This window comes from Rhodovulum sp. FJ3 (genome assembly GCF_032918305.1).
Classification (GTDB): domain Bacteria; phylum Pseudomonadota; class Alphaproteobacteria; order Rhodobacterales; family Rhodobacteraceae; genus SAT37.
In genome coordinates, this window is record NZ_JAWJUU010000001.1 from 905691 (window position 1) to 959349 (window position 53659).

A 53659-nucleotide genomic window follows, 5' to 3' on the forward strand; every position below is an offset into this window, starting at 1 on the left:
GACCTGTTCATTGCCCAGATCGGTCACTTTGACCTTCATCACGTGACCATCGATCGTGTTCAGCAATGTGCCCGCACGCACAGTGTCATCGTTCCACAGGCTGGCCGGCATAAGACCATTACCCGCCGTCGAAATCTCATGCGGGGTGCCGTCATCATTGGTCGCGGCCTTGAGCGTGCGCAGTTTGCCGCCTTCCCATGTTTCGACGCTGCTGTGCTGAAAACGATAGGCGTTGGCGCGGATGATCGGGATTTTCACCGCCACATCGGTCGACACCCGCACCGAGAACGACCCGCCTGCCCCGTTAAACGCATAGCTATGGTCCCCGATGTCTTTGCCCTTGCGGATCACATCGAAGTTCAACTGCCCCCCTTCGGGCAGGGTCGCCGCATTCGACGTTGCGGCCATCGCCAGTGTCAGACCGGCAGCAAGAATAGAGAGTCGCATCGAAGCCTCCTGTAACATTCACTGAGGCCCAAATGCGGGGCGAACCTTACATCTGCCTTACAGCGGTCGATCAATGAAAAACGCCGGCCCCGCGGATGTCGGGACCGGCGTCGGATCGGGGAGTGCTGCCCTATTTCTGCGGAACAGGACGGCGCCGGATCCCCGATTTGATCCGCCCATAAAACGGCGTTTGCGAGACAAAGATGAACACGATGACCGCGAACAGGGTCAGGGACAGGGGGCTGGAAAAGATCCCACCGAAAAACGCGCCCAGATCCTCGCGTTCGGAAATGATCGCGCGACGCCAATTGTCGTCCAGCAACCGCGACAGGATCACCCCCAAGATCACCGGCCCCAGAGGATAGCCATAATGGCGCATGAAATAGCCAAACACGCCAAAGCCCAGCATCCAGTAGACATCGGTGATCGAGTTGTTGACCGCATAGGCCCCCACAATCGACAGCACCATGATCAGGGGGATCAGATAGGCGCGCGGGATTTCCACGATCTTGGTGAAAATGCGGATGCCCGTTAGACCGAACAGCAACATGAAACAGTTCGCGGTGATCAATGCCCCAACGATGAACCAGAACATGTTGGGCTGATCGATCATCAGCATCGGACCCGGATTGAGGCCATGAATGAACAGCGCACCAATCATGATCGCGGTCACCGCGTCACCGGGAATGCCAAGCGTGATCATCGGGATGAACGCCCCGCCCACGGCGGCGTTGTTCGCGCTTTCCGGTGCGATCAGGCCCTCGACGGCACCTTCGCCAAAGGGACGCTCGGGGTCTTTGGTGATGCGTTTCGCGTGGTCATAGGCCATCAACGCGGCAATATCACCACCCGTCCCCGGCAAGGCCCCGATGAACACCCCGATGGCCGAACTTTGAACGGACAACGGCAGATGTTTCACGACCGTGGACCAGTTCGGCACGATGCGAGAAATCTTTTGTTTGATGACGGGTGCGTTGATGTGATGCAGCTGTAGCAGGGCCTCGGAAATCCCGAACATCCCGATCATGACGGCGATAAAGCTGATCCCCGATTGCAACAACGGCACGCCGAACGTCAGACGGTCGGTAAAGGTCAGCGTGTCCAGCCCCACCGACCCGATGGTCAGACCCAGAGCACCGGCAAACACCCCCTTCAGCAGCGAACCCGACGACAGCGACCCGACCAGCAAAATCCCGAGAACCGCCAGCAGCATGTAGTCGCGCGGCTGAAACGTCAGGGCGAAATCGGACACGAACGGCGCGGCAAGGGCCAGAACCCCGATCCCGACGAACCCGCCCAGAAAAGACATGACGGTCGTCACGCCGATGGCCGTGCCCGCCTCGCCGCGTTTGGCCATCGGATAGCCGTCCAGCGCCGTGGCAATCGCCGATGGGGCGCCGGGAATGTTCAACAGGATCGCCGTGCGCGACCCGCCATAGACCCCGCCCATATAGATCCCGATCATCAGCGATATCGCCGGATAGACATCCCATGAAAAGGTGAACGAGATCAGGATCGACACCGCCATCGTCACCGAAAGTCCCGGAATGGCACCCACATAGACGCCCGCGAAGGTACCCAGACCGACCAGCAGAAACAGTTCCGGCTGGGTGAAAATCGTGAATATCGTCAGAACGTTTTCCATCAGTTCCCCCCCGAGAAAAGATCGCGCAGTGCTTGGACCAGTTCAGCCTCAGGCAAAATGCCCGACGGCAAAAGAACCGTGAACACCAACCGGAACACCAGCCAGATGATGACGAGGCTGCCCAAGGACACGGTCAGGGTCATCGCCCAACTGCGCCGCGCCATCAGCTTGATCGCCGCCGTCAGGAACAGGGCCGCCGTGGGCACAAACCCAAAGGGCACCAACAGGATGCCAAAGGCGATCAACCCCAGAACCAGAACGATGACCAAAGGCGGCAGGATATCGCGCGACAGGGTTTCGGTCGTGACCGGAGCCTTGCGCAGGGTTTGCAGCAGGATCATCACCGCACTGATCAGCATGACCGCCGTCACCGCCATCGGAACCGAACCGGGACCCGACAGGGCCTCAAACCCCGAAATCCCGTAGGCGTCCCACAACAACACCGCCGATCCCACAATCAGGCCAAGCGTAAAGACCACCTCACCCGGACGACGCCCTGCAGAATAGCCACCGGGGGTGGCGTCCGAGGTCCCGTCGTGGTGATCCTGATCTCCGCGAAATTCGCTGTCCATATGCTCCTCCTGCTCTGGGGTCGGCGGGGTTGCGTAGATACGCAATGACGGCGCCTGAACGGACGGGCGCCGCCATCATGGTTAGGGTATCAAATGTCGTTACGGACGCGGAATGCCGAAGTCTTCGGGCGACTTTTTCGAAAAGCCTGCGTCATGCACCAACCAAGACGAGGTCGAGCGGTAGCCTTCGAGGAAGTCCATCGCCTCATCCCCCGACAGGGACATGATGCTGAACCCGCGGTCTGCCATCAGCTGCACAAAGTCGGGGTGTTTCGCACCTTCGGCATAGGCGGCCTGTAGGGCGGCAACCACATCGTCCGGCGTGCCCTTTTTCACGAAGACGCCAAAGAACGGACCCCAAGGCAAATAGGCCGAAAAGCCCGGCAGTTCTTCGGTGATCGGTGCGACACCGGGCAACAGATCGTTGGGCTGGGTATCGACCAGACCGATGACCTTCATCCGGCCTGCTTTGACGCCCTCAATCGCGGCACCCAGAACGGCGGGCATCACGTCGATAGCGCCACCCTGCAGCGCGGTCAGCGCGGGGCCGTCCCCATCATAGGGCACACGGGTGAATTCGACGTCGGCTTGGCTGGTCAGCATGGCCAGAACAATCGAGGTCAGACCACCGGGACCGGTCGAACCAACGCGCACTTCGCCCGGGTTGGCCATGGCGTATTCGACGAATTCGGTCATGGTGTTGTAGGGCGCGTCGTTGTTGGCGACGAACATCGGAACACCACGGGCCAGAACGTTGATCGGCACCATGTCGGTGTAATCGTCGGTGCCAAGGCCCAGCACCTTATACATCTGCGGGTTTTCGGCCCCCATCAACAGGGTATAGCCGTCCGAATCCTGTTGCTGAACGTGGCGCAGGGCAATCGCGCCCACACCGCCGGTCTTGTTTTGCATCACGATGGTGCCGCCCAGTGCCTCTGCGGCATGGGGGGTCACGGCGCGCATCACCGTGTCGGTCGAGCCACCTGCACCCCACTGAATGATGCCCTGAATTTCCTTGGCGGGGAAATCGGCGGCCATCGCGCCCGTCCCCGTCGCCAGCGCAACCGCCAGCCCTGCGATCAGTTTTTTCATGGTATTCCTCCCTAAGTTAAACCTTGCGGCCCTATGCCGCCCTGTCCTTTGCCGGATCTGCGGGCAAACCCCGCCCCAGCAGAAAATCGACCAAACGCTCGGCTTCGGCATTGAACATCCCTGCGCCGGTCATGGTGTGACAGCCAAGGGCGCGTGCGGCCTCGACCATCGGTGAAACCTCGGGACGCGTGATGGCGTCCGCGACGAATGTGTTTGCGGTCATCTTGGCGGGATCGGCGGGGAACGGATCACCCTCGCGCATCCCGCAGGGCGTCACGTTCGCGACCAGATCCATGCCGGTCGGGTCATTATCGCCCGCCGTCACACGACCGGGGAACTGTGCGTCCAACGCGCCGACGATCCGGTTCAGACGCGCATCGTCCAGATCGGCAATCGTCAGATGCGCCGCGCCACGGTCCAGAATTTCATAAGCCACCGCACTGCCCGCGCCACCCGCGCCGATCAGCAGCGCCCGTTTGTCCGCCACGTCAAAGCCCAGCGCCTTGATCCCATCCAGATAGCCGATCCCGTCGACATTATCCCCGATCAGGCGGCCCTCGGCGTCCTTGTGGATCACATTGACCGAACCGACAAAGGCGGCCCGTTCACTGACCACATCGCAGAAATCCAGCGAGGCAATCTTGTGCGGGATGGTCACCACGATGCCGCCGACGTTATGCATGGTGCGAAAGGCGGCAATGGCGTCCGGTACGGCGTCGCGCTGTACATGCACCGGCGGCACAATCGCGTTCACGCCGCGCCCGTGCAGGATCTCGGTCAGAAATTTGGGTGAGCGCACCTGCGCAATCGGGTCCCCGATGATCGGAAACAGAATGGTTTCACCGTCAAGCAGCACGGTCTTGTCCTTTCTCGGCTTTGGCACGGGCCGCCGCGTGGCGCCCCGCGATGGACCCGAACACCACCCCCGGCCCAAGGGTAATCCCCGGTCCCGGATAGGTTCCGCCCATGATGGAATGTTGGTCATTGCCCACGGCATAGAGACCCTCGATCACCGACCCGTCCGCGCGCAGCATCCGCGCCGTCGTGTCCGAGCGAAAGCCCAGCGCGGTGCCGATATAGGCGGGCACCAGACGCACCGCATAGAACGGCGCGGTCCCGATGGGCCCAAGGGTCGGGTTCGGCCCGACCGTCGCATCGCCATTGTTACGGTGATAGGGCGTCACGCCGCGCCCGAATTCATCGTCCTGCCCCGTCGCGGCGGCGGCGGTAATCGTGTCGATGCTGCGGCGCAGGTTGGCAGCTTCGGTCCCCGTTTTGCGGGCCAGTTCATTCAGGTCACCGGCCTTGATCAGGTATCCCTCATCCACAAACGGTGTGGGGTTTGCACCACCGGGATGCACCATGCCCAGACCGTATTTTTTCAGACCCGGTGCATCGGTGATGATCCATGCCGCCGCCGTATCCGCGCCGCCCTCGATCATGGCCTTACCAAAGGCGTGATAGGATATGGATTCATTTACAAACCGCTTGCCCGTCAGGTCGACACAGACCGTCCCGGGTTTGGAGCGATCCAGCACGAAATGCGGGAACACGGCGGTGGTGCCATCGGCGCGTTTGCGCACGGAACAGGGGGCCCAGAACGCGTTTTGATCGTTGCCCTGCCCGTAGCTCGCCCCAAGGTCCTGCGCCAGAACATGCGCCGCGCCGGTGTGACCGCTGGCCGACGGGCTATCGGCGGGAACGACCCCTGGCAGGTAGGTTTCACGCATCGCGTCCGAGCGACCGAAGCCACCGGTGGCCAACACGATGCCACCCTTAACGTTGATGTCGCGCGATTGGCCCCCAACGGAGACGGTCAGGCCACAGTCACCGTCGCGGATCGCCGTCACCTCGGCCCCGCGCAGGATATCCACGCCCAGATCCAGAGCCGACGCCAACATTCGCGCAACCAGAGCATTGCCCATCACCAGACGCGTATGACGGCCATAGACCACGCGGTCCCGCATATAGCGCAGCACGATTTTCACCACATGGGCAAAGGATTTCACGGATTTGTAGCGGTTCAACAGATGCCCGATATCAACCCGATCAATGTTCATGCCGCCCAGAACGGTGAACTCGGGGATCGGTTTCAGGACCAGATCACGGGCCTTGCCCATCGCGCGGGTATCAAACGGCACCGGTTCGATCGCGCGCCCGTTCAGGGTCGCGTTCGGATGGTCCCATTCGTAATCCGGATGGCGGGGATAGGGGCGGAACTGCGCCTGCGTCTTGGCGTGCAGGGTCGCGATGGCCTCGGGTGCGGCGTCCAGAAACGCCTCGCGCTGGGCCTTGTCGCTGTGGTTGCCGACGGCACTATCCAGAAAGGCCGAGACATCCGCGCGGGTGTCATCGGGGTTCACCGTGCGCCCCAGATCGGTGCCAGGCACCCACAGGGTCCCGCCAGACAGGGCCGAGGTGCCGCCGATAAAATCGGTGCGCTCAACCAACAGAACGCGCGCGCCATCAAGCGCGGCGAAAATCGCGGCGCTCAGGCCTGCGGCACCCGCACCCACCACCGCGACGTCATAGTCGGCAGCAACCTTATCAATTCCGATGTCAGCCATCTTCCCCCTCGTCGGCGTGCATGTCCCTCGAATCACGCCTCTCCCTCACAGTGTCATTTTTTGGAATGCCATTCCAGTTTTTAATTTGCTTCACATTTTGAAGGATGTTCAATAAGGTGGTCGCAACGATGTAGAGGAGGTTCCCATGAGCAGCGCGCTGGAAAAGGGATTGTCAGTGATCAGCTTTCTGTCCGAACACCCCAACGGGGCGTCGGTCAGTGAAATCGCCAAGGCGCTGGATTTGCCGCCTTCGGGCGTGCATCGCCTACTGAAAGAGCTTGAAACACTGGGCTATGCACGCCAGACGCGCGATCACGGGGATTACGGCCTGACGCTCAAGCTGGCCACGACGGGTTTGGCGTTTCTGGCGCGCACGGGCATTCCCGACCTGTCGCAACCGATTCTCGACCGGCTGGCGGCATCGACCCGCGAACTGATCCGGATGGCCCTGTTTGATGGCGAGCAACTGATCTGGGTGGGCGTCTCCCAAGGGGCGACCTCGGGTCTGCGCTATGATCCCGATGCGGAACACGGACAGATCGTGCACCTTGCCTCGGCCTCGGGCGGTCAGGCGTGGCTGTCAGGGATGAGCGACGATGAGGCCATCGCCGCCGTCATGAAACAAGGTCTGGAACGTGCCGAAGGTTCTGGCACCTGCGCACCCAAGGGCGTCGCCGATGTGATGCAGATCGTCCAGACCGCACGCAAGCGCGGCTATGCCCTCAACGCCAACAGTTTCATGTTGGGCATGGCGGCGATGGCCGTGCTGATCCGTCACCCCGACACCGGCGCCCCCATCGGAACGGTTTCGATTGCGGGCCCATCCGCACGGGCCACGCCCGAACTGCTCCAGAGCTTTTTGCCCGAGTTACAGCAAGCGTCCAAAGATCTGGCCGAGGCCAGCCTGTCCGGCCGCAGCTTTACCCGTTGGTATGATGAAACGCTGGGCCGCAACCTAGCGTAACGGAGATCCCCGTGACTGAGATTGATCAACGCCCCGTTCGCGGGGCGACCTATGACCTATTGGTTGTCGGCTCTGGTGCTGGCGGACTGTCCTGCGCGGTGACGGCGGCGCATCTGGGGCTGCGTGTGGCGGTTCTGGAAAAGGCATCCGTGCTGGGCGGGACGACCGCGTGGTCGGGCGGCTGGCTGTGGGTGCCACGCAACCCCTTGGCGGTTGAGGCGGGGTTTCATGAACCCGCCGATGAGCCGCTGGCCTATCTGACCGGCATCATGGGGAACCGCGTGGGCGATCCGCGTGTCGCCACCTATCTGGCGACCAGCCCCGAGATGGTGCAGTTTTTCCGCGACAACACGGCCGTCAACTGGATCGACGGCAACAAGGTTCCCGATTTCACCGATACGGTCGGGGCGGCAACCGGCGGGCGATCCGTCTGCGCCGCGCCGTTTGACGGGCGACAGTTGGGACCGTGGATTGCCAAACTGCGCCCGCCGCTAGACGTCATATCGCTTGCCGGTATGGGGATCGCGTCGGGCAAAGACATGGCGCATTTCTTTAACGCCCTGCGCAAACCTGTCTCGACCGCCTATGTGATGGGTAGATTGGCCAAGCACGGCGTTGATTTGGTGACCCGCGGACGGTCGATGCAACTGGTCAACGGGAATGCCTTGGCGGGCAGCTTGCTGCGCTCGGCGCTGGACCTTGGGGTGGATTTGTTCACCGACGCCGGCGCGGCAGGCCTGATCCACACAGGCGATCGCGTCAGCGGCGTGCGCCTGAGCGACGGCACGGAATTAAACACCGTTCAGGGCGTCGTCATGGCAACGGGCGGTTTCCCGCATGATCCCGAAACGCAGGCCCGTTTGTTTGGCCCCGATGCGGGCGCCACCCATTATTCCGCCGCCCCGCGCGACAACACGGGCGATGGTATGCGCATTGGTGCGACGGTCGGCGGGGTGGTGCGCGACGATCTGGCGAATGCGGGGGCGTGGGCGCCCGTGTCTCTGGTCCCCGATGGCAAGGGCGGGTTCACCCATTTCCCGCATCTGATCGACCGCGCCAAGCCTGGCATCATTGCCGTGCGCGGGCGCGGCGAACGTTTCACCAATGAGGCCGACAGCTATCACGCCTTTATGCGGTCCCTGTTTGACGCAACGTCAGATGGCGAGGCGCCCGAATGCTGGTTGATTGCCGATCACAAGGCCCAGCGCCGGTGGGGCCTTGGCTGGGCGCGGCCCGCGCCGTTCCCGCTGGGGAAATTCAAACGGTCGGGGTATTTGAAACACGGTCGCACGATTGCCGATCTGGCCGCGGCCTGTGACCTTGACCCCGCGACCTTGGCCGCGACGATCGACCGGTTCAACGCCAATGCCACGCGCGGCGAGGACCCCGATTTTGCCCGCGGTGCATCGCCCTATAACCGCGTCCAAGGCGACCCCGAGCATCGCCCGAACCCGTCCCTTGCCCCCTTGTCGCGCGGCCCGTTTTACGCCGTGCGCATCGTGCCGGGCAGTCTGGGCACTTTCGCGGGTCTTGATTGCGACGAGAACGCCCGCGTTCTGGACGCCCAGAAATCCCCGATCCCCGGTCTCTTTGCCGTCGGCAATGACCAGAGTTCGATTTTCGCCGGTCATTACCCCAGCGGTGGCATCACCTTGGGGCCCGCAATGACCTTTGGCTATATCGCCGCCCATGTCGCCGCAGGCGCATGGGTCGGCCCATCCGAGACACAGCTTGACGCAGGAGAACCCAATGCCGCTGTTTGATATTCTGACACTGAAAACCAATCTCTTTGCCACGCCAAAGGTCGCGCCCGCGCTGCAGGACTGGTTGGCCGACGGGGATGCCAAGGGCACCTTGCTTGGGGCATGGGCACCGGACATCGGGACGCTGAACGACATTATTCTGCTGCGCCAGTTCGAGACCGCAGATGACCTGATCGCCGAACGTCAGCGCACGCATCTGTCGGACAACCCCTTCGGTTGCATGGAGCACCTGCGCGGTTGGACCTCGGACACGTATCTGCCGCTGGACTTTACCCTGCCGGTCACGCCCGGCGAATACGGCAAGGTCTATGAAATCCGCACGTATAAGCCCAAGCTAAACGGCATGGCCCCGACCATCGAAAAGTGGAAGGCCGCCGTGCCCGACCGCACCAAATATTCCGACCTGTCGATTGCGATGTATTCGCTGGACGGGCCGACGCGGTTCACCCAGATCTGGCCCTATGACAGTGCCAACCACCGCGCCGAGACCCGCGCCACGACCGTCGCCGACGGTGTCTGGCCCCCCAAAGGCGGCCCCGATTGGCTGAGCGCCGATATGACCTCGACCCTTGCGGTACCGCTGCCGTTCTCGCCGCTGAAGTGATCCGAAGATGAGCTATCGATATTCGCTGGCCTTTTTGACCGTTGCCGAACTTGCCCCGCCTCAGGCGGTGCAGGTCGCGGCCGAGGCGGGGTTCGATCTGGTGGGGCTGCGCCTGTTGCCCGCCGGAACCGACGGCCCCTATCCGATCCTGAACGACGCGGCGATGCTGCGCGAAACGCGAGCCGCCATTCAGGACACGGGCGTCAGGGTCGCGGATATCGAGATCATCAAGATCACGCCCGAATTTCGCGCCACAGATACCTTGCCGTTTCTGGAACGCGGCGCAGAGTTGGGCGCGCGCAACATCCTGACGGCGGGGTATGATCCCGATCCCGCGCGCATGACCGACGGCTATGGCGCGTTTTGCGAGTTGGCCCATCAACACGGGATGACCGCCGATCTGGAGTTCATGCCGTGGACCGACATCCCGAACGTCGCCGCCGCCGTGGCGCAGGTGCGCGCGGTCAACCATCCGGCGGCGGGGGTTCTGGTGGACGCCCTGCATGTGCAACGTTCGGACAGCCCGTTCAGCGCGATTGCCGCGCTTGATCCCGCGTGGATCAACTATGCCCAGCTCTGCGATGCGCCGGGCGTATTCGATCCCGCACCCGAGGCGCTGATCGCCACGGCGCGGGGCAAACGGTTGATGCCGGGTGACGGGGATTTCGATTTCCCCGCCCTGATGGCCGCCCTGCCCCCCGACATTGTCCTGTCGGTCGAGGTGGCCCAAGCGGACCGCATGGGCCGTGACACCCCGATTGAGCGCGCCCGCGAGGCATTGGCCAAAGCCAAGGCCGTCGCCGAAGCCCCCCTTGCCGTCACGCCGTCGACCTGATCCCCAACAGGCCGTCCAGCATTCCCGACGACCCGCCACTTGGCGCACGCGATACATTTATCGGCGCGCCTTGTGCGGGACCTTTGGCGATTTCTGCTTTCAGAAAAACATGTCTCATTGCAATGGCATGGCCTGCGGTCGCGCCAATGGGGGACTGCGCCGCGCCGAGACGCAGATCGGACAGATCAGTTAGCAAAGACTGGATATTGCGACACAGCGCGCACAGCGTCATGTGGCCGAAGCCGTCGATATATCAGCTGGATATAAAGGGAAATGGCGCGCTGGGGAGGATTCGAACCCCCGACCCCTTGATTCGTAGTCAAGTACTCTATCCAGCTGAGCTACCAGCGCGTTGTGGCGTGATCTAACGGTGCACACGGGGGGATGCAAGCGGTTTTTGTCAGAAATATTGCACTTTTTAAAAACGCCTGAAAATGCGGGGTTGCGGGACCGTGGCGTTACGCCAAACGGATCCCGCGCGGCAGATTGATACGGAACTGGGTGCCCGTTTCATCCGATGATTCCAGCATCAAGTCCCCGCCATGACCGCGGATCAGTTCCGCAGAAATTGCCAAACCAAGACCTGTGCCGCCCTTGCGTGTGCCGCCCTGAAACGGCTGGAACAGGTATTCCTTGGCCTTGGGCGGCAGGCCCGGCCCCGTGTCGCGCACCGTGATCCACCAGCCATCATCCAGTTCACCACAGGCGACACAGATTTCGCCGGGTTTGCCTGCGGCAATGATCGCCTGACGAGCGTTGCGGATGAGGTTTGACAGCACGCGATAGAGCTGCTCCCCGTCCGCACGGATGGTCAGACCGGTCGGCACGTCTTCGGCAAAGCTGAGATCAAATTCCTCAACCGCCAGACGTTCGCTTTCGATCACGTCGTTCACCAGCATTCCCAGATCAACATGCGACAGCGTGGGCGGGGGTTCTTCGGCCTTACCAAAGGCCAGCGTGGTTTCGCACAGGTTCACCGCGCGACTGATCGCGCCGATGATCTTGGGGGCCGAGCGTTGGACGGCGGGATCGTCGCTTGTCTCCATCCGGTCGGCGAACAGTTGCGCCACCGTCAGGATGTTGCGCAGATCGTGGCTGATTTTGGCGACGGCACCGCCGAGTTGTGCCAGACGTTCCTTTTGGCGCAAGGACGCGGTCAGCTGTTTTTCCATCGTTTGCAGAGCGACCTCGGCCTCATGCAGCTCTTGGATTTCTGAACTGGGTTCAATGATGCGGCGGGCGTCCTCGGGGGATTGTGCATACAGCTGCATCGCGCCGACCACATTGCGGATCGGCATCACCAGCAAGCGGCGCACCGCAAAGAACAGCATACTGGCCGTGATAATCGAAATCACCGCCGACAGGATTAGAATGCGTATACCGTAATCAATCATCGCCGCGCGCAGGGTGCCGGTATCCGTGGTGACCTCGATCAACATCCCCGCCTCGCGCACAGGATCGCCAATCACACGGATCACACGATCCTCGGGGTCCAGAATACGCGCCATCGCGTCGCGGATAAGCTCAAACGGGCGGGTTTCGCGCAGGTCATAGCTGGCTACTACAGGCCCCGGAATGGGCGAGGACAGGATCAGTTGCCGCGCCTGATCGCGGCGCAGCACGACGTTGAACACATCGGCGTTCTGCAACAGCTCGCGCTCAAGTTCATCGTCGATCATGTCTTCGGCCGCCAACAGCGCTAGCGACGCAATCTGCGCCCGCTCAAGCCGCGACAACAGAAAATCCTCACGGAAGCGCGCAACCGAGGGAACAAAGATAAAAACCTCGGCCAGCATGACAAAGGCGATCGTCAAAAGCAGGAAACGACCTGAAAGCGTATTAAACACGACCGACTGACCCCAACTGTCTGCGGCGGCTAAGGAAATGTGGCCTGAACGAACCGGACCACTCTCTTGACCCAAGGATTATCAAAAAGCTTGGGCGAAAAATAGGTACCCGCAGCCCGCTTGTTAAGCTCTGTCATGGTCGGATAGGGCGCTATCATGTTGGTAATGGCGCTCAACTTCATGTGATTGGCAATCGCAACCGCCCATGTTCCGATCAATTCCCCCGCCCCTGCGCCGACGATTGTGGCCCCGACAGGTCGGCCCTTGACCACCATGACCTTAGCAAAGCCCTTGGTCTTGCCGGATGCAATCGCGCGGTCATTGCCGGACAATTCGGCGCGCACCACGGTGACCTTATCCCCATGTTTTTCAATCGCTTCGGCCTCGGTCAGGCCGATTTGCGCCAGTTCGGGCGCGGTATAGGTGACACGCGGGATATGCGACGTCCCCGCCTTGGCCAGCAGGCCCAGCAGGATCGGACGGATCACCACCCCCGCGTGATAACCCGCCACATGGGTGAACTGCAGACCGCCCGCGACATCGCCGATGGCGTAAATCTTTTTGTTGCTGCTGCGCAGGTCGGCCCCGACGGTCACGCCGCGTTTGTCATGCTCAACTCCGGCGGCATTCAGGTTCAGCTTGTCGATATTGGGCACCCGCCCCACGGCGATCAGGATGTGTGAGCCATTGATCACCGTGCCCTTATCCGTGGTCAGGGTGATGTCTCCCGCGCTGCCCGTGACCGATTGGGCCTGTTCGCCCTCAATCAAATTCACGCCCTCATCGCGCAGGGTCTGAATAACGACCGCTGCGGCCTCGGGGTCATCGCGGTTCAGGGCGGTGGACCCTTCGACCACCGTCACCTCACAGCCCAGACGCACATGCGCCTGCGCCATTTCCATACCGATGGGACCCGCCCCGATGATGATCAGATGCGCGGGCCGCTCGCGCAGATCGAACAGGTTTTCGTTGGTCAGATAGGGCACGCTGTCCAGTCCCGGAATCGGCGGCACCATGGGGCGCGAGCCGGTCGCGACCACGAACCGACGCGCAGTGATTTCGACGTCCCCCGCGCGCAGTTTGTCCGGTCCAACAAATGTGCCGAATTCCTGAATGACGCGGACGCCCAGACCCTCAAACCGCTCGACACTGTCGTGGGGTTCGATGGTGGCGATGACGCCCTGTACGTGATCCTTGGCGGCGGCATAGTCGATCACCGGCTCCATCGCGGCGACGCCGAACCCGCCTTGGCGCGTGCGATGCGCCTGTTCAGCGGCGGCGATCAGGGCCTTGGACGGCACACAGCCATAGTTCAGGCAATCCCCGCCCATCTTATGGCCCTCAACCAGAACCACATCCGCGCCCATCTGCACCGCACCAGCCGCCAGAGACAGCCCGCCCGAGCCCCCGCCGATAATGCAGAGGTCGGTTTTGATCTGTTCCATGGTCATTTCACGGCTTTCCCTTTGACGGCCTTGATCACGATCGGCAGCGCGGCCAGCGCGCAGAGGCCCAAGATCGGCCCAAGGATATAGGGTTCAAAGATGATGCCCAAATTCGGGGTCTCGCCCCGTTCAAACACCGCACCCAGACCGGCGCCGACCCATGTGTAGACGATACCACCCGGGATGATGCCGAAAAACGTGGTGAACATAAACCGCGTCAGGGACACGCCGACAAGCGCGGGAATGATGTTGGCGACAAAGAACGGCACCGCAGGCACCAGACGGATCAGAAACAGCACGGACAGCTCGTTTTCCGCGATGCCCTGTTTGATCTGGCGGATGCGCCCCTCGCTTGCATCCATCTTGGCCGCCAGACGGTCGCCCAACCCCCAGCGCGCCGCGAGGAAAATGATGCTTGCCCCGATGGTCGCGCCTGTCACGTTCAATAGAACTCCCGGAAAGACGCCAAACAGGAAGCCGCCCGTCAGCGTGGCAATCGTCGCACCAGGCAAGGAAAAGGCCACCAGAACGATGTACACCCCGACAAAGCCCAGCGCCGTCACAAGGTAATGCGCGTCCCGAAATGCGATCAGGGCATCGCGATTCTCGGCAAGGGCCTCGAAATTCAGATGCTCGCGCAGGGTGAACGCCCCGACAATCGCCACCAACGCGATGACAATTAACGGTAATTTCCGCAGCCACGTGGGGCTGGATTTGGTTTCGGCCTCTGACATGTGCATCCTGTTTGACCTTTTTGCGTCCTCTTGTGCTACAGGAAACATGTGCATCGTGGGGGGACTTGTTCGGATTCTCACATCAGGTTGAACCTAGGTGAGAAAAACGGGCCGTTTAGCGCCCCTATCTTACAGATTTGTAACAATCGTGGGCCGCGCGGACATAAAATTCGGGTTTTCCCGTGGAAAATCCGTGCTTGGCGAATTGACTTGGTGACGATCTGCCCCTAAAGGACGGGCTTCGAACACATGTGGCCCTCGAATCCTTTTGGGGTTTGGGCCGGATCAAACGGAGCCAACGCGATGAAACGCACCTATCAACCGAGCAACCTTGTTCGCAAGCGCCGCCACGGCTTCCGCGCACGGATGGCCACCAAAGCAGGTCGCAAGATCCTGAACGCCCGCCGTGCTAAAGGCCGGAAGTCGCTCTGCGCATAAGATTTGCCCTAGGGCAATTCGGACATGACACCGCCGAAGAAGGAAGGAGACGGGCACATGCCTGAGACCTCTGCACCTTCATCGGCGGTGTCGTCGCGTTTGCAGGTCATCAAAAAGCGGGCCGATTTTCTGCGGGCGAACCACGCGCGTCGTCAGGCGACCAAGGGGTTCATCCTGCAGGCACGCCGCCGCAACGATGGTGAGGCGAGCGCGCCCGACACCACGCGGATCGGGTACACCTGTTCCAAACGTGTCGGCAATGCCGTCGCCCGCAACCGCGCCAAGCGCCGCCTGCGCGCCATCGCGCAACAGGTTCTGTCGGCTCAGGGCCGCGCGGGTTGGGATTATGTCCTGATCGGGCGGGCGGAGCACACAGCCGATTTGCCGTTTGAACGCTTGCTGTCCGATCTGGAGTTCGCCCTGAACCGCGTACATGCGCCGAAAAAGCAGGCCGATCCGTCATGACGCCCCTCGCCCGCCTGTTTTCCCTGCCCGTGCGGGCCTATCGCTTGGTGTTTTCGCCATGGGTCGGGCATAATTGCCGGTATCAGCCGACCTGTTCGGCCTATGCGCTTGAGGCGCTGGAACGACACGGCGCAATCAAGGGCGGCTATCTGACCCTGCGCCGCATCGGGCGCTGCCATCCGTGGGGCGGGACCGGATACGACCCCGTTCCGGGCACCGAGCCGCACACAGAAACCGATCCCCGCCAAGAGTGAGATCACCCATGCTGGACGATTTGGACGACATCCACCCGCTGTTCCACGGTGCCCCTTCAAGCACCGAGTTCAAAAAGCTGCGCAAACGCATTGTGCGCCACACCCGCGAGGCGATTGAGCAATACGGCATGATCGAACGTGGGGCGAAATGGCTGGTCTGTCTGTCCGGCGGCAAGGACAGCTATACCTTGCTCGCCGTGCTGTATGAGTTGAAATGGCGCGGGTTGCTGCCCGTGGAATTGCTGGCCTGCAACCTTGATCAGGGGCAACCGGGGTTTCCGGCGACGGTTCTGCCCGAGTTCCTTGAGAAAATGCAGGTCCCCCACCGCATCGAATACCAAGACACCTATTCCATCGTGATGGACAAGGTGCCCGAGGGACGCACGTTCTGCGCGCTGTGCTCACGCCTGCGCCGCGGCAACCTCTATCGCATCGCCCGCGAAGAAGGCTGCAGCGCCGTGGTCCTTGGCCATCACCGCGACGATATCCTCGAAACCTTTATGATGAACCTCTTTCACGGCAGCCGTCTGGCCACCATGCCGCCGAAACTGGTGAACGAAGAGGGCGATTTGTTCGTCTATCGCCCCCTTGCCCATGTGGCCGAGGAAGATTGCGAGAAATTCGCGCGCGCGATGAGCTATCCGATCATTCCTTGTGACCTCTGCGGGTCCCAAGACGGCCTGCAACGTCAACAGGTTAAGGCGATGTTGGACCAGTGGGAGGCGAACCATCCCGGACGCCGCCAAAAGATGTTCCGCGCCCTGATGAACACGCGGCCCTCGCACCTGTTGGACCCCAATATTTTCGACTTTGCGGGTCTGACGCGGGACCCTGACAAATTTAGCGAAAATTCGAACGATATTCCGGATTTGCGTTAAGGGATCACTGGGGGACTCACCCATAGGCTGAACCAAATGTTTTAGCCATAGGTGGGCCCCGTGACCCAAATCACCTTTTCTCCCAACCGCAGCAGTGCCATTCGCGCGCTGATTCCCCTGATCTGTCTGGGGGTCGGGATCGGACTGGGGGAAATGGCGCTGATCGTCATTGTGCCGCTGTTGTCCGCCCTGCTGTGGATCCGACCCGAATGGCGCAACGTGACGATGGGCGACGCGGATACCCCATTGGGCCAGCTGGAAAAAACGCTGGTCTCTTGTCAGGACGGGGATCTGGGCACGGCGGTGTTTATGCTGGATTTCGACGCGGTCGAACCGATCCTGCCGCAAGACGCACGCGCCATCCAAACCACGCTGGCCGCGCGGATACGGAACCGCATGCGCGGCGATGATGCCGTCATGGCGAACGGCCATCGCGGCCTCTGTGTGATCCTATCGCCAACCAAACAAAACGACCTCGAGAGCCTGCTGCAAGTTGCCGGTCGGTTGCAGGATTGTGCCCTCGCGCCCGTACCGTTGGACCACCGGCGTCTGCACCTGTCGTGTGACATCGGTTTCTGTCCGGCCGGCAATGGCTCTGATACCCGCGCAAAACAGGTGTATGAAGGCGCACAGGCCGCACTGGACATGGCCAAAACTTTCGGCCCCAATGCGATCCGCGCCTATAGCAAATCCTTTGCCCCCAATCTGAACACCTCGGACATCAGCCCGCAGGCGGTGTCGGACGCCCTGCAATCGGGCGAAATCCAACCGTGGTTCCAGCCACAAATGTGCAACGATACCGGCGCAATCATCGGGGCCGAGGCGCTCGCGCGTTGGACCACCAAAACCGGACGTATCATCGCCCCGGGAGAGTTTTTGGACACGATTGATCAGGCGGGCCTGTCCCAATCCCTGAACACCGCGATCATGAACGGAGCATTGTCCGCGCTGGCCACATGGGACCGCGCCACACTGGGCGTAAAAACCGTGTGCGTGAACTTTAGCAGTCAGGATTTGCACGATCCGACCCTGTGCGATCGCGTGGCTTGGGCGCTTGACCGGTTCGACATGTCGGCGAACCGTTTGACCGTGGAAATCCTTGAAAACGTGGTGTCGCATGGCGGCAAAGACGTCTTGCACCGCAATATCGACCGCCTTGCCGAGATGGGCTGTCCCATTGATCTGGACGATTTCGGCACCGGTCAGGCCCCGTTGTCGGTACTGCGGCGCTTTCCCGTGAACCGTCTAAAGATCGACCGATCCTTTGTCCGCGCCGTCGACAAGGATCCCCAACAACGCGAAATGGTGGCCGCGATCATAACCCTCGCGGATCAGTTGCACCTGAAAACCATCGCCGAGGGTGTCGAAACACAGGCCGAGTTGACGACCGTCGCCCAGCTGGGCAGTCAGTACGCCCAAGGCTTCGGGATCGCCCGCCCTATGCCCCTGCAAGAGGCGACGGCGTGGATCGATCAGCACAAACAAAAGCTGATTCACCTCACTCCGCTGGGTCGGCGCGCCTAAAACCCCAAGAAACATTGGTCGCAACCCCCGAAAACTGCTTGACCTTCGGCCTGCTGTTCTGTTGAACCGGCGTCACCTTTAAAAGGATAGGTGACGGCCCGATATGGACGATCAGAACAAGAATCTTATTCTCGCATCCGTGCTCAGCTTTGCAGTGATTGGCGTTTGGTACATGCTGTTCCCACCGGAACAGGTCCAACCGGTCGATCCCGAAACGGCCGCCGTGACCCAGCAGACCGAGGTCGTCACGCCGCAGGCCGCCGCAGATGGCGAAACCGTCCCCGCCGAGACCGTCCAAACCGCCGAAGCCCCGCGCATCGCGATTGAAACCCCCGCACTGAACGGGTCGATCTCGCTGGCCGGTGGCCGCATCGATACCCTATCGCTGGACCGCTATCGTGAAACGCTAGACGAAGGGTCGCCCGCTGTTCCGCTCCTCTCGCCGGTGGGCAGTGCATCGCCCTATTACGCCCTCTATGGCTGGGCCCCTGCCGGGCAACTGGACAGCGCGGACGTTCCCGGTCCGAACACCGTATGGCAGGCGGGGTCGAACACCACCCTGACCCCGACGGCCCCTGTCGAACTGACATGGGACAACGGCAATGGCCTGACCTTTACCCGCACGATTTCGGTGGATGAGGATTATATGTTCTCGGTCAAACAGACCGTGACCAATGCCACCGACGCCGAGGTTCGCATGCTGCCCTATGGCATCATCGCCCGCCACGGCGAGCCCGACCAGACGAAATTCTTCATCCTGCACGAAGGTGTCGTGCGCCAAACCGACAAAGAACTGGCCGAATTGTCCTATGAGGACATGACCGATCTGGATCTGGTTGAGCGCGAGGGCGCGCTGGCCGAGGTTGAGGATGTTCAGGAAAATGGCTGGATCGGCTTTACCGACAAATACTGGATGACGACCCTGATCCCCACCCCGGGTCAGCCGTTTACCTCGGTCGCCAAGTACGTCCCTAGTGCCGACATCTATCAGGTCGAAACGCGCCTGCCGATCGTTTCGGTCCCCGCGGGTCAGACCGCCGCCGTCGACACGATGCTGTTCGCCGGTGCCAAGGAATGGGAAACCATCAAGCACTATGAAGAAGACACAGGCATCTTCCGCTTTGACGACTCCATCGACTGGGGCATGTTCTTTTTCCTGACCAAGCCGATCTTTCAGGCGCTGCATTTCCTGAGCGGCCTGATCGGCAACATGGGCTGGTCCATCATCGCGCTGACCATCTTGATCAAGGCGGTCCTGTTCCCGCTGGCGTATAAATCCTACGTCTCGATGGCACGCATGAAAGAACTGCAGCCCGAGATGGAGAAGATCAAAGAGCGCGCAGGCGACGACCGTCAGAAGCTGCAGCAAGAGATGATGGCCCTCTACAAGTCCAAGAAGGTCAACCCTGCATCTGGCTGCTTGCCGATCCTGCTGCAGATCCCGATCTTCTTCTCGCTGTACAAGGTGATCTTCGTCACGATCGAGCTGCGCCATGCACCGTGGTTCGGTTGGATCCGCGACCTTTCCGCCCCCGACCCCAGCAGCATCTTCAACCTGTTCGGCATTCTGCCCTTTGCGGCACCGGAACTGGGCGCGTTCCAATTCCTGTCGCTGGGTATCCTGCCGATCCTGCTGGGTATTTCGATGTGGCTGCAGCAGAAACTGAACCCCGCCCCCGCAGATCCCGCACAGGCGATGATCTTTGCGTGGATGCCTTGGGTGTTCATGTTCATGCTGGGCAACTTTGCCAGCGGTCTGGTCATCTACTGGATTGCGAACAACACGATCACGTTCTCGCAGCAGTATCTGATCATGCGCTCGCAAGGGTACACACCCGACCTGCTTGGAAACATCAAATCCGGCTTTAAAAAGACCCCGAAATCGGAGTCCAAGTAATGCCAACCCTCGCCCAGATCTGGCGCCACCCGATCAAGGGGATTGGCGCCGAGGACCTGGGCGAGGTAACGCTTAGCCCGGGTCGTCCAATGCCGTTTGACCGCGCCTTTGCGGTCCTGACCGGCACATCCGAGGACACCGGAGAATGGCAGCCCTGTCGCAATTTCGCGCGGGGCTGTTATGCGCCTTCCCTCATGGCGGTGCGTGCCGAAACCAACGGCGAAAAGATCACCCTGACCCATCCGGATCGCGATCCGCTGATCTTCGCGCCCGCAACGGGCGACGCCAGCGCGCTGATCGACTGGATCACGCCGCTTTACCCCGCGGACCGCCCCGCGCCGCGCGCCTTGGCCGTTGCGCCCGACACCGGCATGGCCGACGATCCCGACGCCGGCGTCTCTGTGGCCAGCCTTGCGTCGCTGCGCGCGCTCTCGGATGCGGTAGGCCAACCGCTTGACCCGCGCCGGTTTCGGATCAACATTTGGCTGGACGGCGATCTGGCCCCGTTTGAAGAACTGTCTTGGGCGGGCAACGCCATCCGCATCGGCGACGTGACATTGCGCGTGGGCGAACGCATCCAGCGCTGTCGTGCGACCGAGGCGAACCCAGACACCGGTCGGCGCGACGTCGACACGTTACAGGCCCTGCGCGGCCATTGGGGACACACCGATTTCGGCGTCCTCGCCAGCATTGAAACGGGCGGCACCATCACCGTCGGCACCCCCATTGAGGTATCCGCATGAACATGACCTTTACCATCGCCGAAACGCCCGACGATCACACCGCCGAGGTGGGGCGCAAGCTTTTTGCGGGCAACACGGATTTTCTAAAGGGCGTCGTCGCCATGTCCGGCCTGCCGCCCGCCGACCGGATGGAGGTCTGTTTCGCGGGCCGCTCCAACGTTGGCAAGTCCAGCCTGATTAACGCGCTCACGGGGCGCAAGGGTCTGGCGCGCGCCTCAAACACGCCGGGCCGTACGCAAGAGATCAACTTTTTCACCTTGGCCGAGAGCCATTATCTGGTCGACCTTCCGGGCTATGGCTATGCCGAGGCGCCGGTGGCCGTCGTCAAGAAATGGCAGGAATTGCTGAAATCCTATTTGGCTGGTCGTCAGACGCTGCGCCGTGCCTTTGTCCTGATCGACGCCCGTCATGGGATCAAGGCGGTGGATCAGGAAATTCTGGACCTGCTCGACAAGTCCGCCGTCACGTTTCAGGTGGTCCTGACCAAGGCCGACAAGGTCAAAGCCAAGGATCGCGAAAACGTCCTGAACCAAGTTCAAACGGCCCTGCAAAAGCACCCCGCCGCCTTTCCCGAAATCGTCGTGACCAGCTCGGAAAAGGGTGACGGCATCGCCACCCTGCGTGCGATTATCGCCACGCTGGTCTGAGACGTCCGCCCCTTGCCCCTTTATCCGCTGCGGTTTACCAACAGAGGCGCAGCAAGGATGACCAGATGAAAAAGCAAACTGCCATGAACCGTGATTGGATCGCCACCGCTCGGACCCTGTCCGAGGCCCTGCCCTATTTGCAACGCTATGATGATGCGATCGTTGTCATCAAATTCGGCGGCCACGCGATGGGCGACGATGAGGCGATGGATAACTTCGCCCGCGACATCGTCTTGATGCAGCAGGTCGGCGTGAACCCCGTCATCGTCCACGGCGGCGGCCCGATGATCAACGAAATGCTGGCCAAGCTGGACATCAAATCGGAATTCGTGAACGGCAAGCGCGTCACCGACGCCGCCACCGTCCGCGTTGTCGAAATGGTTCTGTCCGGTCTGGTGAACAAACGCATCGTTCAGGCGATCAACGATCAGGGCGGCAAGGCGGTTGGCCTGTCCGGAAAGGACGCCAATCTGATGGTCTGCGATCAGACAAACCCCGACCTGGGCTTTGTCGGCACCCCGAACGAGGTGAACCCCGGCGTTCTGAAGCAGCTGTTCGATGCGGGCATGATCCCCGTCGTGGCCCCACTTGGCGCGGGTCGCAATGGCGAGACGTTCAACATCAACGGCGACACCGCCGCCGGTGCGATTGCCGCCGCGCTGAAGGCTGATCGCCTGTTGCTGTTGACCGATGTCGCGGGCGTCAAGGACGCAAGCGGTGAGGTCGTGACCGAACTGTCGCCCGAGCAGATTGTTGAGCTAACCGAAAGCGGCGTGATCGCGGGCGGTATGATCCCGAAAACCGAAACCGCCCTCAACGCCATCAACGGCGGTGTGCGCGCGGTGGTGATCCTAGACGGGCGCGCGCCGAACGCTTGTCTGCTGGAGCTTTATACCGAGCATGGCGCGGGCTCTCTGATCCGCACACCGCGCTAAGATGGACCTGTGGCGCTGCATAACGACCGCGTCACAGTCCCACGGCCTGATGATTTCGGGGGCGTTCCATACCGCCCCCGACGACGCCCCCACCCTGCCCCCGAACGGCACCGTGGTCATGCTGTCTCCGGATGAGGGCGCGTTCTGGTCCGACATCCAATCCCAACCCGAATTCACCGATGGCGCGCCCGACCCGATGGACCGTTGGTCCACGCGGGTGATCGGCGCGATGGCCGATGACCTTGGCGCGCGGGCGGTGTTCCCGTTCTCGGGGCCGCCCTACCTGCCGTTCTTTACATGGGCCACGCGCACGGGGCGGGCATGGGTGTCACCGGCGGTGTTTCTGGTCCACGACCGGCTGGGGCTATACGCGTCCTATCGCGGCGCGCTGGTATTTGACACGGTCCTAGACATCCCTGCGCCGGAGCAGGCCACCGCGCCCTGTGACACCTGTGCCGCGCCATGCCTCACCGCCTGTCCGGTCAGCGCGGTCGTGGGCGGCACCTATGACGTCGAGGCCTGCCATCGCCATCTTGCAACGTCGGCGGGACAGGCCTGCTTAAATGGCGGATGTTTGGTACGGGGGCGTTGTCCTGTGGGCGCGGACTGTGGCAGGGTGCGGGCACAATCTGCTTTTCACATGACGGCGTTTCACCCATGACCCTTCGACTGATCCTGATCCGGCATGCCAAATCGACGTGGGATGATCCCATGCAAGAGGATCACGACCGCCCCCTGAACGACCGAGGGCGGCGCGCCGCACCGGCGATTGGCGCGTGGCTGGCCGAGAACGGTTATGTCCCCGCCGAGGTGGTCAGTTCGACCGCGCGCCGGACGCTGGAGACATGGGAATGCATGCAGGGCGCGTTCGTGGACGACGGGGCGTTGGTGCGTCGGGAACCCGACCTCTATCACGCGGCCCCTGATACGATGCTGCGCGTGTTGCGCCATTGCGCGGCCAGCCCCGTTCTGATGCTGGGCCACAATCCGGGGATCGGCGCGCTGGCTTCGCATCTGGTTTCTGAACGCCCAAGCCACAGCCGGTTCGGCGCCTACCCGACCTGCGCGACGCTGGTTGTTGACTTCGACGCGGAGGATTGGGCCGACGTGACACCCGGCACAGGGACGGTTGTCGATTTCATTGTGCCCAACGATCTGGACACAAAATAAGGCCGCCCCACAATCGGGACGGCCCATTTTTTCCACCGAAATTCGGTCTTAGTGGCCCAGAATCTGGCTGAGGAACAGTTTCGTCCGCTCGGATTTCGGGTTGTTAAAGAACTCTTCGGGTTCGTTCTGTTCGACGATCTGGCCTTGGTCCATAAAGATCACGCGGTTCGCCACCTGACGCGCAAAGCCCATCTCGTGGGTCACGCAGAGCATGGTCATGCCCTCTTCGGCGAGCTCGATCATGGTGTCCAGAACCTCTTTGATCATCTCGGGGTCAAGCGCCGAGGTCGGTTCGTCAAACAGCATGATGCGCGGCTTCATGCACAGCGAGCGGGCAATCGCCACACGCTGTTGCTGACCACCGGACAGTTGTCCGGGGTACTTGTTGGCCTGATCGGGGATCTTCACCTTTTCCAAGAAATGCATGGCCATTTCGATGGCCTCTTTCTTGGGGGTTTTACGCACCCAGATCGGGGCCAGCGTACAGTTCTCCAGAATCGTCAGATGCGGGAACAGGTTAAAGTGCTGAAAGCACATGCCGACCTCGGACCGGATCTTGTCGATGTTTTTCAGATCGTTCGTCAGTTCGATCCCATCCACGATGATCTTGCCCGACTGGTGTTCCTCCAGACGGTTGATACAGCGGATCATGGTCGATTTACCCGACCCCGAGGGGCCAGCAATCACGATCCGTTCGCCGCGGTTCACGGTGAGGTTGATGTCGCGCAGAACGTGGAACTGACCGTACCACTTGTTCATGTTGACGATGTCTACGGCGACCTCATCCGAGATTTGCATCTGGCTGCGGTCGACTTCGCGTTGGTTAACTAGTTCAGACATATTGGTTTTCCTTTAGCGGTGACCGCGCTGAAGTTTCTTTTCAAGGAACAGCGAATACCGCCCCATGCTGAAGCAAAAGATGAAGAACATCAGACCGATGAAGACGAACAGTTCCCAATAGATACCGTTCCATTCGGTCGTTGCCCGGATGGTGTTGGACAGGCCAATCGGATCCAAGAGACCGATGAACACCACAAGGGTCGTGTCCTTGAACAGACCGATGAACGTGTTCACGATGCCCGGGATCGAGATTTTCAGGGCCTGCGGCAGAACGATCAGGCGCATGGATTTCCAGTAATCCAGACCCAAGGCATCCGCCGCCTCATACTGACCTTTGGGCAGGGCCGCGAGGCCCCCGCGCACCACCTCGGCGATATAGGCCGAAGCAAACAGCGTGACCATGATGATCACCCGCAGCATAAGGTCAAAGTTGGTTCCGCGCGGCAGGAAGTAGTTCAACAACAGAGACGCAGTGAACAGCCAAACGATCAAGGGCACGCCACGGATCGTTTCGATAAAGGCCACCGACATCTTGTTGATCAGGAACATATCAGACTGACGCCCAAGGGCCAAAACGATCCCCAGAGGCAGCGACAGCGTAATCCCCGACACCCCGATGATCGTGGCCAGCATAAAGCCACCCATGTCCTTGGATTCGACCTTGGTGATCCCGATCGGCAAAAGCTCGGACAAGGCACCGGCAATCGGTCCCGCAAGGAACAACCAGAACAGAACCGGCACCAGAATGGCCGCCAGAACCGCGATGATCGCATTAACCTGCTCACCAAAGCGGAACGCGACGGAGCCCAGAACAAAACCGGCCAGCACCATCAGCGGACCCCAGATCGTGCCCCCCCACAGCAGGAAGTACAGCACGAACGGCGCCAGCATCGACCACGTCAGCAATTTGCGCGGCAGGTTGTTGAACAGGACCGGAGCAAGCGCCGAAAGCAGCAGAACAAAGGCCAGAACCGGTCGCCAGTACAGCTCTTGCGGATAGAACCCGAACAGCAACTGATGCCAGCGCGCGGAAATCACCGCAAAACAGGCCGACGAGGCATCGGACCCATACAGTTCATTGCGGATTTCGCGACATTCCGTCAGCGACCCCGCATCCCAGATCGAATTCAGGAACCACGGCAGGATATGCCCAAGCCCCCAAACGATGACGAAAATCGACACCACGGTCAGGATGATGTTGGTCGCCCCCGAAAACAGGTTTTCGCGCAGCCATTTGATCGCGCCCGTTTCGGTGATGGGGGGCTCTTTCTGCTCCAACATCGTTTCGCGCACATAGGCAACGGTTTGTGCGTGTGTATCACTCATCTTACCGCTCCTTCAGTTTGACGCTGTTGTTGTAGATGTTCATGCCGCCCGAGATGACGAGGCTGAGAACCAGATAGAACAGGCCCAGCAAGAGGATGCCCTCAAGCTCACGTCCTGTTTGGTTCACCGTAATCCCCCCAAGGGTCGCACGCACATCCATGTAGCCCACCGCAATCGCCAGAGACGAGTTTTTGGTGAGGTTCAGGAACTGCGAAATCAGCGGCGGAATGATCACCCGCAGCGCCTGCGGCAGGATCACAAGGTTCATTGTCCGCCCCGGACGCAGGCCCAGCGCATATGCCGCTTCGGTCTGGCCCTTGGACACGGACAAGATACCGGCGCGCACGATCTCGGCGATGAACGCCCCCGTATAAAGCGACAGCGCCAACCACAGTGCAATCAGCGAGTTCCGCAGGTGCAGACCGCCCTTAAAGTTGAACCCGCCCAGTTCGGGATAGTCCAGCGACACCGGTCGGCCCAGAATGTAGTAGGCCAGCACCGACGGAATAAAGAACAACGCCGCGGAGACCCAGAACACCGGCAGGATATCACCGGTCGCTTCTTGGCGTTTACGGGCGTAGCTGCGGAAAATGAAAATCCCGATCACCGACAGGATAAACACCCCAACCAGAATGGCCGAGTTGTCGCCCCAAACAGGACTAGGGATATAGACACCGCGGTTGGTCACCGCGACGCTATCACCCAGCAGCATCGAGGCCCCGCCACCTTCGCGGAAGGCGCGCGGTTGCGGCATTGCTTCGGACATGATCGCAAAGATCGCGATGATCCACAGCAACAGGGGCACGTTGCGGAACCCCTCGACGTAGACCGCGATCAGGCGCGACACCAACCAGTTTTTGGACAGGCGCAAAACACCGGCAAAGATCCCCAAGATCGTTGCCAGCACACAGCCCAGAAACGCGACCAGAATAGTGTTCAAAATCCCCACCAGCGCGGCGCGCCCATGGGAAGATTCGGAACTATATTCGATCAAACGCTGGTTAATATCGTATCCCGCAGGTTGGGATAGGAACCCGAAATAGAAATCTTTGCCCAGATCGGAAAGGTTCTGGATCGTGTTACTTACCAGCCATGAAAAGAACAGCACCAACAGGATCATAGCGACCACCTGAATGGTCAACGATCGATAGCGTGTGTCGTAAATAAGCTGGCTCAGCCGAAAGCCATCTTTCGGCGTCTCCGGAAAAGTCGACATCTCATACTCCCCGAGGTTTCTGTTGGCTTATGTGGCGCCGTCGGTGTTTCCCGATCTGTGGCCGCAACAGATACGCTCATAATGACGTCAGTAGGAAAAGGGGCGCGACCCTCAGGTCACGCCCCCCTTCGGTTGTATCTTAGCGGAAGGGCGGTGCGTACAGCAGGCCGCCATCGGTCCACTGTGCGTTCAAACCACGTGCAAGCGCGATCGGGGTGGCCTCGCCTACGTTGCGTTCAAACGATTCGCCGTAGTTGCCAACCTGCGAGATGATCGCTTTGGCCCAACCGGCTTCCAGACCCAGCATTGCGCCCAGTTCACCCGCGGTGCCCAGCAGACGCTGAACTTCGGGGATGTCGGATGCAGCTTTTTCTTCGACGTTGGCCGAAGTGACGTCCAGTTCCTCAGCCGCGATCATCGCGTTCAGGCTCCAGCGCACGATGTCACCCCATTCGTTGTCGCCGTGGCGTACAGCCGGGCCCAACGGTTCTTTGGAGATGATTTCGGGCAGGATCACGTGACCTGCGGGATCTTCGAACGTCGCACGCGTAGCAGCCAGACCCGAAGCATCGGTGGTGTACACGTCGCAAGCGCCAGCAAGGTACTGCTGTTGTGCTTCGGCGTTGGTTTCGATCGGCACCGGCTCATAGCTGATGTTGTTGACGCGGAAGAAGTCCGCGAGGTTCAGCTCGGTGGTGGTACCGGTTTGGATACAAACGGTTGCACCGTCCAGGTCCTTAGCCGACGACACGCCCAGATCTTTGGGGACCATGAAGCCCTGACCGTCGTAGTAGTTTACGCCGGTGAACTCGAGTTTCAGGTCGTTGTCGCGCGAGAAGGTCCACGTGGTGTTACGCGCCAGCATGTCGATTTCGCCCGATGCCAGAGCGGTGAAGCGCGTCTGGGTGGTCAGCGGGGTGAATTCTACCTTGCTTGCGTCGCCCAGAACGGCGGCTGCAACAGCACGGCAAACGTCAACGTCGAAACCAACCCAAGTACCGTTGGCATCGGTTGCCGAGAAGCCCGGCAGACCGGTGGACACGCCGCATTTCAGCGAGCCGCGTGCTTTGACGTCGTCAAGCGTGGCAGCAGCCGACGCACCAGCAGCAAGGCCCGCGACAGTCAGCGCGCCAAGGAGTACTGTTTTTTTCATACTTACCTCTTCCTGATGTTCCGTCCGAAAACGGATTTCCCCATCCTTGACCAGGATGACTTATCCACCCTTGTATTTGGGGCGGTGCCATAAGTTTGGGCGGATGATAGGGAATTCGTCAAGGGCGGGTCGGGCATTTGCTCAATGAAAAGGCAGTGAAAATTGCCTTTTTTTGACCAAATGATCACCGGCTAAGCACGAAGACTGTATCAACCTGTTCTTTGGATGAGGTTCTGAAAGGATTTTGCCTGAATGAAGTCCGCAAGTTTACGTTGCGTAATCTTCTGCGCTTCCTCATCGGGGCCCCACTGCTCTTCTTGCCAGGCCTCATCGATTCTCGACAGGTCCCAGATCGTCGTCACGGGGGCAAAATCGTGAAACGCAGCCAGTCCCAGAATCAGTGAACCTGTGAGCGCGACCATCTCATGCAGCGCGGTCAGTTCGTAATGCGACTTGGCCAGAACCTCACCCCGCAGCGCGTCCAGCGCCGCCGCATCCTGTGCGATATGCATGATCCCCGCCGTCGGCTTCAGGCGCGCGCCGAACTGTGTCGCGGCCCAGTCCAGAACAGGGTCCCAGCCCTCGGCCTGACGCGCGATCAACTCGGCCGGCGACGTCGCGCGATAGCAAAGCAGATCGGTTTCCCCATAAGCGGCGGTCAGGTCGGCCACCTCGTCAAACTGGGTCGCGACCTTATCAATCGCCGCATTCACGGCACGGGTCAGCGGCATCAGGGACGGATCGATTTCCTCGGGCTGATCCTGCCATTCCTGTGCGATGGCGACCGCACAGGCCTCGGTCGGGGCCAAAAGGGTGCGCTTGGCCGGTGTTTTTACCAACCGCCCATCCAGTTGCACGCCAAAGCCGCCCTCTTGGTCACAGATGGTGGCTTCTTTCCAGAACCGTTTCTTTGCCCAACCTGTCATGCTTCATCCGCCCATAGTTCATTCAATGCATCGCCCATCTGGGTGTATTCGGTGACCACCCGATGCGCCTGTGTCAGGGCCTCTGCCCCGTGATAGCCCCACGTCACCCCAAGGGTCTTTACCCCCGCCGCGCGGCCCATTTCCATATCGAAACTGGTATCGCCAATCATGATCGCATCGCGTGCCTCAACACCCGTTTCCGCCAGCGCCGTCAGAACCATGGACGGGTGCGGTTTGGACGGGTGGTTGTCGGCGCATTGCTGGGTCACGAAAATGCGGTTCAGATCGAATGCCTCTAGCATGTGATCCAGACCGCGGCGCGATTTCCCCGTCGCAATGCCCAACAGCACATCGTCACGACCTGCCAGTTGCGCAATCACATCCATCGCCCCGTCATAGAGGGGCGACGGCGCCCCACCGGCGCGCAGGTCAAAATACGATTGCTTGTACGCCTCAACCACCTGATCCCGCGTCGCGGCGTCCAGATCAGGGGCCAGTTTGAAGACCGCCTGCGGCAAGGAAAGCCCGACAATCGACAGGATGTCGGCGGGCACCGGTTGGTTCACGGATTGAAACGCGCGCGTCATGGACTGACGGATCAACGCCTGACTATCGACCAGCGTGCCATCCACATCAAACAGCGCCAGTTTCAATGCGCTCATTCCAGTTCCTCAAACGGGTCTTCGGGCACATCGCCCTCTTGCCATTGCAGGAACGACCACGTGCGTTTCATGTGTTCGGGCAAGGGCGCGGTGATCGTCAACGGGTTGCCCGTCACCGGATGCACCAGACGCAGCGAGCGCGCATGCAGGTGCAACTTGCGGCTCAGCTCGCCACCCAACTGCGCGCCCCAGCCATCGCCAAGATTTTCCTGCCCCGAGCCGCCGTATTTCCCGTCCCCGACAATCGGGTGGCCCATCTCGGCCATATGCGCGCGCAACTGGTGCGTGCGCCCCGTCACGGGGATCAGGGCGACCCAACTTGTCCGCCCGCCCAGCGCCGACAGAACGGCATAATCGGTGACCGCGCGTTTTGCGCCCGGCGTGTTGTCGACATCGCGGGGATGGATGCACAGCATCTTTTCCGCCTCGCCCTTGGCACCGTGGCCGGGGGCCTTGACCAAACCGTATTTGATCGTGCCAAGCGTCGGTTTCGGCACGCCCGCAACGGCGGCCCAGTAAATCTTGCGCGTCTCACGCGACCGGAACGCCGAGGTCAGCGCGCCCGCAATCTGACGTGTGCGGGCAAGGATCAGAACGCCCGACGTGTCCTTGTCCAAACGGTGCACAAGGCGGGGTTTCTCGTCATAGCCGAACTTCAACGCCTCGGCCAAACCGTCCACATGGCGGGTCTGTTTGCTGCCCCCTTGGGTGGGCAGACCCGGCGGTTTGTTCAACGCGATGATGTGATCGTCGCGATACAGGACACAGGACTGGATTAGCTTGGTGTCGGCGTCCGACACCTTGGGCTTCGGTTTCGCCGTGATCTCACCCGGTTCAGGCAGAGGCGGCACGCGCACCGATTGGCCCAGTTCCACCCGCGTGGCCGGTTTCACCCGTCCGCCATCGACGCGGATTTCGCCCTTGCGGCACATCTTTTCGATGCGCCCTTGGGACACGTGGGGAAACTTGGCGCGGAACCACCGGTCCAGACGCTGACCGTCTTCGCCCGCTGCGATTGTCAGGGTTTGTACGCCGCTCATGTCAGAACCGTCCGTGCCAGATGCAGCCCCGCCATCAGCGCCGCGATTGAAAGTACAACGGACACCGCGACATACATCATGGCGGTGCCGATCTCGCCCCGCTCATACAGGGTGACCGCATCCAATGAAAATGCCGAAAACGTCGTGAACCCGCCCAAAAGGCCCGTCATCAACAAGGGCGCAAACCGGTTGGCCCCGAAATGACCCAAAACCACCACCAATGCGCCCATGACAAAGGACCCGATGACGTTGACGGTCAATGTGCCATAGGGAAACCCCGGCCCCATCAGACGCAGGGCCGCAACCCCCGTCAGATAGCGCGCCGAGGCGCCCAAAGCCCCCCCAAGCGCGACATAGGCCAAATTCCCCAACATATCCCGTGTCCTTATTGTCCCTAGGCCTGATCCGCGCCGCGCCGTTTGGCCCGCAGACGCGCAAAATAATCGACCCGTTTTTTCAACTCGCGTTCATAGCCGCGTTCGACCGGCATGTAAAACGACACCGGATCGACCCCGTCGGGGAAATAGTTCTGACCGGAAAACCCGTCCTCGGCATCGTGATCATACTGATAGCCCGCGCCGTACCCCAAATCCCCCATCATCGTCGTCGGCGCGTTCAGGATGTGCATGGGTGGCGGGCGGCTACCGGTTTGTTTGGCCAGTTTGCGCGCGCCCTTGTAGGCGACATAGCCCGCGTTCGATTTCGGGGCCAAGGCCAGATAGATCACCGATTGCGCAAGGGCCAGTTCGCCCTCGGGACTGCCCAGACGTTCATAGGTTTCCCATGCGTGCATGGCGTGGCTCTGGGCCTGTGGGTCGGCCAACCCGATATCCTCAACCGCCATACGGACCAACCGGCGGGCAAGGTAATTGGGGTCCTCGCCGCCTTCCAGCATCCGCGCAAACCAATACATCGCCCCATCGGGATCGGACCCGCGAATGGATTTGTGCAGGGCCGAGATCAGGTTGTAATGCTCTTCGCCCGATTTGTCGTATTTCGCGGCGCGTTTCATCAGGCGCGCGGCCAACAGATCGGGACCAATATCCTCGGTCAGGGCGGGCCACGACGCGACCCGCTCGACAAGGTTCAGCAGTGCCCGCCCGTCCCCATCGGCCATCTGCACCAATTGCGCACGCGCCTCCGGCGTCAGGGGCAAGGGACGGCCCAATTCCGTCTCAGCGCGGGCGATCAGATCGGACAGATCGTCGTCCGCCAACCGGTTCAGCACCAACACCTGCGAGCGTGACAGCACAGCGGCATTTAACTCAAAGCTGGGGTTTTCGGTGGTCGCCCCGACCAACAGGATCGTGCCGTCCTCCATATGAGGCAGGAACCCGTCCTGTTGCGCCTTATTGAAACGGTGGATCTCATCCACGAATAACAGGGTGCCGCGACCGGTGGTGCGGCGCACCTTTGCCGCCTCGAACACTTTGCGCAGCTCGGGCACGCCGGTGAAAATCGCACTGACCTGCACGAAATGCAGGTCCGTCTCATCGGCCAAAAGGCGCGCGATCGTGGTCTTGCCCACACCGGGCGCCCCCCACAGGATCATCGACCCCAGATGACCAGACGCCAACATCGCGCCCAGCGGCCCATCGGGTCCCAGCACATGGTCCTGCCCGATCACCTCGGCCAGACTGCGCGGGCGCAGCCGATCCGCCAACGGGCGATGCGCGTCGGGGGTCACTTCGCCGGTCGGCGCAGGATCGGGGGCGGTGGAAAACAGGTCACTCATATCGCCAACCTATGCCAAGCGGATCAGCGGCGAAAGCTTACGATGCCGCGTTGCCCATTCCGCAGGTATTCAATCGACATCCGGTCGCCCGCGCGGCGCAGGGCGCGGTCCACATCGCCCGTGTCATTGATGCGCGCGCCATTGATGCCCAGCAGGATATCACCGGGCTGTAGAACGGGGCGCGTGTTACCCTGACCGATTCCCGTGACCAAAACGCCCGCGGCCTCGGCCGGTAGGTTGTGTTCGGCCACAACGGCGGGATTGATGTTGCTGACCTCTAGCCCGCCGGGAAAGGCTCGGTTGCCAAACTGGCGCAGATCGCGCGCGGGCACCTCGGGTGGCGGGGTCAGAGTGACGGTGGTGACGAACGGATCACCGTCGCGCAGGCCCGCAACCTCGGCCGAAGCGTTTTCGCCGGTCAGGGCCATGCGGAACATCATTTCCTGCGGCGTGTTCACCTCTTGGCCGCCAAGGGACAGGATCACATCACCAACCTGCAAACCCGCCGCGCCAAAGGGGCTATCAGGGTGCAGCGCGTTCAGAACGATGCCGACGGGGCGATCAAGACCCAGAGCCTCGGCCAAGGCCGCGTCGACCGCCTGCCCCGACACACCGGCCCACGGACGCACAAACCGGTCGTTGCCGCGTTCGGCCTGCGTGATGAACTGGCGTACCAGATTGGCGGGGATCGCGAATCCAATACCGTTCGACCCGCCCGAGCGGCTTAGGATCGCGGTGTTGATCCCGACCAGACGCCCCGCCCCATCGACCAGCGCGCCGCCCGAGTTGCCGGGATTGATCGCCGCGTCCGTCTGGATGAAATAGCCGCGCCCGCCGCCCACATGGACGCCCGACCGCGCAAGGCCCGACACGATCCCGCTGGACACTGTTTGGCCGATCCCGAACGGGTTCCCGATGGCAAGGACCAGATCGCCGACCTCAACCTCATCCGAATTGCGCAGGGAGAGCGCGGGCAGGTCCGTCGCCCCGTCCATGCGCAGGATCGCAAGGTCGCTTTCCTCATCCGCCAGAACCACGGTCGCGTCATATTCCCGCCGGTCGTTCAGGACGACGCGGATTTCAGTCGCCTCGCCCACCACGTGAAAGTTCGACACGACCAGCCCATCAGGCGACACAATCACACCGGACCCCAGAGAATTCTGAACCCGCGGCACCACCCGCCCCTGCCCGCGAAACAGGTCGCGAAAGAACGGATCGTTGGCAAAGGGACTGACACGGGTCTGGACCACGCGTTTGGCATAGATGTTCACCACGGCGGGGGCGGCTGTTTTGACGACGGGAGCAAAGGACAGGCTGATGTCGGCCTGTGAGGTCGGCACGCGGTCCTCGGCCCATACGGCCAGCGGAGCAAGCAGGGTCAGAACAACGGTCAGAATGCGGATCATCGGCGCGGCCTCAATTGTTTTGCCCCGATATGCGCCCCATCGCGCAGCGTTTCAACCGCCCAGAACGGCAAAGGGCCCCGCCATTTCTGGCAGGGCCCCGAAACCAATCGCTTGGTCGAAGATCTTAGTCTTCGTCAGCGAATGCAGCTTCTTCAGCGGCAAGGCGAGCTTTGTCACCAGCGCCTTTGGCGTCGACGTCACGATCAACGAATTCGATGATCGCCATCGGTGCCATGTCACCATAGCGGAAGCCAGCTTTCAGGATGCGGACGTAACCACCTTGACGCTCGGCGTAGCGCGGGCCCAGAACTTCGAACAGTTTCGCAACATAGGCGTCCTGTTTCAGCTGCGATGCGGCCTGACGACGGGCGTGCAGGTCACCGCGCTTGCCCAGCGTGATCAGCTTTTCGATGATCGGGCGCAGTTCTTTTGCCTTGGGCAGGGTGGTTTTGATTTGCTCGTGCTCGATCAGCGAGCCAGCCATGTTTGCGAACAGGGCCTTACGGTGCTCATGAGTACGGTTCAGACGGCGATAGCCACGTGCGTGACGCATAATATTTCTCCAACTTCTGTTTTTGCTTTGTCCGGCGACCTGTAAGCGTGCAGGCCACTCTCCTTGGGGCGGATGCCCTTATATTCCCCACCAATGTGGGCATGTGTTGAGGGGGCGTTTAAATCCGCCCCCTCGAAAGGTCAACTCAGAACTGGTCTTCGAATTTCTTGGCCAGGTCTTCGATGTTTTCCGGCGGCCATTCCTCGACATCCATGCCAAGGTGCAGACCCATGCCCGAAAGCACTTCTTTGATCTCGTTCAGCGACTTGCGGCCAAAGTTCGGCGTGCGCAGCATCTCTGCTTCGGTTTTCTGGATCAGATCGCCGATGTAAACGATGTTGTCGTTCTTGAGGCAGTTTGCCGAACGGACAGACAGTTCCAGTTCGTCCACTTTCTTGAGCAGAAGCGGGTTGAACTCCAGACCGTCATCTTCGTCCTGACGACCGGCTGCTTCGGGCTCGTCAAAGTTGACGAAGATCGACAGCTGATCCTGCAGGATGCGGGCGGCGAATGCGACTGCGTCCTCGGGGGTGATCGAACCGTCGGTTTCGATCTTCAGGGTCAGTTTGTCATAATCCAGAACCTGACCTTCGCGGGTCGGCTGAACGTCATAGGCAACCTTCTTGATCGGCGAATAGATCGCGTCGATCGGGATCAGACCGATGGGGGCGTCTTCGGGACGGTTCTTGTCCGCAGCAACGTAGCCCTTGCCGGTGTTGACGGTCAGTTCCATGAACAGGTCCGCGCCATCGTCGAGGTGACAGATCACGTGGTCCTTGTTCAGGATTTCGATGCCAGCGGTTTCCGAGATCTGACCAGCGGTCACAACCGACGGGCCTTTGGCCGCGATCGAAACGCGCTTGGGGCCTTCGGCTTCCATACGGACGGCGACACCTTTGAGGTTCAGAACCACATCGGTCACGTCTTCGCGGACACCAGCGATGCTGGAAAACTCGTGCAGAACGTTATCGATCTGAACCGAGGTGATGGCCGCGCCTTGCAGCGAGCTCATCAGAACGCGGCGCAGAGCGTTGCCCAGCGTCAGACCAAAGCCACGCTCCAGCGGCTCGGCGACGACGGTTGCTTGACGTGCCGGATCGTTGCCGGGTTTTACGTCCAGCTGGGTCGGCTTGATAAGTTCCTGCCAGTTCTTGTGGATCATGCGTGTCTCCTCAATTCCTGTTTGCTTCCCATGTCCAAAGTCGCAAACGCCCGAGGTAAAAAAACAGAGTCGGGCCGCACGCAATCGCACGGCCCGATAGTATCAGAAATTAGACGCGACGACGCTTGGGCGGGCGGCAGCCGTTGTGTGCGATCGGGGTCACATCACGGATCGAGGTGATGTTGAAACCGATAGCGGCCAGCGCACGCAGTGCCGATTCACGACCCGAACCGGGGCCTTGAACTTCGACTTCCAGCGTTTTTACGCCGTGCTCTTGGGCTTTTTTGCCAGCATCTTCGGCAGCCATCTGAGCAGCATAGGGGGTCGATTTACGCGAACCCTTGAAGCCCATGGTACCAGCCGACGACCAAGAAATGGCGTTGCCCTGTACGTCCGAGATCAGGATTTTGGTGTTGTTGAACGAGCTGTTCACATGCGCCACACCAGCGGCGATGTTTTTACGTTCTTTACGCTTTGCGCGAGTCTTATCACGAGCCATCTGTCCTACCCCTTACTTCTTCTTGCCGGCGATCGGTTTTGCCGGGCCCTTACGGGTGCGAGCGTTGGTGTGGGTACGCTGACCGCGTACCGGCAGGTTACGACGATGGCGCAGACCGCGGTAGCAGCCCAGGTCCATCAGACGTTTGATGTTCATTTGAACTTCACGGCGCAGGTCACCTTCGACGGTGAAGTTTGCGTCGATGTGCTCACGGACGGCCAGAACTTCGGCGTCCGACAGCTCGTTTACACGGCGGGTAGCTTCGATACCAACAGCGGCGCAGATCGATTCTGCTGCTGCGGGGCCGATGCCATGGATGTAGGTCAGTGCGATGGGGACGCGTTTCCCCGTCGGGATGTTAACGCCAGCGATACGTGCCAAGACGGTATTTCCTCTGGTTGCGGTTCCGTATTCCCAGAACCTTTTTTCACAACATAAGCCCGAAAGCGCGAATGCCTCCGGGCCTGTCTATTAAATCTTGATACTTATGAGGGTATCCCACGGCGTAACAAGACGATTCTCTATCGAGATGCTGTGCGTAGGGCGATTCACGCCCTACGTCAAGGGCGTCTTTTACGACTTGTCAAGAACTGCCTTGATTGCGCCTGCGACATCGTCGATCGAGGCCAGACCGTCGATCGAGCTCAAGTCGCCCTTGGCGTGGTAATAACCAATCAACGGCGAGGTCTTTTTGTAGTATTCCATCAGACGCACGCGCATGCTATCGGCGTTGTCGTCAGCGCGGGCGGGTTTGCCTGCTGCGACGGCCTCGGCGGCACGGTTCACAACGCGGCCCACCAGAACCTCGTCGTCCACCTGCATCTCGATGACAGCATCAAGGGTCTCGCCCTTTTCTGCCAGCAGCTCACCCAGCGCATCTGCTTGGGCCAAGGTCCGGGGGAAGCCGTCAAAGATAAAGCCGCCCTTTTTGTCGCCTTCCAGCTGTTCACGGATCAGACCGATCACGATCTCGTCCGTCACCAGTTCACCGGCGTCCATGATGGCGGCAACCTTGTTGCCCATTTCCGTCCCAGAGGTGCGCGCGGCGCGCAGCATGTCACCGGTCGACAGCTGGATCATGTCCCGCTCTTCTACCAGTTTCGCAGCTTGCGTTCCTTTGCCGGCACCCGGCGGGCCAAGCAGAATAATGTTCATCGACGAGCTGTCCCTTTTTTCTTGCCGCGACGTTTACCGCGCAGCTGTGATTTCTCGATCAGCCCCTCATACTGGTGTGCCAGCAGGTGAGACTGAACTTGTTGGATGGTGTCCATGGTTACAGAAACCACGATCAGCACCGAAGTCCCACCAAAGTAGAACGGGATGGCCAGTTGCGAGCGTAGGATTTCCGGCATCAGACACACAAGCGCCAAGTAGCCCGACCCCAGAACCAGAACGCGGTTCGTCACATATTCCAGATACTCGGCAGTCCGCTTACCCGGGCGGATACCAGGCACAAAGCCGTTCTGGTTTTTCAAGTTATCAGCAACATCGTCGACTTTGAACGCGACATTATGCGTATAAAAATACGCAAAGAACACGATCATCGCGGTGAAGAACAACAGGTATAGCGGCCGCCCCGGGCCGAAATAGGCCAGAAGCGTCGACATGACCGGACCGGCCGAACCGCCCGAGAAGGTCGAGATCGTCGTCGGCAACAACAACAGCGAAGACGCAAAGATCGCCGGAATCACGCCTGCGGGGTTCACTTTGATCGGCAGGTGGCTGGTGCCCCCGTCATAGACCTTCATGCCCACCTGACGGCGCGGATACTGGATGTGGATCTTGCGCAGGGCGCGCTCCATGAACACCACAAAGGCGATCAGAGCAGCCATCATCAGGATGATCCCGATGATCACAACCGGCGAAATCGCGCCCGAACGGCCTTGGCTAAAGAACTGGGCCAGAGCGGCGGGAACCTCGGCGATGATGCCGACAAAGATGATTAGAGAGATACCGTTGCCAACGCCGCGTGCGGTGATCTGCTCACCCAGCCACATCAGGAACATGGTGCCCCCGACCAGCGTGATCACGGTCGACGCGATAAAGAACACACCCGGATTCGTCACCAGATCACCGGCCTGCAGGCTGACGGCAAGGCCATAGGCCTGGAACGTGGCCAACAGCACCGTGCCATAGCGCGTGTACTGGTTGATCTTTTTGCGCCCCTGATCGCCCTCTTTCTTCATCTGCTCAAACGCCGGAACCAGCGAGGTCAGCAGCTGAACGATAATCGAGGCCGAGATGTAGGGCATGATGCCCAGGGCAAAGATACCCATCCGCGACAGCGCGCCACCGGTGAACATCGACAGGATGCCCCCCAGACCTGCGGCTGCGCCTTCCATAAAATCGCGCAACGCGGCGCCGTCGATCCCGGGAACCGGAATAAACGTGCCAAGGCGATAGACGATCAGAAGGCCAAGGGTGAAAAGAATCCGCTGACGCAGCTCGGTCGCCTTACCAAAGGCGCCCCAGCTCATGTTTGCGGCCATTTGCTCTGCTGCAGATGCCATTACAGTCTCTTTCATGACAGCGCCGCCGAAACCGTTTCCCGGTTCGGCGGCGCATAGGAAAACTTAGTAACGATGTAAGCGGCGCGGACGCCGCTCACAACCGTTTATTCGGCCGCCGCTGCAGTTGCTACGGTCAGCGAGCCGCCAGCGGCTTCAACTGCGGCAACTGCCGACTTGGATGCGCCGGTGACGTTCAGGTTCAGTTTCGAGGTCACTTCACCTTTGGCCAGAACACGGACACCGTCCAGTTTGCGGCGAACCAGACCCGAAGCGACCAGTGCGTCTTCGTTGATCTCTGCCGATGCGTCCAGTTTGCCTGCTTCGATGAATTTCTCGATCAGACCCAGGTTAACAACAGCGAATTTCTTTTGGTTCGGCTTGTTAAAGCCACGCTTGGGCAGACGCTGGTACAGGGGCATCTGGCCACCTTCGTAGCCTTTGATTGCCACACCCGAACGCGATTTCTGACCTTTGATACCACGACCAGCGGTTTTACCAGTACCCGAACCCGGACCACGGCCAACGCGTTTGCGGGGTTTGGTTGCGCCGTCGTTATCGCGCAGTTCATGAAGTTTCATGTCGCTTCTCCTTTGCCGGATATGACCCCGAAGCGTGATGGGCCAAACGCGGCGTTTCTTGATTTTGATTCTGTGACCCGTGAGATCACTGGGCGCGTATAGACGCGTTCGCCCCCCAGTGCAAGTATTGCGCGCCCGACCTAGGCCCCGCCGCGAAACAGGGAAAAGCCCCATGGCGTGAATTTGAACGGTAGGTGAAAGTGCTCGGTCACGCGATCAATGCCGAACCGGAATACGGCCACATCCATAAACGCCGGATCGGGAAGGGTCAGGTCGCTATTGGCATAAAACGCCGCCACGTCGAACCGCACCTCATATGTGCCACGAAGGACGCCCGCGCCTTGGGCCACGGGGTGATCGAAATGGCCACCCGCGCCACAGGTGCCATGGGCGATTTCCGCCGGATCGGGCGACAGGCGCACCAACGTCACCCCCAGCCCCGCCGCCGGAATACCGCGCGCGACGTCAACGGCGTGGATCGAGATACCACCGGCCTGAATATCGTTACTCATGCGGGTCCCTCATATTCGGGGCCGGTGTAATCGGTTGAAACGGGCAGATTACCCGTCGATATATCGCTTGCTAGCGCGGATATTTCGGCGCGCAGATCGCCCGATACATCGGGCGCAAAGGTCAGGGCCGCCGCCCCGTCGGCGAGGCCAAGTTCAACCACGCCCGCCGGTCGAACCCCGTTAATCATATCACGCAACGCGGCCTCTACTCCCAGATCAATGCGCGCCACTGCCGAGGCCACAAAGACCGCCGGATCGACCGCACACCAATCCTTGGCGTTGCCGATCTGGCGCATCCCCGTGGCGCGACAGGCGGTGATCGCACCCTCGCGCGCGGCGTTCAGCATGGTGAACAGCACATCCGCGCCCTTGGCCGCGATGCCCCGCGCCCAGTGTTCGGTGGTGGGGCTGTGGTCCTGCGTGCCGCAAAATCCGGTGATCAGGCGTACAGTCGGATCGACATGCGCGACACCAGCGGCAAAGGCCGCCCGCCCCTTGAGCCCCGGCGCAACACGGTGACCGGACAGATGCCCAACCACGCCCGTCTGTGTCAAACGCGCGGCCAAAGCCCCGGCAAGAAAAGCAGATTGTTCCTGCAACACGTCATAGCTGTAGAGGTTCGGGCCGGTCACATTGCCCTGTGCGACGGCAAAGACGGTATCGGGGAACCGCGCGGCGACCTGCGGCGTCACCACATTGCCCTGCCCGCCGATAAACACCACCCCGTCCGATCCTGCGGCCGCCCCTTCAAGCGCGGCAATCATCGCGGGCTGTTCATAGGGGACGCCTTCAACGATCGCGATATCGGCCAAACCGTCGGCACGAACGCGATCAACCCCATCCAATGCGGCCTGATTGAACCCGCCATCCTGCAAGGTTCCGACAAAGATCACCGACAGTTTCAATCGCATCCCTCCTAAATGTGCGGCGCGCGTGGACAACGCGCCGCACGGTCGCGCAGGCCGATCAGCCGTTCACGTTCGCCGCCTTGATCAGCGGCTCCCATGTGGTGATCGCGCCCTCGACAAAACCGGTAAAGGCGTCGCTTTCCATCGGGGTATGGGCAACCCCAAAGGTATCCAGTTGTTCAATCACCGCAGGCATCTGCATGATCTCGGCCACGGTATCGTTGATCGTTTCGACCATCGCCGGATCCATTCCCGCCGGACCCGACAGGCCGGTCCAGTTCTCAATCACGATATCATGCCCCAATTCGCGGAAGGTGGGAATATCGGGGTATTTGGCCGACCGTTCCGGCGCGGCAAGCGCGATCGGCTGTGTCTCGCCCTCGATGATCAGATCGCCGTTCAGCGCGACCATATCGTAATAGGCCTCAAGCACACCGGCGCGGAAATCCTGAATGGCGGGGGCACTGCCCTGATAGGGAACGTGGATCTGTTCGATCCCCAGTTCGATATCGACCGCCTTGCCAAGGATATGGGTGATCGACCCCACACCGGACGAGCCATAGGTGATCCCGTCGCCCTTGGCCTTTTCGATATAGCCATCCAGTGTGGTGATCCCCGACGAGGGCTGCACGAACAACGCGGGCGTGGAGGCGCCCAGATAGGCGATATGGGTGAAGTCCGCGATCGGATCATAGGGCAGCTCGTCGAACTGGGTCGGCGCAATGGTAAAGGGCGCGTTGTTCCCAAGGATCAAGGTCGTCCCGTCGGGCGCCTGTTCCGATACGTAATCGGCGGCCACGGTCCCACCCGCGCCGGGGCGGTTGTCGACAACGGCCTTTTGCCCGTACTCGGTTTCGAAATACTGGGCCAACAGGCGCGCAATCAGGTCACTTGTCCCGCCTGGAGGAAAGGTGACGACGATGCGCACCGGCTCATCCGTCCATTTGCCCGGCTCGGCGTGGGCGGCGGTGGCCAGCAACAGTGCGGCGGCAGATAGCGTAATAATGTGTTTCATCGAGTGTGTTTCCCTGTGTTGATATGTTTCGTTGGTTGAGTGGAGGTTATTCCCCCGCGACCTGTGCCTTCTGTCGGGCACGGCGGGCCTTGAGGGTCGAGAGAACGGCGTAAATAAGGATGAGGCAGGTGATCGCGATCAACGTGCCACTGATCGGTCGGGTGACGAACACGGTCGCATCGCCCCGCGACAGCAACATGGCGCGGCGCAACTGTTCCTCCATCATCGGACCAAGGACAAAGCCGATCAGGAACGGTGCAGGTTCGAACCGGAACAGGCGCATCAGATATCCGGCCCAGCCAAAGGCCAGCGTCAGCCAGATGTCGAACACGTTGTTATTGATCGAATAAACACCCACACAGATCAGAACGATGATCGTCGGATACATATAGCGATACGGGATTTTCAGCAGCCGCACCCACAACCCGATCAACGGGATGTTCAGCACCAGCAACAGCAGGTTCCCGATCAGAAAGCTGGCCACCAGCCCCCAGAACAGGTCGGAATGATCCACCAACAGACGCGGACCGGGCACGATGCCGTACATCATCAACGCCCCGATGACCAAGGCCATGGACGCACTGCCCGGCACCCCAAGGGTCAGGGTCGGAATGAATGCCGTTTGCGTGGCCGAGTTATTGGCGGCCTCGGGCACCGCGACGCCCTCAATCGCGCCCTTGCCGAAACGGGCCTTCGCGGGTGAGACCTTTTTCTCAACCGCATAGGCCACGGCCGAGGCGACGGTCTGCCCCGTGCCGGGGAGCGCGCCGAAAAAGCTGCCGATACTGGCACCGCGCATGGTGGGGGCGAACATCGCCTTCCATTCCTCGCGGGTCGGATAGAACTGGGCGTAATCGATTTCGTTTTGGTGCGCACCGGTGGCATTGGCGCGGATCGACACGATCAACTCTCCCACCCCGAACAGGCCCATCGCCACGATGACCAGATGCACCCCATCGCGCATTTCGGGGATGCCCATGGTGAACCGCTCGGCCCCCGTGGTGATATCGACCCCGACCGTCCCCAGCATCAGGCCCGCAACGACCATCGTGATGCCCTTGACCGGACTGCCGTTGGATACGGCGGACGCCGCCACAAGGCCCAGCAGGATCACCGCGAAATATTCCGTCGGACCAAAGTTCAGCGCCAGTTGCGCCAGACCCGGTGCAAGCACGGCCATCACGATCATCCCGACGATCCCGCCCCCAAATGACGCAACCGCCGAGGCAAACAGGGCCGTGCCCGCCCGCCCCTCACGCGCCAACGGATAGCCGTCGATACAGGTGATAGACGATGACGGCGTGCCCGGAATATTCATCAGGATCGAAGCAATAGACCCACCATATTCCGCGCCGTAATACACGCCCGCGATCATTACCAAGGCCGAGGTCGGCTCTAGATAAAAGGTCAGCGGCAACAGCATCGAAATCGCCGCCATCGACCCGATCCCCGGCAAAACGCCGATGAACGTCCCCAAAAACACCCCGACAAAACAATAGAGCAGATTGACCGGCTCAATTGCGACCAACAGCCCGTTGCCAAATCCGGACAGGATTTCCATGATCACAGCCCCCCGAACGCGGCAAAGGGCAGACCGATCAGCCCGATGAACAGGCCCCAGCATCCCAGCCCCACAAGCGCGCCGAGCACCAGCTTGCCCACAAACGGCAGGGACGGATCAGGCAGGCTGGCCGTGATCGTGGTCAGGAACACACCAGGCACCAACCCGATGCGCCCGACGGTCAGGGCAAACACCGCCAACGCGCCGCCAATCGCCGCAAAGGAAATCCAGTCGGGCCGTTCGGCGTCCGAGGTGTCGCGCAGATCGGCGGCCATCACCGCCAGCGACAGAACCGCCAGGATCACCCCCGTGATCATCGGAAACGCCCCCGTCCCCAAGCGCCGCAAGGTTCCGGGCCCAAGCTCATACCCACCGACAATGAAAACCAGCGACAGGATAAACAGCGCACCGCCCCCAAGCGCACCGAAATAGGCATGCGGCGGGCGGGCAGTGCCCTGTTCGCGGCGCAGACGGATCAAGACATCTCTGATCATGTGACATCTCCTGTTTCGGCGGGGGTGCCCGCGATCAAGCGGTTCAAACGGGCGGTCATGACCGAAATCACCTGCTCAAGCGCGCGGGCGCGTTCGGCGTCGGGATTTCCTGTCAAACGATCTTCAAACTGGGCAAACACCGCGTTCAGATCGGGTTGCGCGTGCAGGGCAATCACGAACGGATAGCCAAAGCGACGCATATATTGACGGTTGAGATCGGCCAGACGCGCGGCGACCTCTGGCGCGGGGTTCATCAAACCCAACCGCCCCTGTTCGGACTGCGAGGCGTTCGTCATCGTCTCGGGCGCAGGCGGGGCAAGTTCGGGATGGGCGCACAGAAATTCCACCGACCTTTCGGGCGACAATCCCCGCACCTCGGACGCCAGCCACGCGGCCAGATGCGCACTGTCGCGAAACGGCCGCGCCGCCGCCGCCCGATGCGCCAACCACGCCGAGCGTTCGACGATCCGGTCCATCATCGCGGCCGCCTGTGTTTCACTGGCGCGGTTCAGGGCCTCAATCGTAAAGGTCAGGGGCATGGCGTGCGACATCAAGATCTCCAAAGGATTCGGTTTGATGCTAGCGCCGCATGTGCATTGCCATCTATTTCAAAATAATCCACGCTGCATTCGCATAATGGCAATGCTGGATAACCATCGATGGCTCTGAACCTGCTTCCGCGTCCGCTGCACTATCTGGAAACCGTCGCGCGGGAGGGCTCGATTCAAGGTGCCTCACGCGCCTTGGGCATCGCCGCCTCGGCCATTGACCGGCAGATCATCGCGTTAGAGGACGCCTGCCAAACCCCCTTATTTGAAAGGCATGCACGGGGGATGCGCCTGACCTCGGCAGGTGAGGTGGCGGTGTCGCTTGCCCGTCGTTGGCGCGCGGATGAGGAGCGCGTGGATGAGGAAATCCGGTCCATGCGCGGCCAACAATTCGGGACCGTGCGTCTAGGGGCCATGGACAGCCTTGCCAATTCGATCCTGCCCGATTTCGTCACCGAATTTTCTGCGCGTTACCCCAGAATCCGCTTTGCCATCGACATCATGACGCCAAAAGAGGCAGCGCAAGAACTGGAACTCGGCAGTATCGACATGGCGCTGGCGTTCAACCTTGCCCCGTCGCGCGCGCATCACGTGTTATGGACGACGCCCCTGCCCTTTGGCTGTGTGGTTGGGAAGTCCCACCCGTTGTGGGGGCAGACCGGCACGACCATGGCCGAGGCATCCAAACATGAACTGGCCTCACAAAGTCGCGTTTTGCCGGTGCGCGAATATCTGGAAAAGCGCTATGGCTGGCTGTTCGATCCGATTGAACCGGCGTTGGTCACCAATTCCCTGCAGTTCCTGAAACAGGTCCTGATTAGTGGCAAGTATCTGGCCATAACATCCCAGCTGGACGTTCTGCGCGAGATTGAGGATGGCAGCCTGTCGTTCATTCCCCTGACCGATCAGGGGCTACGACCCCAGTCGATTTCCGTCGCAGTGGATGCGCGCCGCCCATTGTCCCGTGCGGCGCGTTTGGTGGGCGAGACATTGTCGGAAATGGTGCCCGCGCGTTTGGGCCACGTCGCGACCTGACGGAAAAAGAAAAACGCCCCGCGGAAACCACGGGGCGCCTTATGCGTTCAATCGCAAAGAGCGGGATTAGCCGCGCTCTTCGACGATCTCAACCAGGTGCGGGATGCTGTTGACCATGCCACGAACCGAAGGGGTATCTTCCAGTTCACGGGTCTTGTGCATCTTGTTCAGGCCCAGACCGATCAGCGTCTGACGCTGTTTGGCGGGGCGGCGGATCGGGGAACCGATCTGCTTTACAACGATGGTTTTAGCCATGTGTCCGTCTCCTTACGCTTCAGCGGCTTCAGCGTCGTCCTTGTGCAGGACTTCAGCTACTTTTTTACCGCGACGCTGGGCAACCTGACGCGGGCTGGACTCTTTGCCCAGACCATCGAGGGTTGCACGGATCATGTTGTAGGGGTTCTGCGAGCCGGTCGACTTGGCGACGACGTCCTGAACACCCAACATTTCGAACACAGCACGCATCGGACCACCGGCGATGATACCGGTACCCTGCGGTGCAGTGCGCATGATCACTTTACCTGCGCCATGACGACCTTCGACGTCGTGGTGAAGCGTACGACCCTCGCGCAGCGGCACGCGGATCAGGTTGCGCTTGGCTTGCTCGGTGGCTTTGCGAATGGCCTCGGGGACCTCTTTCGCTTTACCTTTACCAAAGCCAACACGGCCTTTTTGATCGCCGACAACAACCAGTGCTGCGAAACCAAAGCGCTTACCGCCCTTTACGGTTTTCGAAACACGGTTGATCGCCACGAGACGATCGGCGAATTCCGGGGCTTCTTCGCGTTCGCGACGGTCCCGACGATTTTCACGTTCTGCCATAACTCGTCTCTCCTTAGAACTTCAGGCCGCCTTCACGCGCAGCGTCGGCCAGAGCCTTCACCTTGCCGTGAAAGAGGAAGCCACCACGGTCGAAGTAGCACTCTTCGACACCGGCTTTCTTTGCGCGTTCTGCGATCGCTGCACCAACCTTGGCCGCAACTTCTGCGTTGTTCAGACCCGATCCAGCGATCGATTTTTCCAACGACGAAGCCGATGCCAGGGTGACGCCGTTTACGTCGTCGATAACCTGAACACTGATGTTCTTGTTGCTGCGGTGAACCGACAGGCGCAGTTTGCCAACGTTCGATTTCCGCAATTTGTTCCGAACGCGCAAGCGGCGTTTCAGAAACAGTGTGCGTTTGCTGTTTGCCATTTTCGCGTTCCTTACTTCTTCTTGCCTTCCTTGCGGAAGATGAATTCACCCTTATAGCGGATCCCTTTGCCTTTGTACGGCTCGGGACGGCGCCACTCACGAATGTTCGCGGCAACCTGACCAACCAGCTGAGCGTCCTGACCTTCGATCACGACTTCAGTGGGTTTGGGTGCGGTTACGGTTACGCCGTTGGGCACTTCGAAGTTAACTTCGTGCGAGTAGCCCAGCGACAGCTTCAGAGTGTTGCCTTGCATCTGGGCGCGATAACCAACACCCTGGATTTCCAGCTCTTTCTTAAAGCCATCGGTCACGCCGGTTACCATGTTTTGAACCATGGTGCGCGACATGCCCCACTGCTGGCGAGCACGCTTGGAGCTGCCGCGGGGGGTGACGTTTACAGCGTTTTCTTCAACGGCGATGGTTACATCGTCAGTTGCGGTGAAGGTCTGGGCGCCTTTGGGGCCCTTAACTTCGACGGTCTGGCCGGACACGGATGCGGTGACACCCGAGGGCAGCTCGACCGGTTTTTTACCAATACGAGACATTGCCTAACCTCCTTAGAAGACCGTGCAGAGCACTTCGCCGCCAACATTGGCCGAGCGTGCTGCTGCATCCGACATCACGCCCTTGGACGTGGAGACGATCGAAACGCCGAGGCCCTGACGGACGGTCGGGATTTCGCTTACACCCATGTACACACGACGGCCCGGGGTCGAAACGCGCTTGAGTTCGCGAATGACGGGGGTGCCTTCGTAGTACTTCAGGCTGATTTCCAGCTCCGGCTTGCCGGTTGCGGAAGTTGCTGCTTCGTAGCCGCGGATATAACCTTCGGCTTGCAGCACATCCAGAACCCATGCACGCAGCTTGGAGGCCGGGGTACGAACGGTGGACTTGCCACGCATCTGCGCGTTGCGGATGCGGGTCAGCATATCACCAAGAGGATCGTTCACAGACATGTTCTACCCTCCTTACCAGCTGGACTTAACCATACCGGGGATCTCGCCTTTGGAGCCGAGTTCCCGCAGCATGATACGCGACACCTTCAGCTTACGGTAGTAAGCGTGCGGGCGGCCGGTCAGCTGACAGCGGTTATGAAGACGGGTTGCCGAAGAGTTGCGCGGCAGTTTCGCCAGTTTCAGGCGAGCCTTGAAACGCTCTTCCATGGGCAGGTCTTCGTTGTTCGCGATTTCTTTCAGCGCGGCGCGCTTGGTAGCGTACTTGTCTACCAGGGCCTGACGCTTTTTCTCGCGTTCGATCATGGATTTTTTAGCCATAGTCTAATGTCCTCCCGCGATTAGCTGTTGAACGGCATGTTGAATGCCTTCAACAGTGCTTTCGCTTCCGCGTCGGTTTTCGCGGTGGTGGCAATTACAATGTCCATGCCCCAGACTTCGTCGACTTTGTCGTACTCGATCTCGGGGAAGACGATGTGCTCTTTCATGCCCATGGCGTAGTTGCCACGGCCATCGAACGATTTCCCGGACACGCCGCGGAAGTCACGGATACGCGGCATAGCGACCGTGATCAGGCGATCAAGGAATTCGTACATACGGTCGCCACGCAGGGTGACCTTGGCACCCATCGGCATGTCTTCGCGAACGCGGAAACCAGCGATGGATTTTTTAGCACGGGTGACGATGGCCTGTTGACCAGCGATGGCGGTGAGATCCTGTTGGGCCGATTTGGCTTTCTTGGAATCACGGACCGCTTCGGCACCACAACCGATGTTCAGCACGATTTTCTCGAGCTTGGGGATCATCATGTCGTTTTTGTAGCCGAACTCTTCTTTCAGAGCGGCGCGGATCGACTCACGATACTGAGCCTTCAGGCGCGGGGTGTAGTTTGCAGTATCAAGCATTATACAGCCTCCCCGGTGGTTTTGGCGAAGCGCACTTTCTTGCCGTCTTCCTCGCGGAAGCCAACGCGCGTTGCTTTGCCGTTGCTGTCGAGCAGAGCCAGGTTGCTCAGGTCGATCGGCATCGCGGTAGGAACGCGGCCGCCCTGGCTGGTCTGCGATTGGCGCACGTGACGGATCGCGACGTTTACACCTTCAACCACTGCTTTGCCTTTGGCGGGCAGGACTTGGGTGATTTCGCCTTGTTTGCCTTTGTCCTTGCCAGCAAGAACAACGACCTTGTCACCTTTTTTCAACTTAGCAGCCATCTTACAGCACCTCCGGCGCAAGCGAGATGATCTTCATGAAGTTCTTGGCGCGCAGTTCACGAACAACCGGGCCAAAGATACGGGTACCGACCGGCTCGTTGTTGTTGTTCAGGATAACTGCTGCGTTGCGATCAAAACGGATCGCGGTGCCGTCTTCACGGCGAACTTCTTTGGCGGTACGCACAACGACGGCCTTACGGACGTCGCCTTTTTTAACGCGACCACGCGGGATGGCTTCCTTAACCGATACGACGATGATGTCGCCGACCGATGCGTATTTACGCTTGGAACCACCCAGAACCTTGATGCACTGAACTCGGCGTGCGCCAGAGTTATCAGCAACATCCAGATTTGTTTGCATCTGGATCATGTGGTTTCTCCCGACCTTTGGGGATCAATTCCCCCAGGGTTTCGATTGAACTGGACCGAAGCCGCCTTAGTTAGCGACAACTTCCCAGCGTTTGGTTTTCGAAATCGGTGCACATTCCTGAATGCGGACGGTGTCACCAACTTTGAAAGTATTCAGCGGATCGTGAGCCCGGTATTTTTTGGACTTACGAATGGTTTTTTTCAAAACCGGGTGTGTGAAACGACGTTCAACCGAAACGGTTACGGTTTGTTCGTTCTGGTCGCTCGTCACGACACCTTGCAGAATGCGTTTAGGCATAGTCCGGGCTCCTCTTAGTTAGCCGCTTCGGCAGCTTTTTCATTGAGAATGGTCATCACACGAGCAACGTCGCGACGGACGTTACGCATACGTGCGGTGTTCTCAATAGCGCCGGTTGCCTGTTGGAAGCGCAGGTTGAATGCTTCCTTTTTCAGGTTGGCCAGATCCTCGCGGAGCTGTTCCGGGGTCTTGCCACGGAGTTCTTGGGCGTTCATAGCCTTGTCCTTTTTCCTATCACCAGAGGGCGCTACATCGTTGGTTGCAGGTAACCCTGTGCCTGGTGGGCGAATGTCAAAACACACGAATCCCGTCGCCGGGAATCCGTGAGATGCGTCCCTATAAGTGAGTCCCCCCAACGGGGCAAGGGAAAGATCGGGAAAACCCCAATAATTCTTGGTTTTCCTAGGGGCGGGGTGTTTTCACCACTCGCCACACCGATTGCCCGAGTTTATGACAGGTTTCATGTCTGAAATCGAATCCCTCTTTGTGACCCGTCTCTATCGCGCGCGCCTGTCCGAGTTCGGTCCGGCCATCAGCGAAGAAGAACTGCACGATTCCTGTTATGCCATCGCCGAGGATGACGAGGCCGGTCAGGAGTGGTGTGAAAACAACGCCTATCCGGGCTATACGTCTTATGCGTCTCTGACGGACCTGCCGTGGCGGTTCCCGATCTTTAAGGATGTCGTGGACGCGCTGGACCAGCACGTTCAGGCCTTTGCCAAGGATCTGGAGTTCGATCTGGACGGGCGCGATCTGGTGCTTGAGGACATCTGGATCAACGTCCTGCCCGAAGGCGGCTATCACTCGGCCCATATCCACCCGCATTCGGTGATTTCGGGCACGACCTATGTGTCCATGCCCAAAGGCGCCTCGGCCCTGCGCCTTGAGGACCCGCGCCACGCGATGATGATGGCCGCCCCGCCCCGCGCCAAAGAGGCCCGCCGCGAACTGCAACAGTTCATCTATCTCAAGCCCGAGATCGGGGATGTGATGCTCTGGGAAAGCTGGCTGCGCCATGAGGTGGTCATGAACCAGAGCGAATACGACCGCGTCTCGGTCAGCTTTAACTACAAATGGGACTGATCAAAGGGTGGCGATTTCGCCGCCCTTTTTCATTCTCGCGCCTTACTGCTTGCCTTGGGCGATCAGGGCGTCCTCGATCCGTTTCAGACGATCCATGACCTCTTCACGGTAGCTGTCCGTCGCGGCGTGCTCTTCCTCGGTATGGGCGTCCTGCATCGTGTTGACGATCAGACCGACCACAAGGTTCACCACCGCAAAGGCCGTGATCAGGATAAAGGGCACAAAGAACAGCCACGCCATGGGATGCACCTCCATCACGGGACGCACGATCCCCATGGACCAGCTTTCCAGCGTCATCACCTGAAATAGCGTGTAGAGGGATCCGCCCAGCGTCCCGAACCAATCGGGGAAGGTATCACCGTAAAGTTTCGTCGCGATCACGGCGCCGATGTAAAAGATGATGCCGGTCAACAGGAACACCGACGCCATGCCCGGCAGGGCCATGATGAACGCCTCGACCACACGGCGCAGGGACGGCACGACGGACACCACGCGCAACAGACGCAAAATCCGTAGCGCCCGCAGAACAGACAGACCCGCACCTACCGGCGAGAGGGAAATCCCCACAATCGCGAAATCAAACAGGTTCCAGCCATCCCGAAAGAACCGCGGCCCCTGCGCGATCAGTTTTGCCCCTAGTTCGATCACAAAGATCGTCAGGCACAACATATCCAGCGCAACAATCACCCCGCCCGCCGTTGCCATCACACGATCCGAGGTCTCAAGCCCCAAGATCACCGCGTTAAACAGGATCACCCCCATGATGAAGTGACGTGTGATCGGCTTGGCCAGAAGGTTGGATAACGTTGCTCGCATGGGTCCCTCATGTTTCCGCCCCGATATGGCCCGTACCCCCACGGGGTTTCAAGGGGACGTGAGGGCGCAGAAACGCAAAAGGCCCCCACCAATGGCAGGGGCCTTTCGTATTCACGTGAAAACCGGACTTACCAGTCTTCGCGGACCACAACGCGGGTTTTGACCGGCAGCTTCATCGCGGCAAGGCGCAGGGCCTCACGTGCGATCGCTTCGGAGACACCGTCGATTTCGAACATGATGCGGCCGGGTTTAACCTTGGCTGCCCAGTAATCAACGGAACCTTTACCCTTACCCATACGAACTTCGGTCGGTTTCGAGGAAACAGCGACGTCCGGGAAGATACGGATCCATACGCGGCCTTGACGCTTCATGTGACGCGTCATGGCACGACGAGCAGCCTCAATCTGACGCGCAGTGATACGCTCAGGCTGGGTTGCTTTCAGACCGTAGGTCCCAAAGTTCAGGTCCGAACCGCCTTTTGCCTGACCGTGGATACGGCCTTTGTGCATCTTGCGGAATTTTGTACGCTTCGGCTGTAGCATTACTTAACTCCTTAGCGGCGGCCGCCAGCACCACGGGGTGCGGGACCTTCTTGCAATGCGGCCTGACGACGGTCACGCGCCTGCGGATCATGTTCCATGATCTCGCCTTTGAAGATCCACACCTTGATACCGATGATACCATAGGGGGTGGAGGCTTCGGCGTGTGCATAGTCGATGTCAGCACGCAGGGTGTGCAACGGAACGCGACCTTCGCGGTACCATTCGGTACGTGCGATTTCGGCACCGCCCAGACGACCGGCAACGTTTACACGAATGCCCAGTGCGCCCATGCGCATTGCGTTTTGAACCGAACGCTTCATCGCGCGACGGAAGGACACACGGCGTTCCAGCTGCTGAGCGATCGACTCGGCGACCAGCTGAGCGTCCAGCTCGGGCTTGCGCACTTCGACGATGTTCAGGTGCAGTTCGCTGTCCGTCATTGCCGACAGTTTGCGACGCAGGGTTTCGATATCGGCGCCTTTTTTGCCGATGATCACACCCGGACGTGCAGTGTGGATCGTAACGCGGCACTTTTTGTGCGGACGTTCGATGATCACACGGGCCACGCCGGCCTGCTTGCATTCTTCTTTGATGAACTCACGGATCTTGATGTCTTCCAACAGAAGATCACCAAAGTCCTTGGTATCTGCGTACCAACGGCTGTCCCAGGTGCGGTTGACCTGCAGGCGCATGCCGATCGGATTGACCTTATGACCCATTACGCTTGCTCCTCAACTTGACGCACCTTGATGGTCAGTTCCGAGAACGGCTTGACGATCTTGCCGAACCGGCCACGTGCACGCGGGCGACCGCGCTTCATGGTCAGGTTCTTGCCGACATATGCTTCGGCAACGATCAGCTCGTCCACATCCAGGTTGTGGTTGTTCTCGGCGTTCGCGATTGCGGACTGAAGGCATTTCTTCACGTCCACTGCGATCCGCTTTTTGCTAAAGGTCAGGTCGGCCAGAGCCTTCTCGACCTTTTTGCCGCGGATCATCGCAGCCACCAGGTTCAGCTTTTGCGGCGAAGTGCGAAGCATTTTGGCCTTGGCCATCGCTTCGTTCTCGGCCACACGGCGGGCGTTTTTCTGCTTACCCATGACCGGTTACCTCTTCTTCGCTTTTTTATCAGCAGCGTGGCCATAGTAGGTCCGAGTCGGAGCGTATTCGCCGAACTTCTGACCGATCATGTCTTCGCTGATGAGCACGGGGATGTGCTTCTGGCCGTTGTAGACGCCAAACGTCAGACCCACGAATTGGGGCAGGATCGTCGAGCGGCGCGACCAGATTTTGATTACTTCGTTACGGCCCGATTCCCGTGCTTTCTCAGCTTTCTTGAGAACATAGGAATCTACGAAAGGGCCTTTCCATACAGAACGTGCCATGTTTTAGCGACCCTTCTTACGCGCGTGACGGCTACGGATGATGTACTTATCCGTAGTCTTGTTCCGGCGGGTGCGAGCACCCTTGGTCGGTTTACCCCAGGGGGTAACCGGGTGACGACCACCCGAGGTACGACCTTCACCACCACCATGGGGGTGGTCGATCGGGTTCATAACAACACCACGAACCGACGGGCGGATGCCCTTGTGACGGTTACGACCTGCTTTACCCAGGTTTTGGTTGCTGTTGTCGGGGTTCGACACGGCACCAACGGTCGCCATGCATTCCTGACGCACCATGCGCAGTTCGCCCGACGAGAGGCGCAGCTGAGCGTAGCCACCATCGCGGCCAACAAATTGTGCGTAGGTGCCGGCGGCACGTGCGATCTGACCGCCTTTGCCGGGCTTCAGTTCAACGTTGTGAACGATCGTCCCGATCGGCAGGCCCGAGAAGGGCATTGCGTTGCCCGGTTTCACGTCGGCTTTGGCCGATGCGATAACCTGATCACCCACGGCCAGACGCTGCGGGGCCAGGATGTAGGCCTGCTCGCCATCTTCATAGCGGATCAACGCGATGAAGGCCGTGCGGTTGGGGTCATATTCAATGCGTTCCACCGTAGCGGATACGTCAAACTTCGTACGCTTGAAATCCACGATACGATACAGA

General features: G+C 60.3%; 66 protein-coding genes and 1 tRNA gene (2 of these 67 only partly in view). 17 read left to right on the top strand and 50 right to left on the bottom strand.

Annotated elements, in window-relative coordinates; genetic code table 11:
* The 6 genes from R1W00_RS04575 to R1W00_RS04600 all read right to left on the bottom strand — a co-directional run.
* Positions 1 to 447: the 5' portion of a DUF6134 family protein gene (locus R1W00_RS04575; RefSeq protein WP_317261520.1), read on the bottom strand. Its footprint begins 147 nt before the window's first position; the window shows 447 of its 594 coding nt (coding positions 1-447); the start codon lies at positions 445 to 447; its stop codon lies off the left edge, out of view.
* Positions 448 to 577: 130 nt separating this feature from the next.
* Positions 578 to 2092 carry a tripartite tricarboxylate transporter permease gene (locus R1W00_RS04580; protein WP_317261521.1) on the bottom strand — a complete coding sequence of 505 codons (1515 nt, stop codon included), beginning with the start codon at positions 2090 to 2092 and terminating at the stop codon, positions 578 to 580.
* Entirely contained in the window at positions 2092 to 2664 is a 573-nt protein-coding gene (locus R1W00_RS04585; RefSeq protein WP_317261522.1) for a tripartite tricarboxylate transporter TctB family protein, read from the bottom strand. The genes R1W00_RS04580 and R1W00_RS04585 overlap by 1 nt, the downstream gene beginning before the upstream one ends.
* A gap of 99 nt (positions 2665 to 2763) precedes the next feature.
* Positions 2764 to 3756: a tripartite tricarboxylate transporter substrate binding protein gene (locus tag R1W00_RS04590; protein ID WP_317261523.1), complete on the bottom strand. Its 993-nt coding sequence runs from the start codon at positions 3754 to 3756 to the stop codon at positions 2764 to 2766.
* 31 nt (positions 3757 to 3787) lie between these two features.
* The gene (locus tag R1W00_RS04595) at positions 3788 to 4612 is read right to left on the bottom strand and encodes a shikimate dehydrogenase (protein ID WP_317261524.1); all 825 of its coding nucleotides are present in this window, start codon (positions 4610 to 4612) and stop codon (positions 3788 to 3790) included.
* On the bottom strand, positions 4602 to 6323 hold the full coding sequence (locus R1W00_RS04600) for an FAD-dependent oxidoreductase (RefSeq protein WP_317261525.1): 1722 nt from the start codon (positions 6321 to 6323) through the stop codon (positions 4602 to 4604). Before R1W00_RS04600 ends, R1W00_RS04595 begins: the two co-directional genes overlap by 11 nt.
* Before the next feature lie 145 nt (positions 6324 to 6468).
* Here R1W00_RS04600 and R1W00_RS04605 point away from each other — a divergent pair, with 145 nt between their 5' ends.
* From R1W00_RS04605 to R1W00_RS04620, 4 genes are read left to right on the top strand one after another with little or no spacing between them, the layout of a single operon-like run.
* A complete protein-coding gene (locus tag R1W00_RS04605) occupies positions 6469 to 7287 on the top strand; it encodes an IclR family transcriptional regulator (RefSeq protein WP_317261526.1) in 819 nt (272 codons plus the stop codon).
* Positions 7288 to 7298: 11 nt separating this feature from the next.
* A complete protein-coding gene (locus R1W00_RS04610; protein WP_317261527.1) occupies positions 7299 to 9050 on the top strand; it encodes an FAD-dependent oxidoreductase in 1752 nt (583 codons plus the stop codon).
* Positions 9037 to 9654 carry an NIPSNAP family protein gene (locus R1W00_RS04615; protein WP_317261528.1) on the top strand — a complete coding sequence of 206 codons (618 nt, stop codon included), beginning with the start codon at positions 9037 to 9039 and terminating at the stop codon, positions 9652 to 9654. The genes R1W00_RS04610 and R1W00_RS04615 overlap by 14 nt, the downstream gene beginning before the upstream one ends.
* Positions 9655 to 9661: 7 nt before the next feature.
* A complete protein-coding gene (locus tag R1W00_RS04620) occupies positions 9662 to 10489 on the top strand; it encodes a sugar phosphate isomerase/epimerase (RefSeq protein WP_317261529.1) in 828 nt (275 codons plus the stop codon).
* 274 nt (positions 10490 to 10763) lie between these two features.
* On the opposite strand, the gene R1W00_RS04625 is transcribed toward R1W00_RS04620, so the two are convergent.
* The 4 genes from R1W00_RS04625 to R1W00_RS04640 all read right to left on the bottom strand — a co-directional run bounded on the left by R1W00_RS04625 (position 10764) and on the right by R1W00_RS04640 (position 14515).
* Positions 10764 to 10840 (bottom strand) — tRNA-Arg (locus R1W00_RS04625).
* Between the two features lie 107 nt (positions 10841 to 10947).
* Complete coding sequence (locus R1W00_RS04630) at positions 10948 to 12336, bottom strand: HAMP domain-containing sensor histidine kinase (protein ID WP_317261530.1); 1389 nt, start codon at positions 12334 to 12336, stop codon at positions 10948 to 10950.
* A 29-nt stretch (positions 12337 to 12365) separates the two neighbouring features.
* Complete coding sequence (locus tag R1W00_RS04635) at positions 12366 to 13781, bottom strand: dihydrolipoyl dehydrogenase family protein (protein ID WP_317261531.1); 1416 nt, start codon at positions 13779 to 13781, stop codon at positions 12366 to 12368.
* A 2-nt stretch (positions 13782 to 13783) separates the two neighbouring features.
* Positions 13784 to 14515, bottom strand: coding sequence for a TVP38/TMEM64 family protein (locus R1W00_RS04640; protein ID WP_317261532.1), 732 nt, complete (start codon positions 14513 to 14515; stop codon positions 13784 to 13786).
* Between the two features lie 303 nt (positions 14516 to 14818).
* On the opposite strand from R1W00_RS04640, the gene rpmH reads away from it, so the two are divergent.
* The 11 genes from rpmH to R1W00_RS04695 all read left to right on the top strand — a co-directional run bounded on the left by rpmH (position 14819) and on the right by R1W00_RS04695 (position 23466).
* Positions 14819 to 14953, top strand: coding sequence for a 50S ribosomal protein L34 (rpmH, locus tag R1W00_RS04645; protein WP_317261533.1), 135 nt, complete (start codon positions 14819 to 14821; stop codon positions 14951 to 14953).
* 24 nt (positions 14954 to 14977) lie between these two features.
* Entirely contained in the window at positions 14978 to 15418 is a 441-nt protein-coding gene (rnpA, locus tag R1W00_RS04650; RefSeq protein WP_317261534.1) for a ribonuclease P protein component, read from the top strand.
* Positions 15415 to 15672 carry a membrane protein insertion efficiency factor YidD gene (yidD, locus tag R1W00_RS04655; protein ID WP_317261535.1) on the top strand — a complete coding sequence of 86 codons (258 nt, stop codon included), beginning with the start codon at positions 15415 to 15417 and terminating at the stop codon, positions 15670 to 15672. The genes rnpA and yidD overlap by 4 nt, the downstream gene beginning before the upstream one ends.
* Before the next feature lie 8 nt (positions 15673 to 15680).
* On the top strand, positions 15681 to 16550 hold the full coding sequence (ttcA, locus tag R1W00_RS04660) for a tRNA 2-thiocytidine(32) synthetase TtcA (protein WP_317261536.1): 870 nt from the start codon (positions 15681 to 15683) through the stop codon (positions 16548 to 16550).
* Between the two features lie 60 nt (positions 16551 to 16610).
* On the top strand, positions 16611 to 18074 hold the full coding sequence (locus R1W00_RS04665; RefSeq protein ID WP_317261537.1) for a GGDEF domain-containing phosphodiesterase: 1464 nt from the start codon (positions 16611 to 16613) through the stop codon (positions 18072 to 18074).
* 103 nt (positions 18075 to 18177) lie between these two features.
* Positions 18178 to 19971, top strand: coding sequence for a membrane protein insertase YidC (yidC, locus tag R1W00_RS04670; protein WP_317261538.1), 1794 nt, complete (start codon positions 18178 to 18180; stop codon positions 19969 to 19971).
* Positions 19971 to 20714 carry an MOSC domain-containing protein gene (locus R1W00_RS04675; protein WP_317261539.1) on the top strand — a complete coding sequence of 248 codons (744 nt, stop codon included), beginning with the start codon at positions 19971 to 19973 and terminating at the stop codon, positions 20712 to 20714. The genes yidC and R1W00_RS04675 overlap by 1 nt, the downstream gene beginning before the upstream one ends.
* Positions 20711 to 21361 (top strand): ribosome biogenesis GTP-binding protein YihA/YsxC, encoded by a 651-nt coding sequence (yihA, locus tag R1W00_RS04680; protein ID WP_317261540.1) that lies wholly within the window; start codon positions 20711 to 20713, stop codon positions 21359 to 21361. The genes R1W00_RS04675 and yihA overlap by 4 nt, the downstream gene beginning before the upstream one ends.
* Positions 21362 to 21426: 65 nt before the next feature.
* The gene (gene argB / locus R1W00_RS04685) at positions 21427 to 22296 is read left to right on the top strand and encodes an acetylglutamate kinase (RefSeq protein WP_317261541.1); all 870 of its coding nucleotides are present in this window, start codon (positions 21427 to 21429) and stop codon (positions 22294 to 22296) included.
* A 1-nt stretch (position 22297) separates the two neighbouring features.
* Positions 22298 to 22957, top strand: a complete 660-nt coding sequence (locus tag R1W00_RS04690) for a ferredoxin (protein WP_317261542.1) — start codon at positions 22298 to 22300, stop codon at positions 22955 to 22957.
* Positions 22954 to 23466: a SixA phosphatase family protein gene (locus R1W00_RS04695; protein ID WP_317261543.1), complete on the top strand. Its 513-nt coding sequence runs from the start codon at positions 22954 to 22956 to the stop codon at positions 23464 to 23466. Before R1W00_RS04690 ends, R1W00_RS04695 begins: the two co-directional genes overlap by 4 nt.
* A 48-nt stretch (positions 23467 to 23514) precedes the next feature.
* On the opposite strand, the gene R1W00_RS04700 is transcribed toward R1W00_RS04695, so the two are convergent.
* From R1W00_RS04700 to uraD, 23 genes are all read right to left on the bottom strand, one after another.
* Positions 23515 to 24306, bottom strand: a complete 792-nt coding sequence (locus tag R1W00_RS04700; RefSeq protein ID WP_317261544.1) for an amino acid ABC transporter ATP-binding protein — start codon at positions 24304 to 24306, stop codon at positions 23515 to 23517.
* Between the two features lie 12 nt (positions 24307 to 24318).
* Complete coding sequence (locus tag R1W00_RS04705) at positions 24319 to 25632, bottom strand: amino acid ABC transporter permease (protein WP_317261545.1); 1314 nt, start codon at positions 25630 to 25632, stop codon at positions 24319 to 24321.
* A gap of 1 nt (position 25633) precedes the next feature.
* The gene (locus R1W00_RS04710; RefSeq protein ID WP_317261546.1) at positions 25634 to 26848 is read right to left on the bottom strand and encodes an ABC transporter permease subunit; all 1215 of its coding nucleotides are present in this window, start codon (positions 26846 to 26848) and stop codon (positions 25634 to 25636) included.
* Between the two features lie 139 nt (positions 26849 to 26987).
* Entirely contained in the window at positions 26988 to 28001 is a 1014-nt protein-coding gene (locus R1W00_RS04715) for an amino acid ABC transporter substrate-binding protein (protein ID WP_317261547.1), read from the bottom strand.
* A 209-nt stretch (positions 28002 to 28210) separates the two neighbouring features.
* Entirely contained in the window at positions 28211 to 28927 is a 717-nt protein-coding gene (locus R1W00_RS04720) for an ATP12 family chaperone protein (RefSeq protein WP_317261548.1), read from the bottom strand.
* Positions 28924 to 29589 (bottom strand): HAD-IA family hydrolase, encoded by a 666-nt coding sequence (locus R1W00_RS04725; protein ID WP_317261549.1) that lies wholly within the window; start codon positions 29587 to 29589, stop codon positions 28924 to 28926. Before R1W00_RS04725 ends, R1W00_RS04720 begins: the two co-directional genes overlap by 4 nt.
* Positions 29586 to 30629 (bottom strand): RluA family pseudouridine synthase, encoded by a 1044-nt coding sequence (locus R1W00_RS04730; protein ID WP_317261550.1) that lies wholly within the window; start codon positions 30627 to 30629, stop codon positions 29586 to 29588. The genes R1W00_RS04725 and R1W00_RS04730 overlap by 4 nt, the downstream gene beginning before the upstream one ends.
* Positions 30626 to 31003 carry a fluoride efflux transporter CrcB gene (gene crcB / locus R1W00_RS04735; RefSeq protein WP_317261551.1) on the bottom strand — a complete coding sequence of 126 codons (378 nt, stop codon included), beginning with the start codon at positions 31001 to 31003 and terminating at the stop codon, positions 30626 to 30628. The genes R1W00_RS04730 and crcB overlap by 4 nt, the downstream gene beginning before the upstream one ends.
* 20 nt (positions 31004 to 31023) lie before the next feature.
* Positions 31024 to 32364: a replication-associated recombination protein A gene (locus R1W00_RS04740; RefSeq protein ID WP_317261552.1), complete on the bottom strand. Its 1341-nt coding sequence runs from the start codon at positions 32362 to 32364 to the stop codon at positions 31024 to 31026.
* 23 nt (positions 32365 to 32387) lie between these two features.
* Positions 32388 to 33770, bottom strand: coding sequence for a trypsin-like peptidase domain-containing protein (locus R1W00_RS04745; protein WP_317261553.1), 1383 nt, complete (start codon positions 33768 to 33770; stop codon positions 32388 to 32390).
* 124 nt (positions 33771 to 33894) lie between these two features.
* On the bottom strand, positions 33895 to 34323 hold the full coding sequence (gene rplQ / locus R1W00_RS04750; RefSeq protein ID WP_317261554.1) for a 50S ribosomal protein L17: 429 nt from the start codon (positions 34321 to 34323) through the stop codon (positions 33895 to 33897).
* Between the two features lie 145 nt (positions 34324 to 34468).
* Positions 34469 to 35485 carry a DNA-directed RNA polymerase subunit alpha gene (locus tag R1W00_RS04755; protein WP_317261555.1) on the bottom strand — a complete coding sequence of 339 codons (1017 nt, stop codon included), beginning with the start codon at positions 35483 to 35485 and terminating at the stop codon, positions 34469 to 34471.
* Between the two features lie 109 nt (positions 35486 to 35594).
* Positions 35595 to 35984, bottom strand: coding sequence for a 30S ribosomal protein S11 (rpsK, locus tag R1W00_RS04760; protein ID WP_317261556.1), 390 nt, complete (start codon positions 35982 to 35984; stop codon positions 35595 to 35597).
* A 12-nt stretch (positions 35985 to 35996) separates the two neighbouring features.
* Positions 35997 to 36365 (bottom strand): 30S ribosomal protein S13, encoded by a 369-nt coding sequence (gene rpsM / locus R1W00_RS04765; protein ID WP_317261557.1) that lies wholly within the window; start codon positions 36363 to 36365, stop codon positions 35997 to 35999.
* A gap of 192 nt (positions 36366 to 36557) precedes the next feature.
* Positions 36558 to 37139: an adenylate kinase gene (locus tag R1W00_RS04770; protein ID WP_317261558.1), complete on the bottom strand. Its 582-nt coding sequence runs from the start codon at positions 37137 to 37139 to the stop codon at positions 36558 to 36560.
* Positions 37136 to 38494, bottom strand: coding sequence for a preprotein translocase subunit SecY (gene secY, locus R1W00_RS04775; protein ID WP_317261559.1), 1359 nt, complete (start codon positions 38492 to 38494; stop codon positions 37136 to 37138). The genes R1W00_RS04770 and secY overlap by 4 nt, the downstream gene beginning before the upstream one ends.
* 104 nt (positions 38495 to 38598) lie before the next feature.
* Positions 38599 to 39072, bottom strand: coding sequence for a 50S ribosomal protein L15 (gene rplO / locus R1W00_RS04780; protein ID WP_317261560.1), 474 nt, complete (start codon positions 39070 to 39072; stop codon positions 38599 to 38601).
* A gap of 140 nt (positions 39073 to 39212) precedes the next feature.
* Entirely contained in the window at positions 39213 to 39584 is a 372-nt protein-coding gene (locus R1W00_RS04785) for a hydroxyisourate hydrolase (RefSeq protein ID WP_317261561.1), read from the bottom strand.
* The gene (locus R1W00_RS04790) at positions 39581 to 40495 is read right to left on the bottom strand and encodes a BMP family protein (protein WP_317261562.1); all 915 of its coding nucleotides are present in this window, start codon (positions 40493 to 40495) and stop codon (positions 39581 to 39583) included. Before R1W00_RS04790 ends, R1W00_RS04785 begins: the two co-directional genes overlap by 4 nt.
* Before the next feature lie 55 nt (positions 40496 to 40550).
* A complete protein-coding gene (locus tag R1W00_RS04795; RefSeq protein ID WP_317261563.1) occupies positions 40551 to 41507 on the bottom strand; it encodes a tripartite tricarboxylate transporter substrate binding protein in 957 nt (318 codons plus the stop codon).
* Positions 41508 to 41553: 46 nt separating this feature from the next.
* On the bottom strand, positions 41554 to 43068 hold the full coding sequence (locus tag R1W00_RS04800) for a tripartite tricarboxylate transporter permease (protein WP_317261564.1): 1515 nt from the start codon (positions 43066 to 43068) through the stop codon (positions 41554 to 41556).
* Positions 43069 to 43070: 2 nt separating this feature from the next.
* On the bottom strand, positions 43071 to 43562 hold the full coding sequence (locus R1W00_RS04805; RefSeq protein WP_317261565.1) for a tripartite tricarboxylate transporter TctB family protein: 492 nt from the start codon (positions 43560 to 43562) through the stop codon (positions 43071 to 43073).
* A complete protein-coding gene (uraD, locus tag R1W00_RS04810) occupies positions 43559 to 44113 on the bottom strand; it encodes a 2-oxo-4-hydroxy-4-carboxy-5-ureidoimidazoline decarboxylase (RefSeq protein ID WP_317261566.1) in 555 nt (184 codons plus the stop codon). Before uraD ends, R1W00_RS04805 begins: the two co-directional genes overlap by 4 nt.
* Positions 44114 to 44221: 108 nt before the next feature.
* Here uraD and R1W00_RS04815 point away from each other — a divergent pair, with 108 nt between their 5' ends.
* Positions 44222 to 45145, top strand: a complete 924-nt coding sequence (locus R1W00_RS04815) for a LysR family transcriptional regulator (RefSeq protein WP_317261567.1) — start codon at positions 44222 to 44224, stop codon at positions 45143 to 45145.
* A gap of 66 nt (positions 45146 to 45211) precedes the next feature.
* Here the strand turns inward: R1W00_RS04815 and rpmD are convergent, their stop codons facing one another.
* The 11 genes from rpmD to rpmC all read right to left on the bottom strand — a co-directional run bounded on the left by rpmD (position 45212) and on the right by rpmC (position 49385).
* A complete protein-coding gene (rpmD, locus tag R1W00_RS04820) occupies positions 45212 to 45400 on the bottom strand; it encodes a 50S ribosomal protein L30 (protein WP_096806461.1) in 189 nt (62 codons plus the stop codon).
* A gap of 12 nt (positions 45401 to 45412) precedes the next feature.
* Complete coding sequence (gene rpsE / locus R1W00_RS04825) at positions 45413 to 45967, bottom strand: 30S ribosomal protein S5 (protein WP_317261568.1); 555 nt, start codon at positions 45965 to 45967, stop codon at positions 45413 to 45415.
* 13 nt (positions 45968 to 45980) lie between these two features.
* Positions 45981 to 46340, bottom strand: coding sequence for a 50S ribosomal protein L18 (gene rplR / locus R1W00_RS04830; protein WP_303961352.1), 360 nt, complete (start codon positions 46338 to 46340; stop codon positions 45981 to 45983).
* Between the two features lie 11 nt (positions 46341 to 46351).
* A complete protein-coding gene (gene rplF, locus R1W00_RS04835; protein WP_303961353.1) occupies positions 46352 to 46885 on the bottom strand; it encodes a 50S ribosomal protein L6 in 534 nt (177 codons plus the stop codon).
* A 12-nt stretch (positions 46886 to 46897) separates the two neighbouring features.
* Positions 46898 to 47296, bottom strand: coding sequence for a 30S ribosomal protein S8 (rpsH, locus tag R1W00_RS04840; RefSeq protein ID WP_303961355.1), 399 nt, complete (start codon positions 47294 to 47296; stop codon positions 46898 to 46900).
* Positions 47297 to 47308: 12 nt separating this feature from the next.
* Entirely contained in the window at positions 47309 to 47614 is a 306-nt protein-coding gene (gene rpsN, locus R1W00_RS04845) for a 30S ribosomal protein S14 (RefSeq protein ID WP_303961357.1), read from the bottom strand.
* A gap of 20 nt (positions 47615 to 47634) precedes the next feature.
* Complete coding sequence (gene rplE, locus R1W00_RS04850; RefSeq protein ID WP_317261569.1) at positions 47635 to 48198, bottom strand: 50S ribosomal protein L5; 564 nt, start codon at positions 48196 to 48198, stop codon at positions 47635 to 47637.
* A complete protein-coding gene (gene rplX / locus R1W00_RS04855) occupies positions 48198 to 48503 on the bottom strand; it encodes a 50S ribosomal protein L24 (RefSeq protein ID WP_303961361.1) in 306 nt (101 codons plus the stop codon). The genes rplE and rplX overlap by 1 nt, the downstream gene beginning before the upstream one ends.
* Position 48504: 1 nt before the next feature.
* Positions 48505 to 48873: a 50S ribosomal protein L14 gene (gene rplN, locus R1W00_RS04860; protein WP_005621870.1), complete on the bottom strand. Its 369-nt coding sequence runs from the start codon at positions 48871 to 48873 to the stop codon at positions 48505 to 48507.
* 66 nt (positions 48874 to 48939) lie between these two features.
* Positions 48940 to 49170, bottom strand: a complete 231-nt coding sequence (gene rpsQ, locus R1W00_RS04865; RefSeq protein ID WP_303961460.1) for a 30S ribosomal protein S17 — start codon at positions 49168 to 49170, stop codon at positions 48940 to 48942.
* Between the two features lie 14 nt (positions 49171 to 49184).
* Complete coding sequence (gene rpmC / locus R1W00_RS04870; RefSeq protein WP_303961462.1) at positions 49185 to 49385, bottom strand: 50S ribosomal protein L29; 201 nt, start codon at positions 49383 to 49385, stop codon at positions 49185 to 49187.
* A 247-nt stretch (positions 49386 to 49632) separates the two neighbouring features.
* Between rpmC and R1W00_RS04875 the strand changes: the two genes are divergently transcribed.
* Positions 49633 to 50253: a TIGR02466 family protein gene (locus R1W00_RS04875; RefSeq protein ID WP_317261570.1), complete on the top strand. Its 621-nt coding sequence runs from the start codon at positions 49633 to 49635 to the stop codon at positions 50251 to 50253.
* 42 nt (positions 50254 to 50295) lie between these two features.
* Here the strand turns inward: R1W00_RS04875 and R1W00_RS04880 are convergent, their stop codons facing one another.
* The 6 genes from R1W00_RS04880 to rplB all read right to left on the bottom strand — a co-directional run.
* Positions 50296 to 51069 (bottom strand): ion transporter, encoded by a 774-nt coding sequence (locus tag R1W00_RS04880; protein WP_317261571.1) that lies wholly within the window; start codon positions 51067 to 51069, stop codon positions 50296 to 50298.
* Positions 51070 to 51197: 128 nt separating this feature from the next.
* Positions 51198 to 51611: a 50S ribosomal protein L16 gene (gene rplP / locus R1W00_RS04885; protein WP_303961466.1), complete on the bottom strand. Its 414-nt coding sequence runs from the start codon at positions 51609 to 51611 to the stop codon at positions 51198 to 51200.
* Between the two features lie 11 nt (positions 51612 to 51622).
* Positions 51623 to 52330 (bottom strand): 30S ribosomal protein S3, encoded by a 708-nt coding sequence (gene rpsC, locus R1W00_RS04890; protein WP_303961469.1) that lies wholly within the window; start codon positions 52328 to 52330, stop codon positions 51623 to 51625.
* Entirely contained in the window at positions 52330 to 52710 is a 381-nt protein-coding gene (gene rplV / locus R1W00_RS04895) for a 50S ribosomal protein L22 (RefSeq protein ID WP_317261572.1), read from the bottom strand. The genes rpsC and rplV overlap by 1 nt, the downstream gene beginning before the upstream one ends.
* Before the next feature lie 6 nt (positions 52711 to 52716).
* Positions 52717 to 52995, bottom strand: a complete 279-nt coding sequence (rpsS, locus tag R1W00_RS04900; protein WP_303961473.1) for a 30S ribosomal protein S19 — start codon at positions 52993 to 52995, stop codon at positions 52717 to 52719.
* Positions 52996 to 52998: 3 nt separating this feature from the next.
* Positions 52999 to 53659: the 3' portion of a 50S ribosomal protein L2 gene (gene rplB / locus R1W00_RS04905; protein ID WP_317261573.1), read on the bottom strand. The gene runs 179 nt beyond the window's last position; only the last 661 of its 840 coding nucleotides appear in the window; its start codon lies beyond the right edge, outside the window; the stop codon is at positions 52999 to 53001.

What these genes read in the sequence shown, in the direction of transcription:
- R1W00_RS04580 (WP_317261521.1), bottom strand. Translation starts at nt 2,092, where the DNA reads ATGGAAAACGTTCTGACGATATTCACGATTTTCACCCAGCCGGAACTG.
- R1W00_RS04585 (WP_317261522.1), bottom strand. Translation starts at nt 2,664, where the DNA reads ATGGACAGCGAATTTCGCGGAGATCAGGATCACCACGACGGGACCTCG.
- R1W00_RS04590 (WP_317261523.1), bottom strand. Translation starts at nt 3,756, where the DNA reads ATGAAAAAACTGATCGCAGGGCTGGCGGTTGCGCTGGCGACGGGGACG.
- R1W00_RS04600 (WP_317261525.1), bottom strand. Translation starts at nt 6,323, where the DNA reads ATGGCTGACATCGGAATTGATAAGGTTGCTGCCGACTATGACGTCGCG.
- R1W00_RS04605 (WP_317261526.1), top strand. Translation starts at nt 6,469, where the DNA reads ATGAGCAGCGCGCTGGAAAAGGGATTGTCAGTGATCAGCTTTCTGTCC.
- R1W00_RS04615 (WP_317261528.1), top strand. Translation starts at nt 9,037, where the DNA reads ATGCCGCTGTTTGATATTCTGACACTGAAAACCAATCTCTTTGCCACG.
- R1W00_RS04620 (WP_317261529.1), top strand. Translation starts at nt 9,662, where the DNA reads ATGAGCTATCGATATTCGCTGGCCTTTTTGACCGTTGCCGAACTTGCC.
- R1W00_RS04635 (WP_317261531.1), bottom strand. Translation starts at nt 13,781, where the DNA reads ATGGAACAGATCAAAACCGACCTCTGCATTATCGGCGGGGGCTCGGGC.
- R1W00_RS04640 (WP_317261532.1), bottom strand. Translation starts at nt 14,515, where the DNA reads ATGTCAGAGGCCGAAACCAAATCCAGCCCCACGTGGCTGCGGAAATTA.
- rpmH (WP_317261533.1), top strand. Translation starts at nt 14,819, where the DNA reads ATGAAACGCACCTATCAACCGAGCAACCTTGTTCGCAAGCGCCGCCAC.
- rnpA (WP_317261534.1), top strand. Translation starts at nt 14,978, where the DNA reads ATGACACCGCCGAAGAAGGAAGGAGACGGGCACATGCCTGAGACCTCT.
- yidD (WP_317261535.1), top strand. Translation starts at nt 15,415, where the DNA reads ATGACGCCCCTCGCCCGCCTGTTTTCCCTGCCCGTGCGGGCCTATCGC.
- ttcA (WP_317261536.1), top strand. Translation starts at nt 15,681, where the DNA reads ATGCTGGACGATTTGGACGACATCCACCCGCTGTTCCACGGTGCCCCT.
- yidC (WP_317261538.1), top strand. Translation starts at nt 18,178, where the DNA reads ATGGACGATCAGAACAAGAATCTTATTCTCGCATCCGTGCTCAGCTTT.
- R1W00_RS04675 (WP_317261539.1), top strand. Translation starts at nt 19,971, where the DNA reads ATGCCAACCCTCGCCCAGATCTGGCGCCACCCGATCAAGGGGATTGGC.
- yihA (WP_317261540.1), top strand. Translation starts at nt 20,711, where the DNA reads ATGAACATGACCTTTACCATCGCCGAAACGCCCGACGATCACACCGCC.
- argB (WP_317261541.1), top strand. Translation starts at nt 21,427, where the DNA reads ATGAAAAAGCAAACTGCCATGAACCGTGATTGGATCGCCACCGCTCGG.
- R1W00_RS04690 (WP_317261542.1), top strand. Translation starts at nt 22,298, where the DNA reads ATGGACCTGTGGCGCTGCATAACGACCGCGTCACAGTCCCACGGCCTG.
- R1W00_RS04695 (WP_317261543.1), top strand. Translation starts at nt 22,954, where the DNA reads ATGACCCTTCGACTGATCCTGATCCGGCATGCCAAATCGACGTGGGAT.
- R1W00_RS04700 (WP_317261544.1), bottom strand. Translation starts at nt 24,306, where the DNA reads ATGTCTGAACTAGTTAACCAACGCGAAGTCGACCGCAGCCAGATGCAA.
- R1W00_RS04705 (WP_317261545.1), bottom strand. Translation starts at nt 25,632, where the DNA reads ATGAGTGATACACACGCACAAACCGTTGCCTATGTGCGCGAAACGATG.
- R1W00_RS04710 (WP_317261546.1), bottom strand. Translation starts at nt 26,848, where the DNA reads ATGTCGACTTTTCCGGAGACGCCGAAAGATGGCTTTCGGCTGAGCCAG.
- R1W00_RS04715 (WP_317261547.1), bottom strand. Translation starts at nt 28,001, where the DNA reads ATGAAAAAAACAGTACTCCTTGGCGCGCTGACTGTCGCGGGCCTTGCT.
- R1W00_RS04720 (WP_317261548.1), bottom strand. Translation starts at nt 28,927, where the DNA reads ATGACAGGTTGGGCAAAGAAACGGTTCTGGAAAGAAGCCACCATCTGT.
- R1W00_RS04725 (WP_317261549.1), bottom strand. Translation starts at nt 29,589, where the DNA reads ATGAGCGCATTGAAACTGGCGCTGTTTGATGTGGATGGCACGCTGGTC.
- R1W00_RS04730 (WP_317261550.1), bottom strand. Translation starts at nt 30,629, where the DNA reads ATGAGCGGCGTACAAACCCTGACAATCGCAGCGGGCGAAGACGGTCAG.
- crcB (WP_317261551.1), bottom strand. Translation starts at nt 31,003, where the DNA reads ATGTTGGGGAATTTGGCCTATGTCGCGCTTGGGGGGGCTTTGGGCGCC.
- R1W00_RS04740 (WP_317261552.1), bottom strand. Translation starts at nt 32,364, where the DNA reads ATGAGTGACCTGTTTTCCACCGCCCCCGATCCTGCGCCGACCGGCGAA.
- R1W00_RS04745 (WP_317261553.1), bottom strand. Translation starts at nt 33,770, where the DNA reads ATGATCCGCATTCTGACCGTTGTTCTGACCCTGCTTGCTCCGCTGGCC.
- rplQ (WP_317261554.1), bottom strand. Translation starts at nt 34,323, where the DNA reads ATGCGTCACGCACGTGGCTATCGCCGTCTGAACCGTACTCATGAGCAC.
- R1W00_RS04755 (WP_317261555.1), bottom strand. Translation starts at nt 35,485, where the DNA reads ATGATCCACAAGAACTGGCAGGAACTTATCAAGCCGACCCAGCTGGAC.
- rpsK (WP_317261556.1), bottom strand. Translation starts at nt 35,984, where the DNA reads ATGGCTCGTGATAAGACTCGCGCAAAGCGTAAAGAACGTAAAAACATC.
- R1W00_RS04770 (WP_317261558.1), bottom strand. Translation starts at nt 37,139, where the DNA reads ATGAACATTATTCTGCTTGGCCCGCCGGGTGCCGGCAAAGGAACGCAA.
- secY (WP_317261559.1), bottom strand. Translation starts at nt 38,494, where the DNA reads ATGGCATCTGCAGCAGAGCAAATGGCCGCAAACATGAGCTGGGGCGCC.
- rplO (WP_317261560.1), bottom strand. Translation starts at nt 39,072, where the DNA reads ATGAAACTTCATGAACTGCGCGATAACGACGGCGCAACCAAACCCCGC.
- R1W00_RS04785 (WP_317261561.1), bottom strand. Translation starts at nt 39,584, where the DNA reads ATGAGTAACGATATTCAGGCCGGTGGTATCTCGATCCACGCCGTTGAC.
- R1W00_RS04790 (WP_317261562.1), bottom strand. Translation starts at nt 40,495, where the DNA reads ATGCGATTGAAACTGTCGGTGATCTTTGTCGGAACCTTGCAGGATGGC.
- R1W00_RS04795 (WP_317261563.1), bottom strand. Translation starts at nt 41,507, where the DNA reads ATGAAACACATTATTACGCTATCTGCCGCCGCACTGTTGCTGGCCACC.
- R1W00_RS04800 (WP_317261564.1), bottom strand. Translation starts at nt 43,068, where the DNA reads ATGGAAATCCTGTCCGGATTTGGCAACGGGCTGTTGGTCGCAATTGAG.
- R1W00_RS04805 (WP_317261565.1), bottom strand. Translation starts at nt 43,562, where the DNA reads ATGATCAGAGATGTCTTGATCCGTCTGCGCCGCGAACAGGGCACTGCC.
- uraD (WP_317261566.1), bottom strand. Translation starts at nt 44,113, where the DNA reads ATGTCGCACGCCATGCCCCTGACCTTTACGATTGAGGCCCTGAACCGC.
- R1W00_RS04815 (WP_317261567.1), top strand. Translation starts at nt 44,222, where the DNA reads ATGGCTCTGAACCTGCTTCCGCGTCCGCTGCACTATCTGGAAACCGTC.
- rpmD (WP_096806461.1), bottom strand. Translation starts at nt 45,400, where the DNA reads ATGGCTAAAACCATCGTTGTAAAGCAGATCGGTTCCCCGATCCGCCGC.
- rpsE (WP_317261568.1), bottom strand. Translation starts at nt 45,967, where the DNA reads ATGGCAGAACGTGAAAATCGTCGGGACCGTCGCGAACGCGAAGAAGCC.
- rplR (WP_303961352.1), bottom strand. Translation starts at nt 46,340, where the DNA reads ATGGCAAACAGCAAACGCACACTGTTTCTGAAACGCCGCTTGCGCGTT.
- rplF (WP_303961353.1), bottom strand. Translation starts at nt 46,885, where the DNA reads ATGTCTCGTATTGGTAAAAAACCGGTCGAGCTGCCCTCGGGTGTCACC.
- rpsH (WP_303961355.1), bottom strand. Translation starts at nt 47,296, where the DNA reads ATGTCTGTGAACGATCCTCTTGGTGATATGCTGACCCGCATCCGCAAC.
- rpsN (WP_303961357.1), bottom strand. Translation starts at nt 47,614, where the DNA reads ATGGCTAAAAAATCCATGATCGAACGCGAGAAAAAGCGTCAGGCCCTG.
- rplE (WP_317261569.1), bottom strand. Translation starts at nt 48,198, where the DNA reads ATGCTTGATACTGCAAACTACACCCCGCGCCTGAAGGCTCAGTATCGT.
- rplX (WP_303961361.1), bottom strand. Translation starts at nt 48,503, where the DNA reads ATGGCTGCTAAGTTGAAAAAAGGTGACAAGGTCGTTGTTCTTGCTGGC.
- rplN (WP_005621870.1), bottom strand. Translation starts at nt 48,873, where the DNA reads ATGATCCAGATGCAAACAAATCTGGATGTTGCTGATAACTCTGGCGCA.
- rpsQ (WP_303961460.1), bottom strand. Translation starts at nt 49,170, where the DNA reads ATGCCTAAACGCATTCTGCAAGGTGTCGTGACGAGCGACCAGAACGAA.
- rpmC (WP_303961462.1), bottom strand. Translation starts at nt 49,385, where the DNA reads ATGAACGCCCAAGAACTCCGTGGCAAGACCCCGGAACAGCTCCGCGAG.
- R1W00_RS04875 (WP_317261570.1), top strand. Translation starts at nt 49,633, where the DNA reads ATGTCTGAAATCGAATCCCTCTTTGTGACCCGTCTCTATCGCGCGCGC.
- R1W00_RS04880 (WP_317261571.1), bottom strand. Translation starts at nt 51,069, where the DNA reads ATGCGAGCAACGTTATCCAACCTTCTGGCCAAGCCGATCACACGTCAC.
- rplP (WP_303961466.1), bottom strand. Translation starts at nt 51,611, where the DNA reads ATGCTACAGCCGAAGCGTACAAAATTCCGCAAGATGCACAAAGGCCGT.
- rpsC (WP_303961469.1), bottom strand. Translation starts at nt 52,330, where the DNA reads ATGGGTCATAAGGTCAATCCGATCGGCATGCGCCTGCAGGTCAACCGC.
- rplV (WP_317261572.1), bottom strand. Translation starts at nt 52,710, where the DNA reads ATGGGTAAGCAGAAAAACGCCCGCCGTGTGGCCGAGAACGAAGCGATG.
- rpsS (WP_303961473.1), bottom strand. Translation starts at nt 52,995, where the DNA reads ATGGCACGTTCTGTATGGAAAGGCCCTTTCGTAGATTCCTATGTTCTC.